General features: G+C 71.7%; 41 protein-coding genes and 1 pseudogene. 30 read left to right on the top strand and 12 right to left on the bottom strand.

Annotated features, from left to right (window positions below):
* Positions 1–28 precede the first annotated feature (28 nt).
* Positions 29–409 (bottom strand): hypothetical protein, encoded by a 381-nt coding sequence (locus BGO15_RS11605; protein WP_056206084.1) that lies wholly within the window; start codon positions 407–409, stop codon positions 29–31.
* A 251-nt stretch (positions 410–660) separates the two neighbouring features.
* On the opposite strand from BGO15_RS11605, the gene BGO15_RS11600 reads away from it, so the two are divergent.
* From BGO15_RS11600 to panB, 4 genes are read left to right on the top strand one after another with little or no spacing between them, the layout of a single operon-like run.
* Entirely contained in the window at positions 661–1644 is a 984-nt protein-coding gene (locus tag BGO15_RS11600; protein WP_056518691.1) for a TerC family protein, read from the top strand.
* A 44-nt stretch (positions 1645–1688) separates the two neighbouring features.
* A complete protein-coding gene (locus BGO15_RS11595) occupies positions 1689–2453 on the top strand; it encodes a Rossmann-like and DUF2520 domain-containing protein (protein ID WP_056206109.1) in 765 nt (254 codons plus the stop codon).
* Positions 2450–3355: a pantoate--beta-alanine ligase gene (gene panC / locus BGO15_RS11590; protein WP_082482948.1), complete on the top strand. Its 906-nt coding sequence runs from the start codon at positions 2450–2452 to the stop codon at positions 3353–3355. Before BGO15_RS11595 ends, panC begins: the two co-directional genes overlap by 4 nt.
* Positions 3352–4215, top strand: a complete 864-nt coding sequence (panB, locus tag BGO15_RS11585) for a 3-methyl-2-oxobutanoate hydroxymethyltransferase (RefSeq protein ID WP_056206083.1) — start codon at positions 3352–3354, stop codon at positions 4213–4215. The genes panC and panB overlap by 4 nt, the downstream gene beginning before the upstream one ends.
* A gap of 37 nt (positions 4216–4252) precedes the next feature.
* Here the strand turns inward: panB and BGO15_RS11580 are convergent, their stop codons facing one another.
* On the bottom strand, positions 4253–4396 hold the full coding sequence (locus BGO15_RS11580) for a hypothetical protein (protein WP_048809466.1): 144 nt from the start codon (positions 4394–4396) through the stop codon (positions 4253–4255).
* A gap of 58 nt (positions 4397–4454) precedes the next feature.
* Entirely contained in the window at positions 4455–5282 is an 828-nt protein-coding gene (locus BGO15_RS11575; RefSeq protein ID WP_056206081.1) for a universal stress protein, read from the bottom strand.
* Positions 5283–5434: 152 nt separating this feature from the next.
* Between BGO15_RS11575 and BGO15_RS11570 the strand changes: the two genes are divergently transcribed.
* Both BGO15_RS11570 and BGO15_RS11565 read left to right on the top strand, forming a co-directional pair.
* Positions 5435–6952, top strand: a complete 1518-nt coding sequence (locus tag BGO15_RS11570; protein ID WP_235557366.1) for a glycoside hydrolase family 6 protein — start codon at positions 5435–5437, stop codon at positions 6950–6952.
* A gap of 136 nt (positions 6953–7088) precedes the next feature.
* On the top strand, positions 7089–8210 hold the full coding sequence (locus BGO15_RS11565) for a response regulator transcription factor (RefSeq protein ID WP_273189866.1): 1122 nt from the start codon (positions 7089–7091) through the stop codon (positions 8208–8210).
* A 64-nt stretch (positions 8211–8274) separates the two neighbouring features.
* Here the strand turns inward: BGO15_RS11565 and BGO15_RS11560 are convergent, their stop codons facing one another.
* Together BGO15_RS11560 and BGO15_RS11555 are read right to left on the bottom strand one after the other, a co-directional pair.
* Entirely contained in the window at positions 8275–9825 is a 1551-nt protein-coding gene (locus tag BGO15_RS11560; protein WP_084603768.1) for a glycosyltransferase family 2 protein, read from the bottom strand.
* Positions 9826–10050: 225 nt separating this feature from the next.
* Complete coding sequence (locus BGO15_RS11555; protein WP_056206079.1) at positions 10051–10758, bottom strand: hypothetical protein; 708 nt, start codon at positions 10756–10758, stop codon at positions 10051–10053.
* 204 nt (positions 10759–10962) lie between these two features.
* On the opposite strand from BGO15_RS11555, the gene BGO15_RS11550 reads away from it, so the two are divergent.
* Together BGO15_RS11550 and BGO15_RS11545 are read left to right on the top strand one after the other, a co-directional pair.
* Positions 10963–12567 carry a sensor histidine kinase gene (locus BGO15_RS11550; protein WP_056518693.1) on the top strand — a complete coding sequence of 535 codons (1605 nt, stop codon included), beginning with the start codon at positions 10963–10965 and terminating at the stop codon, positions 12565–12567.
* Positions 12564–13691, top strand: coding sequence for a hypothetical protein (locus tag BGO15_RS11545; protein ID WP_056206076.1), 1128 nt, complete (start codon positions 12564–12566; stop codon positions 13689–13691). The genes BGO15_RS11550 and BGO15_RS11545 overlap by 4 nt, the downstream gene beginning before the upstream one ends.
* 1 nt (position 13692) lies before the next feature.
* Here BGO15_RS11545 and BGO15_RS11540 read toward each other — a convergent pair whose 3' ends face one another.
* Both BGO15_RS11540 and BGO15_RS11535 read right to left on the bottom strand, forming a co-directional pair.
* Positions 13693–14301 carry a hypothetical protein gene (locus BGO15_RS11540; RefSeq protein WP_048809397.1) on the bottom strand — a complete coding sequence of 203 codons (609 nt, stop codon included), beginning with the start codon at positions 14299–14301 and terminating at the stop codon, positions 13693–13695.
* A gap of 63 nt (positions 14302–14364) precedes the next feature.
* Positions 14365–16404: an acyltransferase family protein gene (locus BGO15_RS11535; protein WP_056518697.1), complete on the bottom strand. Its 2040-nt coding sequence runs from the start codon at positions 16402–16404 to the stop codon at positions 14365–14367.
* A 123-nt stretch (positions 16405–16527) separates the two neighbouring features.
* Here BGO15_RS11535 and truA point away from each other — a divergent pair, with 123 nt between their 5' ends.
* Together truA and BGO15_RS11525 are read left to right on the top strand one after the other, a co-directional pair.
* Complete coding sequence (truA, locus tag BGO15_RS11530) at positions 16528–17355, top strand: tRNA pseudouridine(38-40) synthase TruA (RefSeq protein ID WP_056206069.1); 828 nt, start codon at positions 16528–16530, stop codon at positions 17353–17355.
* Positions 17356–17443: 88 nt separating this feature from the next.
* Positions 17444–18130 carry an endonuclease/exonuclease/phosphatase family protein gene (locus BGO15_RS11525; RefSeq protein WP_056206066.1) on the top strand — a complete coding sequence of 229 codons (687 nt, stop codon included), beginning with the start codon at positions 17444–17446 and terminating at the stop codon, positions 18128–18130.
* A 56-nt stretch (positions 18131–18186) separates the two neighbouring features.
* Here BGO15_RS11525 and BGO15_RS11520 read toward each other — a convergent pair whose 3' ends face one another.
* Positions 18187–19455 (bottom strand): MFS transporter, encoded by a 1269-nt coding sequence (locus BGO15_RS11520; RefSeq protein WP_235557369.1) that lies wholly within the window; start codon positions 19453–19455, stop codon positions 18187–18189.
* A gap of 216 nt (positions 19456–19671) precedes the next feature.
* On the opposite strand from BGO15_RS11520, the gene BGO15_RS11515 reads away from it, so the two are divergent.
* The gene (locus BGO15_RS11515; protein WP_056206106.1) at positions 19672–20226 is read left to right on the top strand and encodes a TetR/AcrR family transcriptional regulator; all 555 of its coding nucleotides are present in this window, start codon (positions 19672–19674) and stop codon (positions 20224–20226) included.
* Between the two features lie 4 nt (positions 20227–20230).
* On the opposite strand, the gene BGO15_RS11510 is transcribed toward BGO15_RS11515, so the two are convergent.
* Positions 20231–20827, bottom strand: coding sequence for an arsenate reductase/protein-tyrosine-phosphatase family protein (locus BGO15_RS11510; RefSeq protein WP_056206064.1), 597 nt, complete (start codon positions 20825–20827; stop codon positions 20231–20233).
* Between the two features lie 415 nt (positions 20828–21242).
* Here BGO15_RS11510 and BGO15_RS11505 point away from each other — a divergent pair, with 415 nt between their 5' ends.
* The 4 genes from BGO15_RS11505 (at position 21243) to glmM (ending at position 31557) form a co-directional block, all read left to right on the top strand.
* A complete protein-coding gene (locus BGO15_RS11505; RefSeq protein WP_286748324.1) occupies positions 21243–29039 on the top strand; it encodes a DUF5979 domain-containing protein in 7797 nt (2598 codons plus the stop codon).
* 204 nt (positions 29040–29243) lie between these two features.
* Positions 29244–29690 (top strand): 50S ribosomal protein L13, encoded by a 447-nt coding sequence (gene rplM, locus BGO15_RS11500; RefSeq protein ID WP_045246273.1) that lies wholly within the window; start codon positions 29244–29246, stop codon positions 29688–29690.
* A 26-nt stretch (positions 29691–29716) separates the two neighbouring features.
* Positions 29717–30193: a 30S ribosomal protein S9 gene (gene rpsI, locus BGO15_RS11495; RefSeq protein WP_056206062.1), complete on the top strand. Its 477-nt coding sequence runs from the start codon at positions 29717–29719 to the stop codon at positions 30191–30193.
* An 8-nt stretch (positions 30194–30201) separates the two neighbouring features.
* Positions 30202–31557: a phosphoglucosamine mutase gene (gene glmM / locus BGO15_RS11490; protein ID WP_056206060.1), complete on the top strand. Its 1356-nt coding sequence runs from the start codon at positions 30202–30204 to the stop codon at positions 31555–31557.
* 7 nt (positions 31558–31564) lie between these two features.
* Here glmM and BGO15_RS11485 read toward each other — a convergent pair whose 3' ends face one another.
* Both BGO15_RS11485 and BGO15_RS11480 read right to left on the bottom strand, forming a co-directional pair.
* Positions 31565–32497, bottom strand: a complete 933-nt coding sequence (locus tag BGO15_RS11485) for a Ppx/GppA family phosphatase (RefSeq protein WP_056206058.1) — start codon at positions 32495–32497, stop codon at positions 31565–31567.
* Between the two features lie 48 nt (positions 32498–32545).
* Entirely contained in the window at positions 32546–33118 is a 573-nt protein-coding gene (locus tag BGO15_RS11480) for a YdcF family protein (RefSeq protein WP_156454706.1), read from the bottom strand.
* Between the two features lie 89 nt (positions 33119–33207).
* On the opposite strand from BGO15_RS11480, the gene coaA reads away from it, so the two are divergent.
* The 14 genes from coaA (at position 33208) to BGO15_RS11410 (ending at position 47031) form a co-directional block, all read left to right on the top strand.
* Positions 33208–34161: a type I pantothenate kinase gene (gene coaA / locus BGO15_RS11475; RefSeq protein WP_056206054.1), complete on the top strand. Its 954-nt coding sequence runs from the start codon at positions 33208–33210 to the stop codon at positions 34159–34161.
* A gap of 224 nt (positions 34162–34385) precedes the next feature.
* On the top strand, positions 34386–35648 hold the full coding sequence (locus tag BGO15_RS11470; protein WP_056206052.1) for an efflux RND transporter periplasmic adaptor subunit: 1263 nt from the start codon (positions 34386–34388) through the stop codon (positions 35646–35648).
* 1 nt (position 35649) lies between these two features.
* The gene (locus tag BGO15_RS11465; protein WP_082486256.1) at positions 35650–36441 is read left to right on the top strand and encodes an ABC transporter ATP-binding protein; all 792 of its coding nucleotides are present in this window, start codon (positions 35650–35652) and stop codon (positions 36439–36441) included.
* Entirely contained in the window at positions 36438–37664 is a 1227-nt protein-coding gene (locus BGO15_RS11460; RefSeq protein ID WP_045246286.1) for an ABC transporter permease, read from the top strand. The genes BGO15_RS11465 and BGO15_RS11460 overlap by 4 nt, the downstream gene beginning before the upstream one ends.
* Before the next feature lies 1 nt (position 37665).
* Entirely contained in the window at positions 37666–38508 is an 843-nt protein-coding gene (locus BGO15_RS11455; protein WP_056206051.1) for a DUF5666 domain-containing protein, read from the top strand.
* Between the two features lie 84 nt (positions 38509–38592).
* Positions 38593–40263: an RND family efflux transporter gene (locus BGO15_RS11450; RefSeq protein WP_056206049.1), complete on the top strand. Its 1671-nt coding sequence runs from the start codon at positions 38593–38595 to the stop codon at positions 40261–40263.
* 48 nt (positions 40264–40311) lie between these two features.
* Positions 40312–42162, top strand: coding sequence for a glutamine--fructose-6-phosphate transaminase (isomerizing) (gene glmS / locus BGO15_RS11445; RefSeq protein ID WP_045246607.1), 1851 nt, complete (start codon positions 40312–40314; stop codon positions 42160–42162).
* Positions 42163–42178: 16 nt separating this feature from the next.
* Positions 42179–42556: a holo-ACP synthase gene (locus BGO15_RS11440; protein WP_056206046.1), complete on the top strand. Its 378-nt coding sequence runs from the start codon at positions 42179–42181 to the stop codon at positions 42554–42556.
* Positions 42553–43674 carry an alanine racemase gene (gene alr / locus BGO15_RS11435; protein ID WP_056206044.1) on the top strand — a complete coding sequence of 374 codons (1122 nt, stop codon included), beginning with the start codon at positions 42553–42555 and terminating at the stop codon, positions 43672–43674. Before BGO15_RS11440 ends, alr begins: the two co-directional genes overlap by 4 nt.
* Positions 43671–44174 carry a tRNA (adenosine(37)-N6)-threonylcarbamoyltransferase complex ATPase subunit type 1 TsaE gene (gene tsaE / locus BGO15_RS11430; protein WP_056206042.1) on the top strand — a complete coding sequence of 168 codons (504 nt, stop codon included), beginning with the start codon at positions 43671–43673 and terminating at the stop codon, positions 44172–44174. The genes alr and tsaE overlap by 4 nt, the downstream gene beginning before the upstream one ends.
* Positions 44175–44256: 82 nt before the next feature.
* Positions 44257–44937, top strand: a complete 681-nt coding sequence (gene tsaB, locus BGO15_RS11425) for a tRNA (adenosine(37)-N6)-threonylcarbamoyltransferase complex dimerization subunit type 1 TsaB (protein WP_056518705.1) — start codon at positions 44257–44259, stop codon at positions 44935–44937.
* Positions 44934–45470 carry a ribosomal protein S18-alanine N-acetyltransferase gene (gene rimI / locus BGO15_RS11420; protein ID WP_235557371.1) on the top strand — a complete coding sequence of 179 codons (537 nt, stop codon included), beginning with the start codon at positions 44934–44936 and terminating at the stop codon, positions 45468–45470. Before tsaB ends, rimI begins: the two co-directional genes overlap by 4 nt.
* Positions 45461–46531: a tRNA (adenosine(37)-N6)-threonylcarbamoyltransferase complex transferase subunit TsaD gene (gene tsaD / locus BGO15_RS11415; protein ID WP_056206100.1), complete on the top strand. Its 1071-nt coding sequence runs from the start codon at positions 45461–45463 to the stop codon at positions 46529–46531. Before rimI ends, tsaD begins: the two co-directional genes overlap by 10 nt.
* On the top strand, positions 46528–47031 hold the full coding sequence (locus BGO15_RS11410; protein WP_056206037.1) for a hypothetical protein: 504 nt from the start codon (positions 46528–46530) through the stop codon (positions 47029–47031). Before tsaD ends, BGO15_RS11410 begins: the two co-directional genes overlap by 4 nt.
* Before the next feature lie 55 nt (positions 47032–47086).
* On the opposite strand, the gene BGO15_RS11405 is transcribed toward BGO15_RS11410, so the two are convergent.
* Entirely contained in the window at positions 47087–48280 is a 1194-nt protein-coding gene (locus BGO15_RS11405) for a THUMP-like domain-containing protein (RefSeq protein ID WP_056518707.1), read from the bottom strand.
* Between the two features lie 157 nt (positions 48281–48437).
* Between BGO15_RS11405 and groES the strand changes: the two are divergent.
* Positions 48438–48685, top strand: a pseudogene (groES, locus tag BGO15_RS11400) (co-chaperone GroES); the annotation flags it as partial.

The following is a 48685-nucleotide window of genomic DNA, read 5'->3' as shown; positions in this document are numbered from 1 at the left end:
GAGGGGTCCGCGCGAGCCCTCTGCCCGATCACACCGCGCTGCGCGCGAGTCCGATCCGCACACCGAAGTCGGACGCATCGAATCCGCCGTTCGACTCGACGTAGGCGATGAACGAGGCGACGATCACGAGCGCCAGCGTGACGGGAGGGACCCACATCCGCACCGTCCGGAACCGTCGCACGAAGGTCTGCACCGACGCGCCGACAGCGAGCAGAAGCACGACGGCGATCGTGTACGAGCTCGCCGCCCGCTCGACCGCGGCTCCGTCGCAGCCCGCGCAGTGATGCACGTAGACGACGCCGGCGAACAGCCGCCACGCGGTCTCCGCCGCGAGCGCGACAGCGGCGACCCATACGGCCACAGCGATGAGGCGACCCGATTGCCAGTGCTCCGCCGTACCCCCCGCCATGGCTCCACCCTCACCCGGCCGCGAGGCGACGGTCAACCCGAGGCGAGGTCTCGTCACACAGATTTCACGCGAGCGGCCGTGGCATCCGTTCAGGCCGGGTGCCCTAGACTCGATCACGACAGGGGGAGTACTCCCACGCGACGGACCCGTCAATACGGATGCGCAGACGCATCCCGGCCCGTCGGCCCCGCACCCGGGGTGGAGGAGACCTTGGCGACATCCGTGTTCCGCCCTACCCTCTGGAGTTCCCTGTGAACGTCACCCCCCTCGTCTGGATCATCACGATCGCGGTCACCATCGCGTTCTTCGTGTACGAGTTCTTCGCCCACGTGCGAAAGCCCCACGAGCCGACCATCGGCGAATCCGCCCGCTGGTCGGCCTTCTACATCGGGCTCGCACTCCTGTTCGGCGTCGGCATCGGCGTGGTCTCCGGCTGGACGTACGGCGGGGAGTACTTCGCCGGCTACCTCACCGAGAAGGCGCTGTCGATCGACAACCTCTTCGTCTTCCTCCTGGTGATGACGGGCTTCGCCGTGCCGAAGGCGTACCAGCAGAAGGTGCTGATGATCGGCATCGTCATCGCCCTCGTGCTGCGCGGCGGCTTCATCGCGATCGGCGCAACGCTCATCGAGAACCTCTCGTGGGTGTTCTACATCTTCGGTGCGCTGCTGCTGTTCCTCGCCTGGAAGCAGGCGTTCGGCAACCACGAATCCGACCCCGCCAACGGGGCGTTCATGCGCTTCGTGCGCCGCCACCTTCCCGTCACCCACGACTACCACGGCGACCGGCTCACGGTGCGCCTCGACGGCAAGCGCTTCGTCACCCCGATGCTTCTCACGATCATCGCGATCGGCTTCATCGACCTGATCTTCGCGGTCGACTCGATCCCGGCGATCTACGGGCTGACCAACGAGGCGTACATCGTGTTCACCGCCAACGCGTTCGCGCTCATGGGCCTGCGGCAGCTGTTCTTCCTCATCGGCGGACTGCTCGAGCGCCTCGTCTACCTCGCGCAGGGGCTCGCCGTCATCCTCGCCTTCATCGGCGTGAAGCTCGTCTTCCACGCGCTCCACGTCAACGAGCTGCCCTTCATCAACGGCGGCCACCATGTGGAGTGGATCCCCGAGATCCCCATCTGGTTCTCGCTGCTGTTCATCGCCGCCACGATCGCCGTCGCGACGGTCGCGAGCCTGGTGAAGACCCGGGGCGACCGGGCGGTGACGACGGGGCACTAGCCTCACGGCCCGGCCCCGGTGTGCGAGGGGTACGGTGTACGCGGATGTCCCGCACTCACCTGAACCCCGCAGGCGACGCCGCCCTCGGCCGCATCGCCGTCGTCGGCGACGGCAGAATGGGCCGGGCGCTCATCGCCGCTCTCGCGGAGATCGGGGTCACCGCGGCCGGCCCCGAACCCCGTGGTGCCACCGGGTCGGGCGCCGACATCGTGCTCCTCGCGGTGCCCGATCACGCGATCGCGGAGGCCGCTGCCGCCATCGCCCCCGGCCCGCTCGTCGGGCACCTCTCCGGTGCGCTGGGGCTGGCTCCGCTGACCCCGCACGAGTCGTTCAGCATCCACCCCCTCATGACCGTCACCTCCGCCGGTGCCCGCTTCACGGGCGTCACCGCGGCGCTCGCCGGAAGCACTCCGCGCGCCCTCGCCGCCGCCGAGCGGCTCGCCGCGAAGCTCGGGATGTCGCCGGTCGCCGTCGCCCCCGACGACCGGGCGGCGTACCATGCGGCCGCGTCGATCGCGGCGAACTTCCTCGTGACGGTCGAGGCGTTCGCCGAGCAGCTCGCGTCGACCGCGGGCATCGACCGCGCCGCCCTCGTACCCCTCGTGCGCGCCGCCGTCGACAACTGGTCGGCGCTGGGGGCGCCGGCCGCCCTCACCGGTCCCGTCGCCCGGGGCGATGACGACACCGTCGCCCGCCAGCGTGCCGCTATCGCCGAGCGCGCCCCCGAGCAGCTCGCGCTGTTCGATGCGCTCGTCGATGCCACGCGCGCGCTCGCCGAGCGCTCGCGCACCTCGGCGGCCCCGGCATGATCGTCGCGACGACGCTCGCCGAGCTGCGGTCCGCCCTCGCCCCGCGCCGCGACGCCCCGATCGCCGTCGTGCCGACCATGGGCGCCCTGCACGAAGGTCACCTGTCGCTCGTCACGGCAGCCCGCGCGCGTGCGGCCACCGTCGTGCTCACGATCTTCGTGAACCCGACCCAGTTCACCGAGCAGGCCGACCTCGACGCCTACCCCCGCGCTCTCGACGACGACCTCGCGAAGGCGGGCGCCGCGGGCGTCGACGTGGTCTTCGCGCCGACCGCCGCCGAGATGTACCCGACCGGCTTCGCGACCACGGTGTCGATCGCCGGATCCCTCACCGAGACCTTCGAGGGCGCCGTGCGCGGCCGCGCCCACTTCGACGGCGTCGCCACGATCGTGAGCAAGCTGCTGCTCGCCGCGCTCGCCGACACCGCGTACTTCGGGCAGAAGGACGCCCAGCAGGTCGCCGTCGTCCGACGGCTCGTGCGCGACCTCGGCATCCCCACCGAGATCGTCGTCGTGCCCACGTCGCGCGACGACGACGGCCTCGCGCGATCGAGCCGCAACGTGCGGCTGACTCCCGCCGACCGGGTCCGTGCCCTCGCCCTGCCCCGCGCGCTGGCCGCCGCCGCCCGAGCCGCCGCCGACGGTGAGCAGGATGCCGCGGCTCTCCGCGCGATCGCGGCGCACGAGCTCGACGCCGCCGGTCTCACCCCCGACTATCTCGCCGTCGTCGACAGCGATGGCTTCGCCGAGCTCGACCGTCTCGACCGCGACGCGGTGCTCGTCGTCGCAGCCCGCGTGGGAGCCGTGCGACTGCTCGACAACGTCGTGCTCGCGCCCGTGACGGTGAGCAGCGACATCCTCGACGACCGTCCGGTCGCTGCACCCACCGGGAGCCCTCGATGACCGAACGCCCGCCCGTCACCCTCGCCCGCATCGCCGAGATGCACGCCGCCGGCGAGCAGATCGTCATGGTGACCGCCTACGATCATCCGTCCGCGCGTGCCGCGGAGCGCGCCGGGGTGGACATGATCCTCGTCGGCGACTCGGCTGCCCAGGTCGTCCTCGGCTACGACGGCACCGCGCCCGTGTCGCTCGACGAGATGCTCATGCTCGCGCGTGCCGTGCGCCGTGCCGTGCGCACGGCCTTCGTCGTCGTCGACCTGCCGTTCGGGGCGACCGAGCTCAGCGACGAGCAGGCCGTGGCCTCCTCGCTCCGGCTCGTGAAGGAGGCGGGCGCCGACGCCGTCAAGCTCGAGGGCGGGCAGCCGGCGCGGCTGTCGCGCATCCGCGCCATCGTCGCGGCCGGTATCCCGGTCGTCGGGCACATCGGTCTCACGCCGCAGACCGCGACCGCGCTCGGAGGACTGCGCGCCCAGGGCCGCACGGTCGACACCGCCCTCCGCGTCGCTCAGGAGGCGCTCGACGTCGAGGCGGCCGGGGCGATCGCTCTCGTCGTCGAGGCTGTGCCCGCGGCGGTCGTCGCCGAGATCCGCGGAGCCCTCGGCATCCCCCTCATCGGCATCGGCGCGGGTGCCGCCGACGGCCAGGTGCTCGTGCACCATGACCTTCTCGGCATCACCGCCGGGCGCACCGCACGGTTCGTCAAGCAGTATGCGGCGCTCGGTGACGCCATGGCCGAGGGCATCGCCACGTACGCGACCGAGGTGCGCGCGGGGGAGTTCCCGAGCGCCGAGCACACCTACCCGGTGGCCGACGACGTGCTCGACCAGGTGCGCGCGCACCTCGCGGCACGCGGGCACTGAGGCTCCGCGCGGCCGGCGGGCCCGGCGGGTGCGCGCGTCACCGCACGTAGCTGCCGTAGTAGGCGAACGCCGCCCACACGAGCACCGCGACGCCCACGGCCAGCAGCGCAACACCGACATACATCAGCACGGTCGCCGGCCGCACCGGCGGCCGCTTCCGACCTTCGTCAGGGATCCCCATACCGCGGATATTACTGACGCGGTGTGTCCAGAATGTGTCCGATGACGGATGACGACGCTCAGCGCACGACGGCGGTGACCGTCGGCAGGGCGCCGACCACGTGCTCGCTCACCGAACCGAGCACGAAACGGGCGAACGCGCCCCGCCCGTGAGAGCCCACGACGAGCAGCGCCGCACCGGCGCCGGCCTCTTCGAGCGCGGTCGCCGGGTCGCCCTCGAGGGCGTCGCCGGTCACGGCGAGGTCGGGGTGGGCCGACGCGACCCGCTGCACCACCGCGTCGACGTTCGCCGCCGCGATCGCCGCGAGATCGGTGAGGTAGAGGTCGGGGTACAGCCCGAAATCGCCGGGCACGGCGACCGGCGTCCACGCCGACACGACGCGCAGCGGTTCGCCGAGCCGCGCGGCCTCGGCGGCGGCGAACGTGATCGCGGCATCCGAGACATCCGAGCCGTCGACACCGACGACGACACCCGATCCGGCGGCGTCGGCGGCGGGAACGACCACGACGGGGGAGTGGGCGGCGGCGGCGATGCGCGCCCCGTGCAGTCCGCGCCGACCGGATCCTCGCGACTCGCCGCCGATCACGACCAGCGCGGCATGAGCGGATGCCTCCACCAGCGCGGCGACCGGATTCCCGTGGTCGACGCGCGTCGACACGGCGACCCCGCCTGCGCCGAGCCGGGCCGCCTCCGCGGCGACCGCGTCGGTCGCGTGCGCGAGTGCGGCGTCCAGCACCTGCTGCTCGCCGACCGCGCCGACGGCGCCGCCGACGATCGCGAGCAGCTCGACCGCTCCGCCCGTCGCCGCCGCTCGGGCCACCGCCCAGTCGCCGGCATGTCCCGACACCGTCGCATCGACGAATCCCACCACGATCGCACCAGTCATGGCCGCCCCTTCGCTCGTGCCCTCAGCGTATCCCCGGCACCGGCGGCGGGCGAGGTCGATGACCGGGCAAACCCCGGTGCGAGCGGCCCCCGCGTGTCGGGTGATCGCAGCGTCCCGGCCGCCCGCCCGGGATCACTCGATAGAGTCGCCAGGTGAGCACTCCGCCGCACGACGGCTCCGACGCGTCAGATCCGATCGACGCGCCCGACGCCGCGCACCCGACACCGATCGTTCGCGCGCCGAAGCCCCCGCGTCATCCCGCGTCCCACCCGGCACGACGTCTGCAGGAAGCCGCGGGGTCGGCGCCGGCCGCGGAGAGCGCCCCCGCGGATGCCCTCTCGGCCTCCGCCGACGCCGCGACCAACGAGGACGCTCGGCGCATCGTCGCGAACCGCGACGCCTATGTGCTGCGTGTCGACACCGCTGCCGTGCCGGTCACCGGCCCGGCCGTCGACGACAGCGCATCGAGCCGTTCCGGCGACGCCGCGGAATCGTCGCCCGAGCACGCCCTCGTGTCCGACGCCGCTGCGCCGGACGCACCTGCCCCGAACGCTGCTGCGCCGAACGCCTCTTCGGTGAACGCCTCTGCATCGCATGCCCCCGCCGCCGCTCCGCGCGGTCGCCGTGCCCCGCGCCGGTCGCGCGCGCCCCGTGCTCCCCGCACGCGACGTCAGAAGTGGATCCGCGGCTTGATCATCGCCGCCTTCGCGCTCGTCGTGGTCGTCGTGCTCTCGGGCCTCGCGATCGCCGGCATCGCCGTCAACACCCTGGTGAACACCGTGTCTGCACAGCCGCCCCGCGTGGGCACCACGATCGTCGCTCCCGACGAGTCCAAGGCGGCCAAGGCCGCCGCCGCCGAGACGCCCGGCTCGGCCGAACAGGCGGCAGCCGCCTACCTCGCCGCCCAGCCCACCGCCTACTGGCTCACCCCCGAACAGGATCCGATCGGCGAGGTCTACGACCGTGTCGCCCACCTTGCCACCGAGGCCCGCGCACAGAAGGCGTCCCTCGCCGTCGTCGTCTACGGGCTCCCGGGCCGTGACTGCGGAAACCACTCCGCCGGCGGTCTCGACGAAGCCGACTATGTCACCTGGACGACCCAGATCGGTCAGGCGCTCGCCGCGGCATCCGACCTGCGCAAGATCGTCATCCTCGAACCCGACAGCCTCGCGCTCGCGCCGCAATGCGGCAACCTCAGCGACCGCGACACCCAACTGCGCGGGGCGGTCGACGTGATCGCGGGCACCAACACCTGGATCTACCTCGACGGCGGTCATTCGTCGTGGCTTCCGGCGGCGCAGATGGCCGACCTGATCAAGAGCGTCGGCGTGCTCGACAAGGTGCGCGGGTTCGCGACGAACGTGTCGAACTTCAACACCACCCAGAACGAGTTCAGCTACGCCCATGCCGTCGCCGCCGCCCTCGGGACGGGTCACGCGATCGTCGACACCTCGCGCAACGGCGCCGGGCCGACGAGCGACAACCAGTGGTGCAACCCGGCAGGCCGCCTCGTCGGCGACAAGGGCGGCACCTACGGCGACGACGTCGTCGACACCAATCTGTGGATCAAGCCGCCCGGCGAGAGCGACGGCACGTGCAACGGCGGACCCGACGCGGGTGTCTGGTGGCCTGCGGGAGCGGTCGCGCTCACGCAGGGGCTGGTGAAATGACGCACGCCGTGTTGCCGGACCCACGCTCCGGCTTCTCAGGGCTGTAACAGAACTATGGAACAATGACGAAGCGCTCGGGGGCCCGCGGGGTGACCGACGCGTGTCCCTCCGGTTCCTCCACGAGAAGGCCACCTGAATGAGCACACCTGAAGGCGGGCAGAAGACCGCCGTCATCGTCGAGGACGACCCCGACGTCCGCCACCTCCTCGTCGAGGTGCTCGAGGCCGCGGGATTCTCGACGGTCTCCGTCGGCAACGGCATCGACGGTGTGCGTGCAGTGCTGGCCTATCAGCCCCTCATCACGACGCTCGACGTGAACATGCCGGGCATCGACGGGTTCGAGGCGGCCCGTCGCATCCGCGAGAAGAGCAACTCCTACATCATCATGCTCACCGGCCTCGCCGACGAGGCCGATGTGGTGCTGGGCCTCGGCGCCGGCGCCGACGAGTACATCGTCAAGCCGTTCCGTCCGCGCGAGTTCCGTGCGCGCATCGAGGCGCTCCTGCGCCGACCGCGCCCCGACGGTGCGACGCCCCCGGCGACCCGGCAGGAGAGCGTCGGCCCGTCGTTCCCCGGCGCCCGGCCCGCGGCGTCCGCCTTCCCGACCCCGCCCGGCGCACCCGAAGGCGACCTGCCCCCGGCCTCGTGGGCGACGCCCGCCGCCCCGGCGGCCCCCGCCGCCCCGGCCTACGTCGAGCCGCAGCCGGTGGCTCCGGTCTACGTCGAGCCCCAGCCGGCCGCGCCGGTCTACGTCGAGCCCCAACCGGTCGACGCGCCGCCCTACGCCGAACCGCAGCCCTACCCGGCGGAGCCCCCGGCATATCCCGTCGTCGTGCCGGCGGCGCCGCCCACGCAGGCGATCGTCCCCGTCTACCCGTCGCAGGAGCTCGCCCGTCCGGGGATGCCCGCGCCGGGCGGCGGCTACTGGATCACCCACCGCGACCTCCAGCTGAACCCCGAGACGCGCATCGTGCTCATCGGCGGGCAGCAGGTCGAGCTCACCCGCACCGAATTCGACCTGCTCGCGACCCTCCTCGAGTCGAAGCGTCGCGTGCGCAGCAAGGCCGACCTCACCCTCGTGCTGCGCGGCGAGTCGTACGTGACCTCCTATTACGTCGGCGAGGCCGACAAGCGCGCGGTTGAGGCGCACATGACGAACCTGCGCCGCAAGCTCGGCGACAACCCGTCGAACCCCCGCTACATCGAGACCGTCCGCGGCGTCGGCTACCGCCTCACCACCGAGCTGCTCGCGCCCTGACGTGCGGAGAAACGCGCGGGGGCGGCATCCGATCGGATGCCGCCCCCGCGCGTTTCGCGGGATGTCAGACCTTGTACCCGTGGTGACGGCGCACGAGCTTGCTGAACATGAGGAGCGTCTGCAGCACGGTCACCACACCGACGATGGGCCATCCGACCCACAGGATCGACGACTGCGCGACCGGGCCGAGGATGCTCCAGATCGCGGCCGACGCGATCAGCACCGCGATCAGGAGGATCGCCGGCACCCAGTAGCCCAGCGAGCCGCCGCCGCGTTCCGCTTTGGCCTGCATGGCCCAGTTGTCGACCTTCTTCTTCGAGAGGAAGCGGCTCCAGGAACGGAGGAAGTGGCCGATGCGCACCCACATGAACATCTCCGCCGGCAAGAACAGCACCGCGAAGAGCACGTCGCGGTTGTCGCAGTACTTCATCGTGCGCGCGATGCGCAGGTTCAGCAGCATGGCGACCACGGGCGGGATGAGCCAGAACGCCGAGAACACGAACGCGTTGATCGACAGCGACGCGGCGAGCAGCGTGATGAACGCGACGCGCACGAACAGGTTCGTCAGCATGCCGAAGTTCTCGAACCAGCGCAGGCGCAGGTTGGGGTGGAAGGGCTGGCCCTTCGTGTCGCCGCGCTGGCCGGGCCACATCAGCTCGATGGCGCCGTACGTCCACTTCACCTGCTGCGCGTCGTAGCCGCGCAGCGTCGTCATGCCGCCCACGTACGCGCGCGCGTACGGGCTGATCTTGGTCAGGTAGCCGGCGCTCTTGATCTGCAGCGAGAGGAGCGAGTCCTCGACCTCGCTGTCCTTCACCCACGGCGTCGACTGGTGGTTGGCCTTCATCGCGTCGCGGAGGGCGTTCGTCGAGAAGATCGAGAACTGACCGCCCAGCACCGCCATGTTGCGTCCGCGCAGCAGGTTCTGCAGGTTGAAGGCGGCGAACTGAGTGCGCTGACCGGCGATGAGGAACTTCGCCAGCAGGCCCTTGATCGGCCGGTCGTCGATCGTGTAGATCGCCGAGATGCCGCCGATGCGGGAGTCGCCCATCGCCTCGGTCTCGAGGTACTCGACCGCCTTCGGGTGGGCGATCGTGTCGCCGTCGACGCCCAGGAGGAAGTCGCAGCCCTCGACGAGCGAGTAGCCGTAGTTGAGGGCGCCCACCTTCTTGTCGGGGTTCTTGCCGATGTCGTGCACGAACACCTCGGTGAACTGCTCGCCCAGGTCGGTCGTGATCTCGTGGGGTCCCGCGTACTCCGCGGCGATCTTCGCCGTCTGGTCGGTCGTGTTGTTGATCACGACGTGGATGACATCGGGCACGCGCGTCTGCGAGAGGAGACCCTCGATGACGTCGGCGATCGACTCCTCCTCGTTGTACGCCGGGATGACGCAGCCGATCGTGGAGCGGCGCGTCTGGCCGTCCTCGAGCACGGCGGTGAAGTCCTCGGAGAACTGGTCGGCTCCGTACGAGGCGTCGGCCGGGTAGCCCGGTGCCGGTGCGTAGCTGGGCGCGCCGTAGGCGGGTGCTCCGTAGCCGGGGGCCGGAGCGTACCCGGGGGCGGGCGCGTAGCCGGCGCCACCCGGGTAGGGGTAGGTCGGGTCGTAACCGGTCACAGCGGTCGACTGTGGCGCGGGCGTGGGCCGGTACTCAGCCAACGGGACCTCTTTCTCGCGATGGGGGAATGCACGACTCACGCCGTGTAAAACCCATCATGCCCCGCGATCCGCAAGGTCGGGAGGGCCTGCGGGCACGGAAATCAGAGACTTTCCGCAAGATTTCCGCAAGACGCCGAGGTGGGGCATCCGCGCTCGCGTTCCTCTGCCGCCGTCTAGGGCGGGCTATTGGTGGAAGATCGCGATCGGAACCGCCTCATACACCGACTGCTGGCCGAACGAGGTGTCGGTGTTCGCCTGCCCCTCGACCCACACGTTCATCGTGAACGACAGGGTGAGCCCGTACGTGTCGCCGGGGAGCTGGTGGATCACCGTGTCGGGAACGAGGAACCCGCCCTGGTAGGTGTTCAGCAGCAGACCCTTGTCGGAGCGGAGCGTGTCGCTCGGCACCATCGTGCGCGGGTCGGCGCTGAACTGGAACGGAGACTGCACCTGTCCGGAGGTCTGCGCGGTCTGCGACGAGATCGTGATGGACGAGAGGTAGACGCTGCGCTTCTGCGCGAGCACGGCCTTGTCGTCGACGCGCTTGTCGTAGACGTTCACCGCGAACCCGAAGTGCTTGTCGTTGCTCGGCGTCCACTCCTGCGTCTTCTTCGGGTCCTGAGCCCAGACGTTGAGCTCCAGCACCAGGCTGTCGGCGAGGTCCGTGTCGAGCTGCACCGAGCCGTCGCTCGTGAACACCGAGTTGTAGAGCAGCGACGCCGACGGGCTCGAGGAGGGTCCGGCGGTCGGCACGACGGTCGTGGCGCTGCGACCGGACAGCGCGTTGATCGCATCGACGATCTGCGCGCACCCCGTCGCGGAGGCGACCACGATGGCGGAGAGGGCGACCACGACGGCCAGCCGAGTGGAGCGACGCAACGAACGACCCATGACACTCCCTAGCTCTCGGACCGTGGGGATGGGGATCGCGGGCTCCCGGGCGAGGAGATCGCAACCACGCTCGGGACGAATCGTGCGGCACCGCCCCGGGCGTCACGAGTATACGCAATGGCCATGGCTACACTCGACCACATGTCCGCTGGGGACGGTGAACCCGATCGCCGCCTGAGGGCGCCTGTCGGCGCGCCTCGGGTCGTGGCTGGTGCGCGGACGCGCTCGATCTGGCAGACGCAGCTGCTGCTGGGCGCGGTGGTACTCGTCGTGGTGCTGGTCATGCTGGCCCTGCAGCCCGCCCAGTTCTCGACGGGCACATTCGCGATCGGCGCGGGCGGGGTCATCGGCCTCACGGTCGTCACGCTGGTGTTCCCCTGGCATCGGGTGGGCCGGCCGATCGTCGTGCTCGTCCCGTTCCTCGACATCCTCGCGATCGGGGTCATGCAGTGGGATGCGGGCTTCGCGCTCGACTTCCTGTGGGCGTTCCCCGTCGTCTGGCTGGGGTCCTTCTTCTCGATCTGGGCGATCATGCTCGGTGTCGGCGGGATCGGCGCGACGATGCTGCTGTCCGCGATGCTCACCGACGCCGACAGCCGCACGATGGTCGCCTACATCGTGGCCTTCCTCTCGCTCGCCTTCCTGGCGCTCGCCACCTCGATCAGCGCACGCCAGACCCGCGCGTTCAAGCAGCTGCTGCGGCGCCAGACCGCGAAGCTGCAGGACTCGCTGCACGGGGTCTCGGCGCAGCGGCGCCGTGTCTCGCAGATGTTCAACGCCCTCGACATCGGGGTGGCGCGTCTGTCGGCACGCGGCCAGGTGCTCGCCCTCAACGAGACCCTCGTGCGTCTGTACGGCCTCGACCCCGAGGACATCGATCAGCCGGGCGCGGCGGTCGAATACGACGAGCAGGGCGGCACGGCCATCCCGCAGAGCCGGCGCCCCCTCACCCGCGCGCGCCGCGGCGAGACCCTCGACGACGAGCGCGTGTGGCTGTTCGACGGCGAGGGTGAATGGCGAGCGTTGAGCGTCTCGACCCGCGTGCTCCCGGCGGGTCTCGACGAGGACACAACGATCCTCTACCTCGTGCACGACGTCACCGCGCTCATCGAATCGGAGCGCGCGCGGGAGAAGCTCGCCACCGTGGTCTCGCACGAGCTGCGCAACCCCCTCACCGTGATCGCCGGGCACACCGAGCTCGCCCTCGACGAGGTCGACGATGCGCCCCAGCTCGCCGAGCACCTGCGCGTCATCTCGGGCGCGGCCACCCGGATGGATGCGCTCATCGCCGAGCTGCTGACCTACGCCCGCGGCGGATTCTCGGCCGAGCCGGTGTGGTCGGCGGTCGACCTGACCGAGCTGCTGCGTCTGTCGCTGGAGTCGTTCGCCCCGACGGCGGAGGCGCGCGGGGTGCGGCTGACCGCCGACATCGAGAGCGGGCTGCTCGTCGACGGCGATGCGTTCCGGCTGCGCCAGGTCATCGACAACGTGCTCAGCAATGCGATCAAGTACACCGGCGCCGACGGGTCGGTGCGGCTCGTGGCGCGCACCGTCGAGCACTCCGCGCTCATCGAGGTCTCGGACACGGGCATGGGCATCGACGCCGACGACCTCGGGCACGTGTTCGAGCCGTACTTCCGTGCCCGCTCCGCGCAGGACAGCGGGGTCGGGGGCACGGGGCTCGGCATGGGGATCGTGCGGGAGATCCTGGTCGCCCATCGCGGCGAGATCGGTCTCGAGAGCACCGTGGGCAAGGGCACGCTGGTGCGCATGCGTATCCCGCTCTCCGACGCCTGGGTGCTCATATGAACGACCCCGTCGCCTACGGACTCGCCGTCGGCCAGGCCACCCTCGCGACGCTCGCACTCGTGCTGATGACGGGCCTCGGCTACGTGCGTCGTCCCCATCCCGCGACGCTGCAGTGGATGCTGGTCTTCGTCGCGGGAGCGGCGGGCGTCTACCTCGGGATGTACGCCGAGAGTGCCGGTGAGGAGTCGCTGCGGCGGCTCTCGCTCGGCATCTCCCTCGGTGCGGGCATCTTCATCTGGTCGGGGCTGCGCTCGTGGCGCGGCGTGCGCTCGGGCTGGGCCGTGCCCGTGCTCTACGTGGTGCTCGCGGCATCCGTGCTCGCGGTCGTGCCCGACGAGTGGTTCGGCCTCGCGTTCGCCGCCGCCTACGCCGTCTCAGGGGTGTTCGCGCTGCTGAGCATCATCGAGCTTCGCCGCATTCCCGAACGTGCCGATGGGATGCTGCTCCCGCTCGCCCTCATCTCCGGCGCCGTGACCGTCGTCGCCGCAGGCAACCTCGTGCACAGCATCATCGCCCGCCCGCGTGGCCCCGAGGACCTCGGCATCCTGCGGGTGCTCGACAGCGTCGGCGCGATGATCTACATCGTCTGCGCCCTGGTGACGCTGCTGTGGCTCGCGGTCGGGCGCGGGGCCGCGGCATCCGGTGTCCCGACGGGGCTCGCCGCGTTCATCGCCGGCGGCGGCGACAAGCTCGCGCGGGCGGCCGACCGGGGCGAGCGGGCCTGGTCGGTGCTCTCCATCCGCCTCGACGACGTCGACGACCTGCGGATCGCCGCCGGAGGCAGCCTGTTCTGGCGCATCGTCGATACGGTCGAACGCGATGTGCGCGCGAGCATCCCGAGCGAGGCCGACATCGCGGTCTCCTCGCCCGGGCACCTCTACGTGCTGCTGATGCGCCCGCCGATCGCGATCGAGTCGGCGCTCGACGACCTGCGCGCACAGGTGTCGCGTCTCGACACGTCGCGACCGCTCGCCGTGCAGCTGTCGGTCAGTGTCGGATGGTCGAGCGTGGACGCCTCGGGCTACGACATGGAAGCGTTGCTGCGCGATGCCCGCGCGGGTGCCGCACGGGCATCGGCCGACGGCGGCGACCGATGGGTCCGCGTGACGGAACCGGTGGCCTGACTCAGCCCTGCGCGATGGCGACCGAGAGCAGGTCGCTGCCCGTCTGCTTCGCGTACTCGCTCGAGGTCGGCGTCGTCTGCACGAGGAAGTCGTAGGTGAACTGGATCTGCACCGAGGTCGCTCCCTGCGGGACCTCGCCGATGGTGAAGGTCTGGGAGTAGCTGTACGGCGAGAGCGCGAGGTAGCCCGGCGGAACCGTCGACGTGTCCGACTGCGGGCTCAGCGCGGGGAACGTCTCGCCGTTCGAGCCCTGCGGGATCGCGGTCATGGTCGCCGACTGCAGATAGACCTTCTGGCCGTCGTTCGGGTCGACGGTCGTGGTCAGCGACAGCGAGATCGGCTTGAGCGCCCCGGCCTTCCAGCGGTCCATCGACAGTGTCGACCAGTAGTTGACGGTGGCCGTCACCGAACCGCTCTTCACCGTGCGCTGCGTCGAGCCGCTCGAGAGGTCGTTGGACACCGGCGTCGGCACGGCCGACGGCGTCGTCATCGTGGGGGAGGGCGTGCTGTTCTGCTGGCCGGCCCACGGTGCGATGCCGCAGCCCGTGAGCCCCGCGGCCAGAGTCAGGGCGATCATCGCCCCGGTCGCACGTCGAGCCGTCGCCTGCACGGTGTCCCCTCTCCGCGACGGTGCTGCCGTCGCGGGGCCAGTCTATGCGGCGCCGCGGCGCGCTCAGCCGTTGTCGAGGTCGCACGCGCCGGCGCACAGCACCCCGGCGAGCTCGCGGAGCGCCCCGAGCCGCTTCAGCTGCTGGCGTTCGGCGTCGGCGCGGGACAGGCCGTCCTCGACCGCCCCGGCGAAGATGCGCCCGCCGGCTCCGCCGGGGTGGATCTGATCGCCCGCGAGAAGGTCGACGTGCGGCGAGATCGCATCGTACCAGTCGGCGAGCGAGACGCCCGGATGCTGGCGCGCGAACGCGCGCAGCTCGTCGTTGACGCCGGGGATCCATGATCGCGGCGCGAACGCGTTGACGAGCACGACGGCACGGTCGGGTCCGGCGATCCGCACGATCTCGTCGAGGGTGTTCTGGCTGATCGCGCCGTTCGTGCCGAGTCCGATGACGATGTAGGGACGCAGCTCCCCGTCGGCGGCGAGCTGCGAGAGGATGCCCGGCGCGGCGTACATCGAACGGGAGACCTTCGCGTCGACGGAGATGCCGGGGAACGTCGCCATGAGGCTCGGCGCAGAGGCGAGCATCACGCTGTCGCCGATCGCGGTGATCTGACTGCCCGGGATCGGCGGGCTCGTCGCGGCCGCGCTCGGGGCGACCGGGGAGACCGTCGCCGCGGCGGGATCGGCGCCCGCGGGTGCGCTCGCGCCGGGCGTCGGGGTGCCCGCGTCGACGGCGGCTTCGCCGGCGGCGATCGCGTCGGCGGCGCTGGAGCGCGTCGGTGCGACGGCGACCGCGGTGGATGTCGCCGCCACGAGTGCGACCGTGACCACGACGCCGAGTGCCGCCCCCGCCCGCCGCCATGCGGTGCCCCTCAGCGCGCGGCCCCATCCGCGGATGCTCGCGCGGAATCCGTCGCGACGCACCGGCGTCTCGACCAGGCGCAGGGAGAGGTCGGCGGCGACGAGGGTGAACACGAGTGCGGCGACACTGAGCTGCCACGGCACGCTCGCGTCGGCGCCGCCCGTGCCCGAACGGGCGAGCGACGCCGTCAGCAGCACCATGATCGGCCAGTGCCAGAGATAGATCGCGTACGACCGCGCGCCGATCCAGCGCAGCGGCGGGGTGTCGAGGGCGCGTCCGAGCACGGCACCCGGCCACGTGCACGCGAGGATCACGACACCCGTCAGCGCGCTCGCGGCGATGAGAACCCCGGGGAAGGTCCATGCCGTGGCGGTCTCCGGCAGCAGCGCCAGCGCGACGAGTGCCGCGGCGGCGGCCGATCCGGCGACGAGAAGGATGCCGCGCGTCGCCCGTCTCCGCACCCACGGCCGCGCCGAGGCGCGCACGGCGGGGAGCGCGAGTGCCAGCGCGGCGCCGAGCAGCAACCCGAACGCGTGGCTGTCGGTGCCGAAGTACGCGCGGGTGATGGCCCCGCCCGTGGCCCCGCCGGTGACGGCGTCGCCGGCTCCGCCGGCCGCATCCCCGGGGGCCGAGGCGACGAGCACCGCCATCCAGACCGCGGATGCCACGGCCGCGACCATGACGACGGCGATGCCCGCACGGCGACGCCCGATCGCGAACCGGCGCGCGCGTCGCCCGATGAGCACGCCGAGCAGCAGCACGAGCGGCCAGAGCACGTAGAACTGCTCCTCGACGGCGAGCGACCACAGGTTGCGGAACAGCTCGGGGGCCGTCTGCGCGAAGTAGTCGCCTCCCGAGGCGACGGCGAGCCAGTTGTAGCTGAACGTCGCCGCCCCGAGCACCTGGCGACCGAGGTCGGTGAGGATGTCGCCCCCCACCGCCAGTGCGATGCTCGCGCACACCACGACGACCAGCACGAGCGCGGGCAGCAGGCGGCGGGCGCGACGGCGCCAGAACCCTGCGAGCGAGATGCGGCCCGTGGCATCCTTCTCTCTCGTCAGGAGCGACGTGATGAGGAAGCCGCTGATGACGAAGAAGACGTCGACGCCCAGGAAGCCGCCGACGAACGGCCCGCCCGGGAACACGTGATAGGCGACGACCAGCGCGACCGCGAGGGCGCGCATGCCGTCGAGACCGTCGAAACGGCCTGCGGGGGCGGGGGGAGGTGTGACAGACATCAGGAGTGGGGTTCCGGGGTCGGCCACCGAGTCTACGTCGGCGGTGCGACGGGGTTCGAGCGTCGGCGTGTCGGCCCGAGCGGGCGCCGGGGCGTGTCTGCAGCCGCTCGTTAGGATTTCGGCGTGCGCATCCGTCTCGATCTCGCCTACGACGGCGCTGACTTCTCGGGCTGGGCGCGCCAGCCGGGTCTGCGCACGGTGCAGGGCGTGCTCGAGGGTGCCGTCGCGCGCGTGCTCGGCGGCGAGCCGCGCCTCGTGGTCGCGGGACGCACCGACGCGGGCGTGCACGCGAGCGGACAGGTCGCGCACCTCGACCTCGACGAGATCCAGCACCGCCGGCTCGACGCCGGGCGGGGCGATGTCGACCAGCTCGCCCGCAAGATCACCGGCGTGCTCGGACGTTCCCCCGATGTCGTCGTGCACCGCACCTCGATCGCCCCCGACGGCTTCGACGCCCGCTTCTCGGCCGTGTGGCGCCGCTACACGTACCGCGTGGCCGACGAGGTCACCGGCTACGACCCGCTCGAGCGCACGCGCACCACCTTCGTGCGGGCACGCCTCGACGAGCAGGCGATGGATGCCGCGGCCCGCGCCCTCATCGGGCTCCACGACTTCGCCGCCTACTGCAAGCCGCGCGAGGAGGCCACGACGATCCGCACGCTGCTCGACTACTCGTGGCGGCGCGACGAGACCGGCACGCTCGTCGCGCACGTGCGCGCGGACGCCTTCTGTCACAGCATGGTGCGCGCCCTCGTCGGCGCCTGCGTCGCGGTAGGGCAGGGGCGCCTCGCGCCGGACGACCTCGTGCGGCTGCGAGATGAGGCGGTGCGCACGAGCGCGTTCCCCGTGCTGGCTGCCCACGGGCTCACCCTCGCCGAGGTCGGCTACCCCGCCGAGGACCTGCTCGCCGCGCGCGCCGACCAGACGCGTGCGCGCCGCGAGCTCGACTGAGCGCGTCCTTCGGCGACGCATGAGCGAACCCTGTGAGATCCACCGTGCGCCCGGCGCCGCGCCGGCACCGGCCTATCGTGGAAGCACGATGAAGGTCATCTCCTACAACCTGCGCAAGCACCGGGCCGCCGGCGAGCTCATCCACCGCGTCGCGGAGCACGACCCCGACGTGCTCTGCCTGCAGGAGGCGGACACCACCGACATCCCCGATCGCCTCGGCGGCCTCGTGCTCGCCGACGCCACCCAGCGCAACCGGCTGGGTCTCGCGGTCTACTTCCGCGAGAGCACGTTCCGGCTGCAGGAGGTGCGAGCCATCTCGCTGAAGAAGTCGCTGCACGACATGGTGCTCAAGCCCGCCGAAGAGCGGATGCTGGGGGTGCGCCTGCGGGACATCGACCACAACAGCGAGCTGCTCGTCGCCTCGTTCCACGCCGCCCCCCTCACGGCGCTGAACTCGCTGCGACGCCATCAGATCCGCACGGCGCTCGCCGAGCTCGCCGACCTCGGCCCGGGCCTGCCGACGCTCATGGTCGGCGACTACAACTACCCCGTCTTCAAGGAGAAGCTGGGCGAGCGCGTGCGCGACCAGGGCTACGAGCTGAGCCTCAGCGACTCCCGCACCTACACGCGCTACCGGTTCTTCCGCGGCCACTACGACTTCGCCACCTCGTCGGGGTTCACGATCGCCGACATCCGCACCCTCCCGCAGGGGCTCAGCGATCATCTCCCGATCCTCGTGACCGCCCAGCCCGACCCGGCGCGCATCGCCGCCTGAGTCGCGGCGCCCGTCGCCGCGTCACCGCGGGTGGGCGCCGGCGTCAGGAGTGCGGGTCAGGCCGCGGCATCCACGGCGCTCGGCGACGCCGCACGCGGGAGGCGAGCCGCGTCGGTGAAGCGGGCCCGGGCGATGACGACCGCGGCGACGACCATGAGCAGCGCCCCCAGCCAGTAGGGCGCCGCGTGGCTCACGACGGCGTAGAGGGCGCCGGCGAGGAGCGGCGCCACCGTGCTCATGGCGCCGTTGAGCGACTGCGTCGCGCCGCCCAGCCAGCCTTGCTCATCGGCGCCGACGGCGTTGGACATCGCGCCGTCCATCGCGGCCTGCGCGGCACCCTGCCCCGCGGCGAGCAGGAGCGATCCGGCGATGAACACCCACGGCTGGGCGAGCACCGAGGCGACGAGCGCGAGGGCCGCGAGTCCCAGTGCCTGGCCGATGATGCCGCTGACGATGACCGCGCGCTCGCCCATGCGGGGGAGCAGCACGCCGAGCAGGGCGCCCTGCACGATGATGTCGATGATGCCGACGGCGGCGATGAGCAGGCCGATCGCGGTCGGACCCCAGCCGATGGAGTCGTAGGCCATCACGCTGAAGTTGTTCACGAACATGCCGAACGGCAGCGCGAGCAGCGCGAAGCCGATCATGAGGCCGCGCAGCTCGCGGCGGCCGAAGGCCTCGCGGAACACGGCGAACGGGTGGAGGTCGGCGACGCGGATCGAGGCGATGCGGTTCTCGAGGCGCAGGCTCTCGGGCAGCAGGAAGATGCTCAGCAGCGCGATCACGAACGACACCGCGGCGGTGAGGAAGACGGGCAGCTCGACGCTGATCGCGGCGAGCAGGCCGCCGACGGCCGGCCCCACCATCGTGCCGATGCCGGAGAGGGCGCCGAGCAGGCCGAAGCGCTGGGCGCGCTTCTCGGGCGGGGTGATGTCGGCGAGGTAGGCGAACAGAGCGGGCAGGTCTCCGGCGGTGGCGCCCTGGATGACGCGGGCCAACAGCAGCACCCAGAGAGCGCCGCCGATGCCGAACAGCGTCATGCTGACGGCCGCGCCGAGCGCGGCGACGATGATGACGGGTCGGCGACCGAAGCGGTCGGACAGGCGACCGAGGAAGGGTGCGATGAGGAAGGCGCAGAGGCCGTTGACGGCTTCGAGCACGCCGACCCACACGGCGAGGTCGCTCTCGTTGGACACGTAGCGCAGGACGACGAAGGGGAGCACGGGGAGGACGACGGTCATGCCGGCGGTGGTCAGCATCGTCAGGACGATGAGCATGATCCAGGCGCGGCGGTCGCTGCGCGGGCTGGTCGAGGAGGAGGTCATGCGATAACTGTATCGATACCAGTTTTGTTGTCAATACAGTTTCGAACCCGATCTGGTTAGACTGGTGGCATGAGCACGTCTGAGCAGCCGGGGCGGCGCGAGAGTTCCCCTGCGCCGAAGGGTCGGCGCGAAAGTTCGCCTGCGCCGGAGGGTCGGCGCGAAAGTTCCCCTGCGCCGGAGGGTCGGCGCGAAAGAAAGAAGCGCGCGACGCGCAAGCTGATCTCCGACACCGCCACCATGCTGTTCCTCGAGCGCGGGTTCGCGAACGTCAGCATCCGCGAAGTGGCCGATGCCGCGGATGTCTCGCCGACGACGGTGTTCGCACACTTCCCGCAGAAGGAGGCGCTCGTCTTCGACGAGGACGACGAGCAGCGCGACAAGCTCATCGCCTCGGTGCGGGACCGAGGCCCCGGCGTGTCCGTCCACACGGCGCTGCACGACTTCTACCTCGCGGAGATCGCGGCGAACGTCGTCGAGCACGGCGATGCGGTGTCGCGCCGGTTCATGGAGTTCCTCAACGCGACCCCCGCTCTGCGCGACTACGCGGCACGCATGTGGCTGCGCCATGAAGACGCACTGGCAGCCGTGATCGCCGCCGACGCGGGCGTCGACGAACCGTCGCCGGAGGTACGCGCCTACTGCAGGTTCGTGCTGCAGATCCAGATCCTCGCGAGCGAGAGCGACGACCCCGTCGGCGTCTGCGAGGCGGGCTTCGCCGTGCTCACCGACGGCTGGCGTGCGGTCGAGCGCTCGCTCGGCGCATCGGTGTGAGCATTCAGGCCTCGAGAGCGAGACGGACGAGCAGGTCGATCGCGTCGATCCCCGGGCCCATCTCCGCCGCCGCCCGCTCGTAGGTCGCGCGCGACCGCCCGATGGGGTCGATCACATCGTCCTCGGTGAGATCGACCGGAGGCTCGACCTCACCGCGCGCGGTCGCGAGCCGCGCCAGCATCGCCTCGACACGGCGGGCGGGGACGGAGCCCGCGGCGGCCGCCGCGGCGCGCAGGCCGTCGTCGCCCACGGCGGCGGCCAGCCGAGCGAGCTCCCGAGCGGTGAAGCTCGACCGCAGCCGAGACGGCGCCAGCTCCACGACCGCACGGCGGTGCTCCCGCGACATCCCGATCACGACGTCCGGGGTGCGCAGGTGCGATTCGGTGAGCCACACCGCCGCGTGCGCCGCGGCGGCCTCCTCGGGCACGCCCGCGGCGACCGCGAGGTCGACGGCCTCAGGGGTCATCGTCGCGCCGGTGCGCGCGCGAACGCCTGCACTGGAGACCACGACGTCCATCCCCCGCAGCCGCTCGGTGAGCACCAGCTGCGCGTACGGCGAACGGCACACGTTGCCCGTGCACACCACGAGGATCTCGATCACTGCAGCCGCCCCTTCCCGCCGCGATCCGACGCGAGTCTAGCGATGCCGGATGGCGCCCGGTCGCCGCATGACGCCTCCCGACGCGCCGCCACGTGCCGATCCGGAACACCTGTGCGCACGTGCCGATCCGGAACACCTGTGGGCACGTGCCGATCCGGCACACCTGTGCGCACGTGCCGATCCGGCACACCTGAGCGCACTTGCCGATCCGGCACACCGGAGCGCACTTGCCGATCCGGCAAACCTGGGCGATAGTGAGGGGGTACCCCTCCGGGCGCCGCAACTTTGCCCAGGGGGGTCGGCTCACGCATGTCGGGGGCCTTCGCCGCTCGTCACCCGAGACGGGCGTGTGCCGTACGTGATGACGAGCGACGATGTGTGTCGCGAGCCGTCGCGCCTATTGGGGGGTGTCTCGGTGCGCCTGTTCTCTGTTTTCCGTCGTCGTGTGGTCGCGGTGGCCGCGGCATCCGTCAGTGTCGTCGTGATCGCCGCGGGCCTCGTCGCGATCGCCGCGCCCGCGCAGGCCGCCACCATCAACGCCTCGCAGGGCATCGTCAAGACGGCGATCCTCCCGAGCACGCCGCTCACGCCGGGCACGTCGTTCTCGTATCGGCTCGACTTCAGCTGCGGCACCTCGATCACGGGCGTCACCGGATGTGACACCACGACCATCACCGACCTGCTGCCCGAGTGGATCGACTACGTCGGTGCGAGCTCGTTCCCGGGCACCGCCCCCGGAACCGTCACGACCTCCGCGGTCGGAGACCGCACCCAGGTGGTGCTGGCCTTCACCGCCCCCGTGCAGACTCCGTCGGCGTCGACCGGACTGCCGCTGGGGTCGTACCAGATGGACATCCAGGTGCGGGTGTCGCCGAACGCGCCGTGGACCATCGACGGCACGACGATTCCGAACACCGCGAACATCGCGTCGGCGAACGCCGACCCCAAGTCGAGCACCGCGACCGTCACTCCCGTCGTGCCGCAGACCCCTGCAGCCACGGCGGACAAGTCGTTCTCCCCGACCCAGAACTTCAACACCCCGGGGCTCACGACCACCCTGACGCTCACCGGCACGAACACCACCAACGGCCCCGCCGACAGCCTCGTCGTGCAGGATCCGGCCGGGCCCGGCAACCCGCCGACCGGCGCGACGAGCCCGTTCCACTACCTCGCCTTCACCGGGTTCGGCGCGATGACCCTGCCCGCGGGCGCGACCGGCGTCACCGCCGAGGTCTACTCGTCGCTGGACAGCCAGTGGCACACCGTCTACACCGGCGCCGGTCCGCCGGTCTACCCGACCACCGGTGCGCCCGATCCGGCGGACGTCTACGGTGTGCGCTTCACCTACACCGGCGCGACTGGGGCCGCCATCGAGCGCGGCGCAGCGGGAGTCGCCGCGGTCGCCCTCGCCCAGCGCGCGAACGTCGCGGGCCTGCCGGCGACGACCGTGAGCAACAGCATCACCGCGAGCGCGACGCTCGGCACGCTCACGGCGAACTCGCCGCTCGTGAGCAAGAACTACCAGATCGTCCCCTACGGACTGCAGGTGACGGCGGCGAAGACCTTCGACGCCGACCAGGTCAAGGCCGGCGACCCGACCACGGTGCGCCTCGGCGCGACGAACGCGGGGACCGTCGGGCTCCGCTCCCTGTCGATCACCGAGCCGGGCGCCGCGACGACGAGCCCGAACCCGCTCGCCGACGAGCTCACCTTCGCGGGCTTCGGGCAGGTCGGCACGAGCACGACGGGTGTGCAGTGGCCCGACGGCGCCACCTCGGCGACCATCGTCTACACGTATTCCGACAACACGACCTCGGCGCCCCTCTCGACCACGACGGCCGACACGATCCCCGCCCCCGATGTCGCGACGCGCGTCGTCGGCTTCACGGTCACCTTCTCCTCCACGGCCACCGGCGGGATCGTCCCCGGCGCCGAGGCGAAGCTGCCGTTCATCGCGAACACCTCGCGTCCGACGCCGCTTCCCGACCGCACCGACGTGGTCAACGCCGTCGATGTGACCGGTGTCGCCGTCGACGACCCCTCTCGCACGGCGACGGCCCACGCGCAGGACACGCTCTCGATCTACGGTGACCGTCTCGGCGTGACCGTCGCGAAGACGATCACGCCGGGTCAGGGATACCTCACCGCCGGCCAGCAGTTCATCGCGCAGATCCCCGCGACGGTCGCCGGATTCCCGGCGACGACGGTGAACCCCACCCAGGTCGTCGTGACCGACTCCGACGCGCTGTCGGCCGACTGGTGGGACCTGTATGACGCCACCCAGCTCACGCAGCTCGGCATCCCCGGGAACGCCAGCCTCACCGTGCAGTACCAGACTGCGCCAGGCGTGTGGACGAACCTGCCGGGAGCGATCGGCCTGACCGCTCCGCCGCAGTACCGCACGATCGACATCCCCTCCTCACTGTCGGGGTCTATCACCGGGCTCCGTTTCGTCTACGACGCGCTGAGTGGGCAGAGCTTCGCCCCGGGTTCGACCTTCCAGCCGAACATCACCTTCACCACTCGGGCCGTGACCCGGTCCAGCTCGACCCCGATCGGGTCGGTGCCGACCAATGCGACCATCCCCGGACCGGGATCGGGCACGACCGACGTCGTGCAGCGCGCGAACTGCGGATCGGCGGATGCCTCGGCGACGAGCCCCGCGCTCTCGGCGACGACGGTGAACACCTCGCCGTGCGCCGTCGTGAACCTGGTTCCGCTCGGGGGAGGGAGCGGAACAGGCCCCGACCTCGTCGACAAGTCGCTCAACCCGATCGCGCTGACGGAGCGTACGCAGGCCACCGCGACGGGAACCCTCAACTGGTCGACGGGGGGGCTGACCGGCATCGCCCAGCAGTACGTCACCGAGATCGGCGCGGCCGGTGGGCCCGCGACCTCGGCGTCGCTCGGCACCTCGTTCTTCAACACGTTCGATCTCACCCGGATCGCGCCGATCACGAAGACCTCCGACCCGGCCATCGCCTACGACACGCTCGCCGCCGTGGAGCTGTTCAACGGCCAGACGGGGGTGTGGACTCCCGTCACGATCTCCGGCGCGACCTCGTGGGACGGCCCCACGTCGGGTTCGACGGTCTTCCCCGGGTACACGCTGAGTGCGAGTGAGCGTTCCACCACGACGGGCGTGCGCTTCCTGTTCGAGGAGAGCCCGAACCGGGCGTCTGTGCTCACGCCGGGCTCGCTCACCCAGCCTGCGGTGGGCAGCGGGGTGACGGCGACACAGAACCGGCGCCCGATCACGCTGACCTTCCAGCTGCGCGACGTGCTGCGCTCCGACGGCACGACGCCGGTGCTCTACAACGACCTGTACAACACGTCGACGCCCGGCCAGATCCACAACACGGTGACCTCTGACGCCTGCCTCACCGACTTCGTCGCCGGTGTCTGTGCGGACGGATTCTCGACGACCGATGGTGCGGACATCGCACTGCTGAACGCGACGGCGACGATCACGACGACCAAGACCTGGTCGGGCGGCCCGATCGGCGTGCCGCCGTCGGGAACGCCCGCCGCGGACTACCCGTCCACGCGGGCGACCCTCGACGTCACCAACAACGGCCCGCAGCTGGTGAACTCGATCACCGCGACGGAGCCGTCACCCGGAGTGCTGCCCGGCGACGCCGCCTTCGCGGGCAGCGCGTTCGACGCGTTCACGCTGACGGACATCGCCGGAGTGACCGCACCGCAGGGCGCGACCGCGACCGAGCTGATCCTCACCTACGCCGACGGCACGACCTCGTCGCCGTACACGATCGCGCAGGCCACCGCGTTGACCGCCGCCGATCTCGTGAACGTGGTCGGCATCTCCGCCACCAGCACCGGGCGCATCCAGCCGACGACCTCCGGCAACACCAACGGGCGTCTGCGCGTGGTGATCGACCTGCAGCTGCGCGAGACGTACCGTTCCGACCCGGCGACCGCAGTCGCCGCCGGCAGCGTGCCGAACACGCTGATCGGTCAGCTCGCGGACCCGTCGATCGAGACCGCGGGTACCTGCGCGGACTCGCCGGTCGCACCGAGCCCGGCACCGAACACCGTCATCGACTGCGACAGCGCGGCGATGCAGATCACCAACACGCAGACCCGCACCGTGACGGCCGCGAAGAGCTTCGCGCCGGACAGCCAGCAGTACGAGAACGAGTCCGACACGTTCACGATGAACATCGCGGGCACGCCGGGCGGAACAGCTCGCAGCAACCAGGTGCAGCTGACCGACCACTCGCCCGCGTTCTTCAACGCGTACTCGTTCGCCGGTCTCGCCTCCACCTTCGCGATCGCGAGCCCGGCCAACCGGGTCATGGTCGAGGTGCTCACCGGCGGCACCTACGCGGTCGCCCCCGACAACTCCCTGACGCTCACCGGCGGCACCTGGCAGACCGTGGTCGGCACCGCCGGCACCGCGTGGAAGTCCGCCGCGCAGGCGCGCACCGCCCTCCCGGGCGGCACCGCATCGAGCACGGCCACCCTCGCCGGCGGTGGTCTCGTGACCTACGGCGCGATCCAGGGTGTGCGCTTCACGTATCAGCGGGTCGCCGCGGCCTCCGTCAACGACCCGGCAGCCGCCCTGCTGCTGCTCGAGAACCCCGCGACGCCCACGCTGAACGCGGCCGTCTCGATCCAGCGCCGCACGGCGCTCGTCACGGGCGGTCCCGTGCCGACCGATCTGGCGGGCAACAGCCCCGCGCCGGGCACGACCGCGGCGGGCAGCTTCCCGAACAGCGTCGAGGCCCGTGCCAGTGGTGTGCCCGGCAACGGAGTCGACGCGGTCGACACCGCATCGGCGACCATGCACTTCCTGCATCTGCCCACCGAAGCCCGCCTGGTGAAGACCCCGTCCGGCACGATGCAGCCTGCCACCACTTTCACGGTGGGACTGGCGACCACGAACAACGGTCAGTACCCGATCATCGACCCCGTCATCACCGACACGCTGCCGGTGGGAACGGCGGTGGCGGGTGCCCCCGACTACGTGTTCCCCGCGGGCGTCGACCCGACCGACGCGTCGTCCTACACCTTCACCCGCACGGGCGGCACGGCCCCCGGCACGCCGTACACGTCGGTGCCGGTGGATCCGTCACAGGTCACCGTGCACGTGACGTACTCGACGGGTTCGACGCCGGAGCCGATCGCGATCCGTTTCTCGTTCACATCCGGCACCGCACTGGGCCTCGGTGAGACGTACACGATCAGCTTCCCGATGCGCCTGCGCCCGGGTCTGCTCGCCGGTCAGGTCATCACGAACACCTACTCGCTCGACGGACAGCGCCAGTTCGACCAGTGCAACCTGACCGGTCCGCCCAGCGACACCTGCTCGACGTCGGCCGCGGTCAGCGTGCTGCCGCTCGCGAACCTCGGGATGTATCAGGAGGTGCGTGCCGATGACGCGAGCCTCGGCGTGACCTCGTCGAACTCCACGCCGTGCTCGAGCGCTGACGCCACCAGCGACGGCTTCTACTCCGGGCACTGTGCGCCGATCACCAAGCCCGGAGCCGTGAACACCTGGCGCGGGCAGTACACGAACCAGGGCACCTACTCGCTCGACACCGTCTCGAGCATCCTGTATCTGCCCAACCCCGGCGCGAGCGGCATCACGCTGCCGTCCGCGACGACCGAATGGCACCCGACTCTGAGCGCACTGCCGACCCTGCAGGCCGCGGTCGCGCCGGGCGCGACGGCGAGCTACTACTACTCGAGCGTGACGCCCGGCACCGCGCTCTGCGACGACGTGCTCAACCCGGGGGGCAGCTGCCCGCCGGGGTACTGGAAGCCGCTCGACTCGTCGGTCGACCTCAGCACGGTGACGGCGATCTACGCGGTCGTCGACTTCGCCGGCGGCGGACACGCGCTGCGACCGGGGGAGACGTTCACCCTCAGCTTCCCGACGGATGCCCCGCCGGCAGCGGTCAACAGCGGCACCAACCCCATCGCCTGGAACTCGGCGATGACCGGCGCCACCTACACCGCGGGTGGCTCCTCGGTCACGCTGCTGCCGTTCGAGGTGCCTGTCGTCGGCGCGGCGCTCGCCTCGGGAAGCATCACGATCGAGAAGACCGTCACGGGTGATGCCGCGGGGGAGTCGTGGGTGCCCACGACCTTCTCCGGCTCGCTGCAGTGCACATCGAACGGCGTGAGCGTCGCCTCGGCGTCGCTACCGACGGTGCCGGCTCTGACCGCCAACGTTCCGGTCACCGTCGGCGGGCTCCCGTGGGGTGCGGACTGCGCGTTCGTCGAGTCGAACTCGGGGGCGGCGTCCTCGGTGAGTCCCGCGTCGATCACCGCTGTCTCCGGCACGACGCCCCTGCAGCTGCAGACAGTGACGAACGTCTACGACTACGCGAGCCTCACGGTGTCGAAGACCGTCACCGCGAGCACCGGCTTCCCGATCCCCACGGGCTTCGGCTTCTCGGTGGACTGCACCTTCAACGGCGCGAGCGTGCTGAGCACCACCTTCACGCTCGATGACGGCGGATCGCGCACGTTCACGAACCTGCCCGCCCGCGCGCACTGCACCGTGACCGAGACCGACCCGCTCTCGGCGCAGAGCACGGTCACGAGTGTCGACGTCACGAACCCGACGGTCACCCCGACCACCGACCAGGCCACGCGCACGGCGGACATCCCCGAGCTGAGCCCGAACGGCACCGGTGGGGCGACCCAGAACGCCGTGTCGTTCGAGAACCTCTACGACGTCGCCGGGCTCACGCTCAGGAAGTCGTTCGAGGGGGGCGGCGCGGATCAGTTCGGTGAGACCCAGTCCTTCACCGCGCACGTGGTGTGCACGCTGAACGGGCAGACGCTCGTCGACACCACCCGCACGCTCAGCGCGTCGGGCGCGTGGACGGCGTCCGTGACCGGCATCCTCGCGGGCTCCACGTGCGATGTGACCGAGAACGCGCTCCTCGGCGCCGACGCGGTCGTCATCACGCCGAACGACGGAACCGACACGACGACGGGCGTCGTCACGATCCCCACGAGCGGTCTGGCCACCGTCGCGCTGACGAACTGGTACCTGACGGGCTCCGTCCAGGTCACGAAGACCTTCGCCGGTGCGGGGGCGGCGACCTACGGCACCGCGCAGTTCACGTTCGACCTCGCGTGCACGCGCGGGGGCGAGTCGGTCGTGCTGCCCGGCGGGGCGACGCGCATCGTCGATGCGGCGTCCCCCGTGGCCGACTACACGGGCATCGCGAGCGGATCCTCCTGCATCCTCCGGGAGACCGACGCGGGCGGCGCGGGACTGAGTGAGATCCAGTCCGCGACGGGCGCGCCGCTGGCCGACGCGGCGACGGGTTACACCTTCACCGTCGCGACCGACCCGACCGTGCTCTCGGTCGGCGATCAGGCGCAGCCCGCGCTCCAGGTGCAGAACACCTTCCGACTGGCGCAGGTGACGGTCACCAAGACGGTCGACTCGCAGGCGACGGATGCCACGGGGCATCCGCTCACCTACGGGCCGTTCCAGGTCGCGCTCGCCTGCACGTTCAACGGGGCCGCGGTGGCTGCGACCGAGCCGTTGACGCAGAGCATCGCCGCAGGCGGCTCGTTCACCTGGACGGGTCTTCCCGAGGGCGCCGACTGCCGCGTGACGGAGACGGATGCCGCCGGCGCCGCGCGCACGACGGTGGCCGTCACCGAGGGTGGTGTGACCCAGCCCGCGGTGACGGGCACGACGGCGACCCTCTCGCCGCTGCCCGACGTGTCGGCCGCCGACCAGAGCACGGTGGCGTTCACGAACGCCTTCGACGTCGACCCGGTCGTCATCTCGAAGGAGCTGAGCGGACTCGGGTCGATCGGGATCACCCGCACCTTCCCGGTGCATGTCGTGTGCACCTACACGAGCACGGTGTATCCGGCGGGCGTCACACTGCGCGACGTCACCGCGCAGATCGGCGGGACGGCGGCGGCGACGCTGACCATCTCGGATGTCCCGATCGGCACCGTGTGCGACCTGACCGAGACCGACACGGGCGGCGCCACGGCGACCCGCATCCATGTCGGCACGACGGTGACCACGTCGGCGAGCGCCCAGATCACCCTCACGGGTGACGACTCATCGATCGTCGTGGAGAACGAGTTCGAGCCGCCGCTGGCCTACACCGGTGCCGCGATGAACGTGCTCGTGCCGATCGGCGGCGGACTGCTGCTGCTCGTCGGCGGGCTCCTGCTGTGGGTGCGCAGGCGCCGCAGCGCCTGATGACCGGATGCCGGTGCGCAGCGATCTGCGCACCGGCATTTGGCCGCGGCATCCCGATGACGTAGACTCTCCCTTTGGTGCGCCTTGCTGGGCGTCACCGCGAACGTGAGCCCTCCACTGGCGTCTTGCGCGAGCATCCCTCGCACAAGCACCCCGGAGCGGGATTCACGAACCTCTCCGTTCGATACAGAAAGCAGCACAACTGTGACGCGCACTTTCACCCCCAAGGCAGGCGAGATCCAGCGTGAATGGCTGGTCATCGACGCCACCGACGTCGTGCTCGGCCGCCTCGCCTCGCACGCTGCCGCGATCCTCCGCGGCAAGCACAAGCCCACCTTCGCGAACCACGTCGACACCGGCGACTTCGTCATCGTCGTCAACGCCGAGAAGGTGGCCCTCACCGGTCAGAAGCTCCAGCAGAAGCTCGCCTACCGCCACTCGGGCTACCCGGGCGGTCTCAAGGCGGTCGCCTACTCCGAGCTCCTCGAGAAGAACCCCGTCCGCGCCGTCGAGAAGGCGATCCGCGGCATGCTCCCCAAGAACAGCCTCGGTCGTCAGCAGCTGTCCAAGCTGAAGGTCTACGCGGGTGCCGAGCACCCGCACGCCGCGCAGCAGCCCAAGGCCTACACCTTCGACCAGGTCGCCCAGTAAGCGCCGCTCACCCAAAGGACACACTCGTGGCGAACATCCAGGACTCCACCGACAACAACTACTCGACCGAGACGCCGGCCGACGTGGTCGTCGACGCCCCCCGCCCCGTTCTCTCGGTGCCGGGTGCGGCCGTCGGCCGCCGCAAGCAGGCGATCGCCCGCGTCCGTCTCGTGCCGGGCTCCGGCTCGATCACGGTCAACGGCCGCACGCTCGAGGACTACTTCCCGAACAAGCTGCACCAGCAGCTCATCAACGACCCGTTCACGGTGCTGAACCTCGCGGGCGCCTACGACGTGATCGCCCGCATCCAGGGCGGTGGCCCCTCGGGCCAGGCCGGCGCGCTGCGCCTCGGCATCGCGCGCGCGCTCAACGAGATCGACGCCGAGAACAACCGCCCGACCCTCAAGAAGGCCGGCTTCCTCTCGCGTGACGCTCGCGTCAAGGAGCGCAAGAAGGCCGGTCTCAAGAAGGCGCGCAAGGCTCCTCAGTACTCGAAGCGCTGATCCGCTCCATGGCGCTGTTCGGCACGGACGGCGTGCGGGGGCTGGCCAACGGCCCCCTCACCGCCGATCTTGCTCTCACCCTGGCCCAGGCGACCGCGGTCGTCCTGGGCCAGGGCCGTTCCGCCGAGGCGCGGCGTGCCGCGGGGCGACGCCCACGCGCGGTGCTCGCGCGCGATCCGCGCATCTCCGGCGAGTTCCTCGCGGCGGCGGTCGCGGCCGGTCTGGCCTCCTCCGGCGTCGACGTCGATGACGCCGGAGTGCTGCCGACCCCGGCGGCCGCGTTCCTCGTGGCCGACACCGACGCCGACTTCGGCGTGATGGTCTCCGCGTCGCACAATCCCGCGCCCGACAACGGCATCAAGATCTTCGCGCGGGGCGGTGTGAAGCTCCCCGACGACGTCGAGCAGCGCATCGAGTTCGCGCTCGCAGGCCCCAAGCTGCAGCCGACCGGCGCCGGCGTGGGTCGTATCCGCCGCTTCGCGGACGCGGAGGACCGCTACGTCCTGCACCTGCTGCGTTCGCTGCCCCATCGCCTCGGCGGCCTCCATGTGGTGCTCGACTGCGCGCACGGCGCGGCATCCGGAGTCTCGCCCGAGACGTTCCGCGACGCGGGCGCCCGTGTGACGGTGATCGGCGCCGACCCCGACGGGCTCAACATCAACGAGGGCGTCGGCTCGACCCACCTCGACTCGCTCGCGGCGGAGGTCGTGCGGCTGGGCGCCGACATCGGCATCGCCCACGACGGCGACGCCGACCGGTGCCTCGCTGTCGATGCGGCGGGACGTGTGGTCGACGGCGACCAGATCATGGCGATCCTCGCGGTCGCGATGAAGGAACGCGGCGCGCTCTCGGACGACACCCTGGTCGCGACCGTGATGAGCAACCTGGGCCTGCATCGGGCCATGACCGATCGCGGCATCCGAGTCCTGCAGACCGCGGTCGGCGACCGCTACGTGCTCGAGGCGATGAACCAGGGCCGCTACTCGCTGGGCGGCGAGCAGTCCGGCCATGTGATCATGAGCGCCTTCGCGACGACGGGTGACGGCCTCCTGACCGGTCTGCACCTCGTCGCCGAGATGGCGCGCACCGGACGCTCGCTCGCCGAGCTCGCATCGACAATGACGGTCTACCCGCAGGTGTTGGTGAACGTGCGCGACGTCGATCGCACCCGCGTGGCCGACGCGCAGGTGGCGGCCGCGGTCGCGGCTGCGGAGGCGGAGCTGGGCGACACCGGCCGGGTGCTGCTGCGGGCGTCGGGTACGGAGCCGCTCGTGCGCGTGATGGTCGAAGCGGCGGATGCCGCCACCGCCGAGCGCATCGCGGCCACCCTCGCCGACGTGGTGCGCGAGCGCCTCGCGAACTGAGTCCCGCTCAGCTCCAGGCCATCGACTCGATGTAGCGCAGCAGCACGCCCTCGCGCAGTGCCCACGGGCTCACCTCGAGCTCGTCGACGTCCATGAGACGCATCGCGGTATGCACGACGACGGCGCTCGCGACGATCTGGAACGTGCGGTCGGCGGTGATGCCCGGCAGCTCCTGCCGGGCGGACGCGGGGATGCGCGCGAGCCGCGGAATCCACGAGCCGAGCGCGGCGCGGGGGAGCAGCATCCGCTCGATGCCCGACCAGCCCGGCACGGGGTAGCCGGCCAGCTTCGCGAGCGAGCGGATCGCCTTCGACGACCCGACGACGTGGTCGGGGCGCGCGAGGGCGCAGAAGGGTGCGAGCACGGGGTCGAGGGTCTGCTCGGCGTGTGCGCGCAGCCGCTCGACGGCGTCCTCTCCGGGCGGGTCGTCGTGCAGGAATTCGACGGTCATGCGTCCGCCGCCGAGGGGCACGGATGCCGCGGCCTCCGGCAGCTCGTCGGCGCCCGCCGCGATCTCGAGCGACCCGCCGCCGATGTCGAACAGCAGCACCTGTCCCGCCGACCAGCCGAACCAGCGGCGCACGGCGAGGAAGGTGTACCGGGCCTCGACCTCGCCCCCGAGCACCTGCAGCTCCTGTCCGAGGGCCGCCTCGATGCGGGCGATGACCTCGTCGCCGTTGGTCGCTTCGCGCACCGCGGAGGTCGCGGTCGCCAGCAGCTCGTCGACGCCCTGCTCCCGGGCGACCCGGGCGGCGTCCGCGACGGCCTGCTCGAGGGCGGACACGCCCTCCTCGCTGATCGATCCGTCGGGGGTCAGGAAGCGCATGAGTCGCAACACCGTGCGCGTGCTCGTCGACGCCAGGGGGCGGCCGCCCGGGTGGGCGTCGGCGACGAGCAGATGGACGGTGTTCGAGCCGATGTCGAGAACGCCGAGTCGCACGCGGTCAGCCTATCCGGCGCCCGCCCGCCGTCGCGGAGCGCCGAGACTCTACCCCGCCGTCGCGACCGGGGTGGGGACCGCGCTCATCGGCTCGGCGCACGGGAGGAGCCATGCCTTCACGAACGCCGTCGACTGGTAGAGGTACTGATACACCCACTGCCCGAAATCGAGGCGCTCCTCGACAGGCACGACGGTCACGTCGCCCGCATAGCAGCGTCCGAAGATGTAGCGGGTACGGGCGACATGGGGGGTGAAGGTGAGCACCACGACGCTCTGCGCGGCGTGATCGCGCGCGTAGGCCTGCAGCAGGGCGACCTCGCCCTTCGTGGTGAACGGTTCGGGCGTGGCGCAGGTCACGTCGGGCCGCGTGCACTCCGGCACGGTCGACGCCGGCATCCCCCCGCCGACCGAGACCAGCAGATGGGATGCCACGCCCTCGTCGAGCAGCTTCTGGGCGTCCGCCATGCGGGCCGGAGTGGGCGGCCCGATCACGTAGACGAGGTCCGCCCGCGCTACCGCCGGATGCGAGGGGAAGACGTAGAGGGGCAACCCGGCGACGGCGAGCACGACCGCCACGCCCATCGCGATGGCCGCGATGACGACCACCCGCCGTTCACGCATCGATAGCCTCCCTTCGGCGGCTCCGGTGCGCTCCTGTCACGGATGCTAGCGCAGCGGGGCCCGCCGGCCCGCGCCGCTAGGCTGACCCCGTGCCCGTCGACGACGCCTCACCCGAGACCCTCGCGCCCACGCTGTACCGCGCGATCGGTCGCGCGGACTGGTCGCGACTCGCGGCGGGCATGGAGCAGCCGCTGACCGAGGCGGAGGTCGTGCAGCTGCGCGGCATCGGCGACCGCCTCGACCTCACCGAGGTGCGCGAGGTCTATCTGCCGCTGAGCCGGCTGCTCTCGCTCTACGCGTCAGCGACGAAGCGGCTCGGCGCCGACGAGAGCGCCTTCCTCGGGGAGCCCGACACGACGACGCCGTTCGTCGTGGGCGTGGCCGGCTCCGTCGCGGTCGGCAAGTCCACGATCGCGCGTCTTCTGCGTGAGCTCATGAGCCGGTGGCCGGGAACGCCCCGCGTCGAGCTGATCACCACCGACGGGTTCCTCTACCCGAACGCGGAACTCGAGCGACGCGGCCTCATGGCCCGCAAGGGCTTCCCGGAGTCGTACGACCGGCGCGGCCTCGTCGACTTCCTCAGCGCCGTCAAGTCGGGCGCCGAGGAGGTCAAGGCACCGTGCTACTCGCACATGCGGTACGACATCGTCCCGGACGCCCACATCTCCGTGCACCGACCCGATGTGGTCATCGTCGAGGGTCTCAACGTGCTCCAGCCCCCGCCCTCGCCCAACGACGTCGCGGTGAGCGACCTGTTCGACTTCTCGATCTACGTCGACGCCGAACCCGACGACATCGCCCAGTGGTACACCGACCGCTTCCTCGCCCTGCGTCGCGGCGCGTTCAGCAACCCGTCCTCGTTCTTCAACGTGTTCGCGTCCCTGTCCGATGCGGAGGCCGTCGAGCGCGCGATGGGGTACTGGACCGAGATCAACCTGCCGAACCTCATCGAGAACGTGCTCCCCACCCGTCACCGGGCGAGTCTCGTCTTGCGCAAGGATCGCTCGCACGCGGTCGAGTCGGTGCTGCTGCGCAAGCTCTGAGGGCGCCGTCCGACACGCGGTGGGGCGACGCACCGAGAACTCTGAAGATCTCATAGCAATGCGCGCTGACGGTGCCGAAAAACACGGCAGGATGCCGCGAGATCCGCGTCATCACGCGGATCTCGCCCGCGAGGCGAATCCATAGAGACGCCATAGCGCAACCGCCCGCCAGCCCAGCCGAGCACTCCTAGCCTCGTCGAGGATTCACTCGAAAGGACCGAGGCATGGCAAAGAAGCGCGCTCCGCGCTCGCGTCGCTGGTGGCGCAGGCCGGCAGTCATCATCACCATCGTGGCCGTCGTCGTCGTGGCAGGAGCGGGCACCGCGGCGGCGGTGTTCTTCCTCTCGCCGAAGGCGGCGACCCAGCGCCTGGTCGCGGCCGCCGTCGGCACGTACGACCAGAGCGTCTCGGCGTCGGGCACGATCGAGCCGGCGACGGTCGCGAACCTCACCTTCTCCTCGAGCGGCACCGTCACGGCCGTCGACGTGCAGGTCGGGCAGACGGTCACGGTCGGTCAGGCGCTCGCCTCCATCGACCCGACTCAGCTGCAGAGCCAGGTCACCCTCGCCCAGGCGGAGCTCAACCAGGCCGAGACCCAGCAGACGGCCGCCGCCGGCGGCACCTCGGCGCAGGTGGCCGCGGCATCCGCTCAGGTCGCCTCGGCGCAGGCGAAGCTGCAGCTCGCGCAGACCGCCGTCAGCCAGGCGACGCTCAGTTCTCCGATCGCCGGCGTCGTCGCCGCGGTGAACGTGTCGGTCGGTGCCCAGATCGGGTCGAGCGGGACCTCCTCGTCGTCCAGCAGCTCGTCGGCGTCGCGCACCTCGACGAGCACCGGGACGTCGTCGACCTCGAGCACGCCGACGAGCTCGGCGGCGGCCATCACCGTCATCTCGCCCACCTCATGGGTCGTCTCCACCACGGTCAGCAACGCGGACCTCGCGAACATCAAGACCGGCATGCAGGCGCAGGTGACGCCCACGGGCGCCACCCAGGCGATCTTCGGCACCGTGCAGTCGATCGGCGTGCAGTCGACCTCGAGCACCGCCGGCGTCGCCCAGTTCCCGGTCACCGTCGCGCTGACGGGCTCGCCGACCGGGCTGTACGCCGGCACGGTGGCGAGCGTGAACATCATCACGAAGGAGCTCGACAACGTGCTCACCGTCCCGACGGCGGCCGTGCGCACCGAGAACGGCCAGACGGTCGTCACCGTCAGCGACAACGGGTCGCAGCAGACCGTGCAGGTCACCCTCGGCCAGATCTTCGGGGCCCAGACGCAGATCACCAACGGTCTGACGGAGGGTCAGGAGGTCGTGGTGCCGGTCACGCAGTCGTTCCGCACCGGATCGGGATCGGGCGGCTCCAGCATCTTCGGCGGCACCGGCGGCACCGGCGGCTCGGGTCGCACGGGCGGCACGGGCGGCTCCGGCACGGGTGGCTCCGGCCGCACGGGTTCGGGATCCGGATCCTCGACCTCGGGCGGCAACTGACATGCTCGGCGAACCGATCATCGAGCTCGACGACGTGCGCAAGTCGTACGTCATCGGCGACATCGAGGTGCAGGCGCTGCGGGGCCTGAGCCTGACCGTGCGCGAGGGCGACTACCTCGCCGTCATGGGCCCGTCGGGCTCCGGCAAGTCGACGCTGATGCACATCCTCGGATGCCTCGACATCCCGACCTCCGGCTCCTACCGGCTGGCCGGCGACGATGTGTCCACCCTCACGGAGGCGCAGCTGGCCGAGATCCGGAACCGGCGCATCGGGTTCGTCTTCCAGCAGTTCAACCTGCTGCCGAGCCTCACCGCCTGGCGCAACGTGGAGCTGCCGCTCGTGTACGCCGGTGTCGGGCGGGAGGAGCGCAAGCGGCGGGCCATCGAGGCGCTGGAGAGCGTCGGGCTCGGCAGTCGCATCGACCACCGCCCGAACGAGCTCTCCGGCGGCCAGCAGCAGCGCGTCTCGGTCGCCCGGGCGCTCGTCACGAAGCCCAGCCTGATCCTGGCGGACGAGCCGACCGGAAATCTCGACAGCGTCTCGACCGAGGACATCCTCGCCCTCTTCGACGAGCTGCATCAGCAGGGGCGCACCGTCGTCGTCATCACCCATGAGCACGAGGTGGCCGACCGTGCCGCGTACGCCGTGAGCATCCGCGACGGCGAGCTGCAAGACCCGGACGGCGTGCTGGCTGCGGCGGCGATCGTCCCCGCGGCGGGCGCGCACGCGGCATCCGCTCCGTCCCCCACCGACCTGCCCGACCACCCCACCTCGATCGGAGACGAACGATGAACTGGGCGGAGACGCTGCGCACCGCGCTCGACGCGATCCGGCACCGCCGGATGCGCTCCGCGCTGACCGTGCTCGGCATCCTCATCGGGATCGCCGCGGTCATGCTGACGGTCGGCCTCGGACAGGGCGCGCAGCAGCAGGTCGCCGCGCAGATCAACTCTCTCGGCTCGAACCTGCTCGTCGTCACGCCCGGCTCCACGACGAGTGTCGGCGGAGTGCGCGGCGGTGCCGGCTCGGCGTCGACGCTCACCTCCGCCGATGCCGCGCTGCTCGCCAACACCACGGTCGCGCCCGACATCGGGGCCGTCGCGCCCGTGTCGACGACCTCGCAGCTGGCGGTTGCCGGAACGTCGACCTGGACCACCTCGATCGTCGGCACCACGCCGACGTGGCTGACGGTGCGCGCCCGGTCGGTGGTGTCGGGCCGGTTCTTCACGAACGACGATCTGAACAACCTCTCGCGCGTCGCCGTGATCGGGTCCACGACCGCGTCCGATCTGTTCGGGTTCCGTGATCCGGTCGGCCAGCAGGTGACGATCGCGAACATCCCGTTCACGATCATCGGCGAGCTGAACACGGCCGGATCGACCGTCGGCGGCGACCAGGACGATCAGCTGGTCGTGCCGTCGACCACGTGGGCGTCGATCTTCTCCAGCTCGGGCGGCTCGACGATCTCCTCCATCTATGTCGAGGCGGCGAGCACGCAGGCGCTGTCGGCGGCCTACCAGGAGACCGACAATGCGCTGCTGACCCAGCACGGGGTGACGGCCTCGAACGCGGACTTCCAGGTCGCGAGCCAGGCCTCGCTGCTGCAGACCGCGACCTCCACGACGCAGATCCTCACGATCCTCCTCGCGGGCATCGCGGCGATCTCGCTGCTGGTCGGCGGCATCGGCGTGATGAACATCATGCTCGTGTCGGTGACCGAGCGGGTGCGCGAGATCGGTCTGCGCAAGGCGCTGGGTGCGACCCCGCGAGCCATCCTGCGGCAGTTCCTCGTCGAGGCGAGCGTGCTCGGCCTCATCGGCGGGCTCCTGGGCATCGCGCTCGGCACGATCGGCGCGCTCACCCTTCCTGCGGTGCTCGGCCAGCCCGTGCTGCTCTCCCTGCCGGTCGCGCTGGGCGCCCTGCTGGTCTCTTTGATTATCGGAATCGTCGCGGGGGTCTACCCCGCGGGACGAGCGGCGCGCCTTGCGCCGATCGACGCGCTGAGGAGCGAATGACATGAGGTACTCCAAGACCGGTCTGCTGGCGGTTCTCGCCGGCGCCGCCATCGTGCTGTCGGCCTGCTCGGCCGCCGGCGCCACCGATTCGGGCAACGCCGCCCCCAACCCCGCTCCCTCGAGCAGCCGCGCGGCCCGCATCCCGGGCGTCAGCGGGCAGGTCGCGGCGCTGAACGGAAGCACGGCGCAGGTGCAGACGCGCACCGCGCAGACGGCGGTCACGTGGACGGGGTCGACCACCTTCGAGGTGCAGAAGAGCGCGGATGCCACGGCTCTCGCAACCGGCGACTGCGTCGTCGTCCGTGCGGATCAGAGTGGGTCCAGCGGGTCCGCCACGCCGGCGACGCAGGTCGCCGCGGCCTCGGTGGAGATCACCTCCAGCGGCGGGTCGACGTGCACCGCCGGGTTCGGTGGCGGCGCCGGCGGCGGAGCCGGACAGGGCGGGTCGGGCGGCCCCGCATCCGGATCGGGCAGTGCGACCCCGCGCGCCGGCGGCTTCGGTGGTTTCGGTGCGTTCGGACAGATCGCGTCGCTCTCGAACGGATCGTTCGTGGTGACCGAGGCGGCGCGGGGCGGCGGCTCGTCGACCCAGGTGACGGTGACGACATCCTCCTCGACGACCTACACCCAGCTGGCATCCGGGACCGCGAGCGATGTGGCGGTCGGCGTCTGCGTGACCGCGACCGGAACGAAGGATGACACCGGCGCCCTGACGGCGACATCGCTCACCGTCAGTCAGCCCGTCAACGGCACGTGCTCGAGCGGCTTCGGAGGTCGCTCCGGCTCCGGCTCCGGCTCCGGTTCGGGGTCCGGCTCCTCGGGCTCCTCCGGCTCGAACTCCTGACCTCGCCGTCGATGACACAGCCCGCCGGCCCGATCGCGCATCCCGCGCGTCGGATCCGGCGGGCCTGACGAGAAAGAACTCCCCATGTCTCCCACGCGACAGCGTCGACGTCTCACCTGGATCATCGGCAGTGCCGTCGGTGCCGTGATCGTGATCGTGGCCGCGGGCGGCGCGGTCGTGGCCGTGCAGGCCTCGACCGGCTCCGACCGCTATCGCACGGCGGCGGTGTCCACCGGTGCCGTGTCGCAGGTGCTCACCCTCACGGGCACGGTGCAGCGGCTCGGCGACACCTCGGTCGGTTTCGCGACGTCGGGCACCGTGACGAGCATCCCGGTGGCGGTGGGCCAGACGGTGACCGAGGGGCAGACCCTCGCCACGATCGACCCGGCGCCGCTCGAGTCGGCGCTGCTGGCCGCGCAGGCGCAGCTCGCCAACGACCAGGTGACGCTCGAGTCTGCGCAGTCGGGCACCGCGACGAGCGGCGCCTCGGGTGGTTCCGGCGGCACCACCGCGAGCGGATCGTCGTCGGGTTCCTCCGGCGGATCGGCGGCGGGCGGATCGTCGTCCGGATCGACGTCCGCGCTCACGGCGGCGATCACCGCGATGGATGCCGCGGTCAAGGCGGAGGGCGCAGCGTGCGCCGCGCTGCTCGCCCCGGCCGCGCCGCACCCGTCGAGCTCGCCGTCGCCGACCGATTCCCCGACCGCCACGCCCGCTCCCACCGACAGCCCGAGCCCGTCGGCCACGCCCACCGATTCCCCGACGCCCACCCCGAGCCCCTCGGCATCGCCCTCGGCCCCGACGCCGGCGGAGATCCAGCAGTGCACGACCGCCATCGCGAAGGCGAGCGCGGCGATCTCCCAGGCCGCCGCGACGATCGTGCAGGCGTCGAAGAGCGCCGGGACGTCCTCGACGTCCAGCCACGGCGCGACAGGCTCGACCACGTCGACCACGTCGACCACGTCCTCGACGTCGCAGGCCGCCGCGCAGGCGAGTCGCGTCGCGTCCGCCGCCGTCGCCGTGCTGCAGGATCAGTCGGCCGTCTCGACGGCGCAGGCCAACCTCGCCGATGCGACGCTCGTCGCCCCGGTCGGCGGCGTGGTCGCCAGCATCCCGTTCTCGGTCGGCGACACCGCCACCACCAGCGAGGCGGTCATCATCTCGGCGGCGGGCGACGCCGACATCACCGTCGACGTGCCGATCTCCGACATGTCGCTCGTGAAGTCGGGTCTCGCCGCGCAGGTCACGCCCGACGGTGCCCAGGCGGCCCTCACGGGCAGCGTCGCGACCGTGAGCCTTCTCCCCGTCTCGTCCACGGCCTCCACGCCGTCCTATCCCGCCGTCGTGACGGTCGCCAACCCTCCGATCGCGCTGGCGACCGGATCCCAGGCGGTCGTCGCGCTGACCGTGGCATCCGCCACCAACGCGCTGCGGGTGCCGACGTCGGCGCTGAGCGGTCTGGCCGGCAACGCGGCCTCGGCGATCGTGCTCAGCGGATCCGACTCGACCTCGTCGGTATCGGTGCAGGTCGGCGCCGTGGGTGACGGCTGGGCGCAGATCGTCAGCGGGCTGCAGATCGGACAGCAGGTCGTCCTCGCCGACAACCAGGCGACGCTGCCCAGCAACTCGAGCACCTCGACCGGCCGTTTCGGTTCGGGCGGCGGATTCGGCGGCGGCTCGTTCACGGGCGGAACCCGCACGGGCGGCACCACGGGCGGCACCACCGGCGGATCGTCCTCGCGCACCGGCGGCTGAGCCGCGCTGACGGATTCCACACATGCCGGCGACCCTAGGATTGTCGGCATGTGTGGAATCGTCGGTTATGTCGGCCCGCGGCCGAGCCAGGACATCCTGATCGCGGGTCTCGCCCGCCTCGAATACCGCGGCTACGACTCCGCCGGCGTCGCCGTGATCGGTGAGGACGGCACACTCGGCATGCGCAAGCGGGCCGGCAAGCTCAGCGTGCTGCGCGACGACCTCACCGCTCATGCGCTGCCCGACGGCACGACCGGCATCGGCCACACCCGGTGGGCGACCCACGGCGGCCCGACCGACGCGAACGCACACCCGCATCTCGCCGACGACGACAAGCTCGCCGTCATCCACAACGGCATCATCGAGAACTTCGCCGCCCTCAAGGCCGACCTCCTCTCCGACGGCTACACGTTCCGCAGCGAGACGGACACCGAGGTCGCCGCGGTGCTGCTCGGCCGCGAATACCGCGCCACCGGCGACCTCGTCGAGGCGTTCCGCGCGACGGTCGCCAAGCTCGACGGCGCCTTCACCCTCCTCGCGATGCACCAGGACCAGCCCGGGCTCGTCGTCGGCGCCCGCCGCAACTCCCCGCTCGTCATCGGACTCGGCGAGGGCGAGAACTTCCTCGGGTCGGATGTCGCGGCCTTCGTCGAGCACACCCGCCACGCCCTCGCGATCGGCCAGGACGAGATCGTCGCGATCACGCCCGAGGGCGTCACTGTCACCGACTTCCACGGCGAGCCGGTCGAGGTGGAGCCGTTCGAGGTCACCTGGGACGCCTCGGCCGCCGAGAAGGGCGGCTGGTCGTCGTTCATGGCCAAGGAGGTCTCCGAGGAGCCGGAGGCCGTCGCCAACACGCTCCGCGGCCGCATCCGTCACGGCGCGGTGGAGATCCCCGAGCTCGACGGTCTCGATGAGCTGTTCGCCTCGGTGTCGCGCATCGTCGTGATCGCCTGCGGCACGGCCGCCTACGCCGGGCAGGTCGGCAAGTACGCGCTCGAGAAGTGGGCGAACGTGCCGGTCGAAGTCGAGCTGTCGCACGAGTTCCGCTACCGCGACCCGGTGCTCGACGCGAACACGCTCGTCGTCTCGATCAGCCAGTCCGGCGAGACGATGGACACCCTCATGGCGGTCAAGTACGCCCGCGAGCGCGGGGCGAAGACCCTGTCGATCTGCAACACGCAGGGCGCGACGATCCCGCGCGAGTCCGACGCGATCGTCTACACGCACGCCGGCCCCGAGGTCGCCGTCGCCTCGACGAAGGCGTTCACCGCCCAGATCACGGCCCTCTACCTGCTGGCCCTCCACGTCGCGCGCGTGCGCGGGTCGCTCTCGCCGACCGAGATCGCCCAGCACGTCCTCGAGCTCGAGGCGATCCCCGAGAAGATCCAGCGGGTGCTCGACCGTGAGCACGACCGCACCACGCAGCTCGCGCGCTGGATGGCCGACACCCGTTCGGTGCTGTTCCTCGGCCGCAACGTCGGCTACCCGATCGCCCTGGAAGGCGCTCTCAAGCTCAAGGAGATCTCCTACATCCACGCGGAGGGCTTCGCCGCCGGCGAGCTCAAGCACGGCCCGATCGCGCTCATCGAGCCCGGCCAGCCCGTGTTCGTGCTGGTGCCCTCCCCGCGCGGCTCGTCGGTCATCCACGACAAGGTGGTCTCCAACATCCAGGAGATCCGCGCCCGCGGTGCCCGGGTCATCGTCATCGCCGAAGAAGGGGATGCCGCGGTCCTCCCGTTCGCCGACGAGGTGCTGCACATCCCGCTGGCGGGTCCGCTGTTCGAGCCGCTGCTCGCCGTGGTCCCGCTCCACATCTTCGCGATGGGGCTCGCGAGCGCCAAGGGACTGGACGTCGACCAGCCGCGCAACCTCGCGAAGTCCGTCACGGTCGAGTGAGCGCGAGGCGCGGGGGATGATCGTGGGGATCGGCGTCGACCTGGTCGACGTGCCGCGGTTCGAGGCATCCCTCTCGCGCACCCCGCGGCTGCTCGAGCGGCTCTTCTCGCCCGCCGAGCGGGCGTTGAAGCCGCGTTCGCTCGCGGCACGGTACGCCGCGAAGGAGGCGCTGATCAAGGCGCTCGGCGGCTCGGACGGGGTGCACTGGACCGAGATCGAGGTGGCGTCGGAGACCTCCGGCAAACCCGTGTTCGCGCTCACCGGCGGCACCGCGCAGACGGTGGCCGCACGCGGCATCACCGCGGTGCACCTGTCGATGTCGCACGACGCGGGACTCGCGACCGCGTACGTGGTCGCGGAGGGCCGGGGAGAGCCGGGGGAGGGGGCATCATGACGCTGCCGGCGGGAACCATGCGCGAGGCGGTGATCGACACCGAGGCGATCGCCGACAATGTGAGGGCGTTCCGGCGCCGCACCGGCGTCGACGTGATCGCGGTCGTGAAGGCCGACGGCTACGGTCACGGCGCCGTCCGCGCCGCCCAGGGCGCGCTCGACGGCGGGGCGACCCGTCTCGGCGTCGTCGACGTCGACGAGGCGCTCGCCCTGCGTCGCGGTGGCATCGATGCGCCGCTCATGGCGTGGCTGCACGCCCCGGGACTGTCGTTCGGCCGCGCGGTCGAGGCGCACATCGAGCTCGGCATCTCCGACCTCGACCAGCTGAACCGGGCCGCGGCCGCCGCGACCGGCGACAGGCCCGCGCGCCTGCACCTGAAGGTCGAGACCGGACTCGCCCGCAACGGCATCCCGCCCGAGGCGCAGCGCAGCGTCTTCGCCGAGGCCGCGCGTCTCGAGCGCATCGGGCGCGTGCACGTCGTCGGCATCTTCAGCCACCTCTCCAACACGTCGCCCGATGACGACCGCGACGCCATCGCGCGGTTCGACGAGTCGCTCGCGGTGGCCGCGGCATCCGGTCTCACCCCCCGCGTGCGCCACCTCGCGGCCACGCAGGCGGCCATCGACCTGCCTGAGTCGCGCTATGACGCGGTGCGCATCGGGCTCGGCATCTACGGGCTCTCGCCCTTCAGCTACCGCTCGCCCGCCGAGCTGGGGCTGCGGCCCGCGATGACGCTGCGCGCCGCGATCGCGGCCGTGCGGCGGGTGCCGGCGGGCCACGGGGTCTCCTACGGCTACACCTACCGCACCGACCGCGAGACGACCCTCGCCCTCGTGCCCCTCGGCTACGCCGACGGGGTGCCGCGGCAGGCGAGCGGCGTCGGCCCCGTCGTCATCGGCGACCGCCGTTTCCCGGTGGCCGGTCGCATCGCGATGGACCAGTTCGTCGTGGATGTCGGCGACCACCCGGTCGCGGTGGGCGACGAGGCGGTGCTGTTCGGCGATCCGACCTACGGCGCCCCGCTCGCCGACGACTGGGCGCAGGCCGCCGGCACCATCAACTACGAGGTCGTGACCCGCATCGGCCCGCGCGTGCCACGGCGGACGGCGACGCGATGAGCGTTCCCGACGCGCTCCTGGGTGCGCGCCGCATCGAGGCGCCCGCCGACATGGAGGCGCTCGGCCGCGCGCTCGGAGAGGCGCTGCGCCCCGGCGACGTGGTCGTGCTCACCGGCCCCCTCGGCGCCGGCAAGACGACCCTCACCCGCGGGATCGGCGCAGGCCTCGGCGTGCGCGGCCCGGTGCAGTCGCCGACCTTCGTCGTCGCCCGCACGCACCCCTCGCTCGTGGGCGGCGCGCCCCTCGTGCACGTCGACGCGTACCGCCTCGGCTCGGCCGCCGAGCTCGACGACCTCGACCTCGACCTCGGCTCGTCGGTGACGATCGTGGAATGGGGTCGCGGGATGGTCGAGGCCCTCACGGACGCCTGGTGGGAGGTCGAGATCGAGCGTCCGACCGGCGGCCGCGGCGCCGACACGATGTGCGGCGACGCGTCGCGGCGCACCGACGAGCTCGACGCCGACGCCCCGCGGACTGTGACGATCTCCCGCCGTCCCTGATCGCGGCACGCGCCCGGCCGGGCCCGGCCGGGCGATCGGCCGCGATCCCCGGGACGTGCCGGTGGCGGCATACCCTAGAGAGGTGATCCTCGGCATCGACACCTCGCTCGGCACGGCCGTCGCCGTCGTCGACGCCGACGGGGTGGTGCGCTCCGAGGCGACGAGTGCGAATCCGCTCGGCCATGCCGAGGTGATCGGCGATCTGCTCGCCGCAGCGCTGGCCGCGGCATCCGTCACCGCCGCGATCGGCGCGCAGGTCGACGCGCCTGCGCCGACCGCCCTCACGCAGGTCGTCGCCGGCATGGGACCGGGGCCCTTCACCGGCCTGCGCATCGGCATCGCCGCCGCGCGCACGTTCGCGCTGGCCCGCGACCTTCCCGTGATCGCGGTTCCGAGTCACGACGCGGTCGCCCTGTCGATCCTGCTGCGCGCCGCGATCGCAGGCGACGATGCCGGCCGCTTCGCCGTCGTCACCGACGCGCGCCGCCGCGAGTTCGCCTACTCGGTCTACGAGGGACTCGACGACGACGGGCTGCCGGTGCGGATCGGCGACGCGGCACTCGCGCCGCGCGCCGACCTCGACGCTGCCCTCGCCGAGCGGGGCGCGCGACGCGAGGATGCGGCATCCATCCCGGCGGCGCTGCTCGCGCTCGCCGGCGCCCGGGCGGTCGCCGCGTCGCGCGTGCTCACGCGCGACGAGCCGCTCTACCTGCGCTCTCCCGACGTGACCCTGCCGGGCGCCCCGAAGCGGGTGACGGCGTGATCCGCGACGCGACCCTCGACGACCTCGCCGCCATCATGGCCCTCGAGCACGCGGCGTTCCCCACCGACGCGTGGAGCGAGCCGATGATGCGCGAGGAGCTGCGCTCGCCGCACGGGCGCTACTACGTCGTCGAGCAGGCCGGCCGTCTGATCGGCTATGCGGGGCTGCGCGCCCCGTGGGGCGGGCGCGACGGCGACGTCCAGACCATCGCGCTCGAGAGCGCGGCGCGGGGGCGGGGTCAGGGGCGAGCGCTGCTGCGGCACCTGCTCGCGGAGGCCGCCGCGCGGGGCGTCGCCGAGGTGTTCCTCGAGGTGCGCGACGACAATCCGGTCGCGCAGGCGCTGTACCGCTCCGAGGGGTTCGTCGAGGTCGGCCGGCGCCCCCGCTACTACCAGCCCGACGACGTCGATGCGATCGTGATGAGCCTGGATGTCGCGGCCTGGCGCGGCGCCGCAGAGGACACGGCCGCCGCACAGAGCCCCGCCGCCGGTGAGGGCCCCGCCGATACCGCCCGGGGAGCGTGGTGCACGTGAACCGTGACCAGCCCCTCGTGCTCGGCATCGAGACGAGCTGCGACGAGACCGGCATCGGCATCGTGCGCGGCCGCACCCTGCTGAGCAACACGATCGCGAGCTCGATGGCCGAGCACGCCCGCTATGGCGGCGTCGTGCCCGAGGTCGCGGCCCGCGCCCACCTCGAGGCGCTGCAGCCCTCGATCGCCGCCGCGCTCGCCGAGGCGGGCGTGACGCTCGCCGAGCTCGACGCGGTCGCCGTCACGAGCGGCCCGGGCCTCGCGGGTGCGCTGATGGTCGGCATCGGGGCCGCGAAGGGGCTCGCGACCGGGCTCGGCGTGCCGCTGTACGCCGTGAACCACCTGGTCGGGCACATCGCCGCCGACATCCTCGCCGAAGACGCGGCCCCGCTGGAGTACCCGACGGTCGCGCTGCTGGTCAGCGGTGGGCACACCTCGCTGCTGCTCGTGCGCGACCTCACGAGCGACGTCGAGCTTCTCGGCGAGACGATGGACGACGCGGCCGGCGAGGCGTTCGACAAGATCGCCCGCATCCTCGGGCTGCCCTACCCCGGCGGTCCCGAGATCGACAGGGCCGCGGCATCCGGAGACCCGGACGCCATCCGCTTCCCGCGCGGGCTGGCGCGGGCGTCCGATCTGCACGAGCACCGCTACGACTTCTCGTTCTCGGGGCTGAAGACGGCCGTCGCGCGCTATGTCGAGCAGCAGGGAGCGGATGCCTCGGTGCCCGACATCGCGGCATCCTTCCGCGAAGCGGTGGTCGATGTCCTCGTGACGAAGGCCCTCGACGCCTGCGCCCGGTTCGACGTGCCCCGGCTCCTGCTCGGCGGCGGGGTGATCGCCAACCGGCGACTGCGCGAGGTCGCGACGGCGCGGGCCGAGGCTGCCGGGGTCACCGTGCGCATCCCCCCGCTCAGCCTCTGCACTGACAACGGCGCGATGATCGCGGCGCTGGCCGCCGAGCTCATCGCCTCGGGCCGCGCACCCTCGACCCTCGCTTTCGGCGCGGACTCGACGCTGCCGGTGACCGAGATCCAGGTGGCCGAGGGGGTGCCCGCGTGAGCGGCGAGCGCGCGGGGGCCCCGGAGGACCGGTCCGCCGCGACGGCCGGCGGGGCGTGGCCGCTCCCGGCACACGGTGCCGACGCGGTCGAACCGCCCTCGCCCGATGTGGTGACACCGCCGGCGAGTGCGGCGCTTCCAGGCGCTCACCGTGGCGGCTTCTCGCGCGAGCTCACGGCGCCCGTCGATGTCGCCGCCCTGCAGCCCGTGCACGAGCAGACGGTCTTCGACGTGCCGGCGCCGGCGCCGGCGGTGCGTCATCCGGTGCCGCTGTCGGCGCTCGGCCTGGGCACCGCGATCATCGCGCTCGGCGCCTCTCTGGTCGTCGGATGGATGCTGCCGCTCGGCGTGCTCGCGGTCGGATTCGGCATCGCGGCCCGGCGGCGTCCGTCCCCGGGACGTGCGATGGCGATCTGGGCGATCGCGCTCGGCGCCGGGTCGATCCTCTACAGTGCGGCGTGGCTGACCTGGGCGGTCGTCGCCTCCGGCTCGCTCGGCTGACGGTCCCTCGCCGAGGGTCCCCTCGCCCGCCGACGTCGCGACCGGCGCCCGCGGCTCAGTCGTCGACGCGGTCGGCGAGCAGCGCCACCCGCCGGTCGCCGATGCGGGTGACGAACAGAGTGGCCGATTCATCGCCTCGCAGCGCGAGCGCGCGACGCAGCGCTGCCGGGTCGACGTCGACGCCCCGCTTCTTGATCTCGAGGCGGCCGATGCCGCGGGCGCGCAGCGCCTTCGCGAGCGGTTTCGTCGCGACGGGGAGCTCGTCCCGCACGCGGAAGCTCTGCACGAACGGGCTCGTGAGCGCGGCGTCCGAGGTCAGATAGGCGATGTGCGGGTCGATCGTGCCCGCCTCCAGCGCCCGCGCGACGTCGCCGATGAGGCGCGCGCGGATCACCGCCCCCTCGGGTTCGTGCAGGTAGGCGCCGACCGGGCGTGCGTCGACGTCGGGAGCGTCCCCGGCCGCCGTGATCTCGTGCACGCGCTCCCCGCGGATCACGAGTGCCGCCCGGCGCACGCCGTCGCGGGCGAGCGCGCCGGTGAAGAGCACGAGCTCGACGGTCGATCCGTCCACCGAGATCCACTGCGCCTCCGCATCCGCGGGGATCTCGGCCCGATCGAACGCGGGCCCGAGCTTGATGCCCGCGCTCGTGCGCGCCGCGAGCGGGAACACCCACTCCAGCGAGGGGGTGTACTCGGATGCCGCGACCCGCGCCTGCGCGTCGTGACCGGCGACGCGGCGGGCCGGGTCGAGCCACACGGCGTCCATGCCGCCGAGGTCCACGTCTTCGGCGCGGGCGTGACGCACCTCGACGGCATCGCCGAACGGGGCGAGGTTGTACGCGGCGACCGCGGCGGTGACCTCGTCGGCGTCGACGGCGAGGACCGACATCCCGAGCCCGGCGAAGCCGAGGCTGTCGCCGCCGATGCCGCAGCCGAGGTCCGCGACGCGCCCGATGCCGGCGTCGCGGAATCGGGCGGCATGGCGGGCGGCGACGACCGGGCGTGTCGACTGCTCCAGGCCCGCGCGGGTGAAGAGCATGCCGGCGGCGAGTTCGCCGAACTTGGCGGCGCCCCGGGCGCGCAGGTGCGCCTGCGAGACGAGCGCGGTCACGGTGTCGGGGTCGAGGCCCTCGGTCCGCAGGCGACTCACCGCGCGGGCGGTGTCGTCGGTCGTGGCGAGGGGTCCCAGCTCGTCGAGCCGGCGCAGCCCCTCGGGGGTGAGCACGGCGCGCAGCTGGTCCATCCGCATCCCGCCAGCCTAGGCCGGAGCGTCCCGCGACGAGCGCGACGGCGTATGACGTCTTCTGGCACTCGCGTTGCATGAGTGCCAGCACTTGCCTACACTGGCGTTAGCACTCTCGGTATGTGGGTGCTAACGAGTCTTCCGTCCAAGAAAGAGGTACACCGTGTCGGTTTCCATCAAGCCGCTCGAGGACCGCATCGTCATCCAGCAGGTCGAGGCCGAGCAGACCACGGCCAGCGGGCTCGTCATCCCCGACACCGCCAAGGAGAAGCCCCAGGAGGGCCAGGTCGTGGCTGTGGGCCCGGGTCGCATCGACGACAACGGCAACCGCATCCCGCTCGACGTCGCCGTCGGCGACCGCGTGATCTACAGCAAGTACGGCGGCACCGAGGTCAAGTTCGGCGCCGACGA

It is taken from the genome of Microbacterium sp. 71-23, from assembly GCF_001897265.1.
GTDB lineage: Bacteria > Actinomycetota > Actinomycetes > Actinomycetales > Microbacteriaceae > Microbacterium > Microbacterium ginsengisoli.
Note: the sequence above shows the minus strand (reverse complement) of the source record. Positions and strands in the feature narration are given on the sequence as shown.

Bases quoted from the DNA above. Each gene is read 5' to 3' on its own strand.
- BGO15_RS11605 (WP_056206084.1), bottom strand. From the start codon at position 409: ATGGCGGGGGGTACGGCGGAGCACTGGCAATCGGGTCGCCTCATCGCT.
- BGO15_RS11595 (WP_056206109.1), top strand. From the start codon at position 1,689: ATGTCCCGCACTCACCTGAACCCCGCAGGCGACGCCGCCCTCGGCCGC.
- panC (WP_082482948.1), top strand. From the start codon at position 2,450: ATGATCGTCGCGACGACGCTCGCCGAGCTGCGGTCCGCCCTCGCCCCG.
- panB (WP_056206083.1), top strand. From the start codon at position 3,352: ATGACCGAACGCCCGCCCGTCACCCTCGCCCGCATCGCCGAGATGCAC.
- BGO15_RS11580 (WP_048809466.1), bottom strand. From the start codon at position 4,396: ATGGGGATCCCTGACGAAGGTCGGAAGCGGCCGCCGGTGCGGCCGGCG.
- BGO15_RS11575 (WP_056206081.1), bottom strand. From the start codon at position 5,282: ATGACTGGTGCGATCGTGGTGGGATTCGTCGATGCGACGGTGTCGGGA.
- BGO15_RS11565 (WP_273189866.1), top strand. From the start codon at position 7,089: ATGAGCACACCTGAAGGCGGGCAGAAGACCGCCGTCATCGTCGAGGAC.
- BGO15_RS11555 (WP_056206079.1), bottom strand. From the start codon at position 10,758: ATGGGTCGTTCGTTGCGTCGCTCCACTCGGCTGGCCGTCGTGGTCGCC.
- BGO15_RS11545 (WP_056206076.1), top strand. From the start codon at position 12,564: ATGAACGACCCCGTCGCCTACGGACTCGCCGTCGGCCAGGCCACCCTC.
- BGO15_RS11535 (WP_056518697.1), bottom strand. From the start codon at position 16,404: ATGTCTGTCACACCTCCCCCCGCCCCCGCAGGCCGTTTCGACGGTCTC.
- BGO15_RS11525 (WP_056206066.1), top strand. From the start codon at position 17,444: ATGAAGGTCATCTCCTACAACCTGCGCAAGCACCGGGCCGCCGGCGAG.
- BGO15_RS11520 (WP_235557369.1), bottom strand. From the start codon at position 19,455: ATGACCTCCTCCTCGACCAGCCCGCGCAGCGACCGCCGCGCCTGGATC.
- glmM (WP_056206060.1), top strand. From the start codon at position 30,202: ATGGCGCTGTTCGGCACGGACGGCGTGCGGGGGCTGGCCAACGGCCCC.
- BGO15_RS11480 (WP_156454706.1), bottom strand. From the start codon at position 33,118: ATGCGTGAACGGCGGGTGGTCGTCATCGCGGCCATCGCGATGGGCGTG.
- BGO15_RS11470 (WP_056206052.1), top strand. From the start codon at position 34,386: ATGGCAAAGAAGCGCGCTCCGCGCTCGCGTCGCTGGTGGCGCAGGCCG.
- BGO15_RS11465 (WP_082486256.1), top strand. From the start codon at position 35,650: ATGCTCGGCGAACCGATCATCGAGCTCGACGACGTGCGCAAGTCGTAC.
- BGO15_RS11460 (WP_045246286.1), top strand. From the start codon at position 36,438: ATGAACTGGGCGGAGACGCTGCGCACCGCGCTCGACGCGATCCGGCAC.
- BGO15_RS11455 (WP_056206051.1), top strand. From the start codon at position 37,666: ATGAGGTACTCCAAGACCGGTCTGCTGGCGGTTCTCGCCGGCGCCGCC.
- BGO15_RS11450 (WP_056206049.1), top strand. From the start codon at position 38,593: ATGTCTCCCACGCGACAGCGTCGACGTCTCACCTGGATCATCGGCAGT.
- glmS (WP_045246607.1), top strand. From the start codon at position 40,312: ATGTGTGGAATCGTCGGTTATGTCGGCCCGCGGCCGAGCCAGGACATC.
- BGO15_RS11440 (WP_056206046.1), top strand. From the start codon at position 42,179: ATGATCGTGGGGATCGGCGTCGACCTGGTCGACGTGCCGCGGTTCGAG.
- alr (WP_056206044.1), top strand. From the start codon at position 42,553: ATGACGCTGCCGGCGGGAACCATGCGCGAGGCGGTGATCGACACCGAG.
- tsaE (WP_056206042.1), top strand. From the start codon at position 43,671: ATGAGCGTTCCCGACGCGCTCCTGGGTGCGCGCCGCATCGAGGCGCCC.
- BGO15_RS11405 (WP_056518707.1), bottom strand. From the start codon at position 48,280: ATGCGGATGGACCAGCTGCGCGCCGTGCTCACCCCCGAGGGGCTGCGC.